General features: G+C 43.1%; 55 protein-coding genes and 3 tRNA genes. 9 read left to right on the top strand and 49 right to left on the bottom strand.

What is annotated here, in order from left to right:
• Window positions 1-117: 117 nt before the first annotated feature.
• From pta to yjbM, 4 genes are read right to left on the bottom strand one after another with little or no spacing between them, the layout of a single operon-like run.
• Window positions 118-1,092 carry a phosphate acetyltransferase gene (gene pta / locus P5Y91_RS09000; protein ID WP_021153149.1) on the bottom strand — a complete coding sequence of 325 codons (975 nt, stop codon included), beginning with the start codon at window positions 1,090-1,092 and terminating at the stop codon, window positions 118-120.
• A 21-nt stretch (window positions 1,093-1,113) separates the two neighbouring features.
• Window positions 1,114-2,007 (bottom strand): RluA family pseudouridine synthase, encoded by an 894-nt coding sequence (locus tag P5Y91_RS08995; RefSeq protein ID WP_277839323.1) that lies wholly within the window; start codon window positions 2,005-2,007, stop codon window positions 1,114-1,116.
• A complete protein-coding gene (locus P5Y91_RS08990; protein WP_305366792.1) occupies window positions 2,004-2,822 on the bottom strand; it encodes an NAD kinase in 819 nt (272 codons plus the stop codon). Before P5Y91_RS08990 ends, P5Y91_RS08995 begins: the two co-directional genes overlap by 4 nt.
• Window positions 2,806-3,477, bottom strand: coding sequence for a GTP diphosphokinase (gene yjbM, locus P5Y91_RS08985; RefSeq protein ID WP_023918039.1), 672 nt, complete (start codon window positions 3,475-3,477; stop codon window positions 2,806-2,808). Before yjbM ends, P5Y91_RS08990 begins: the two co-directional genes overlap by 17 nt.
• Window positions 3,478-3,572: 95 nt before the next feature.
• Here yjbM and P5Y91_RS08980 point away from each other — a divergent pair, with 95 nt between their 5' ends.
• From P5Y91_RS08980 to P5Y91_RS08955, 6 genes are all read left to right on the top strand, one after another.
• Window positions 3,573-4,130, top strand: coding sequence for a CYTH domain-containing protein (locus P5Y91_RS08980; protein ID WP_277839322.1), 558 nt, complete (start codon window positions 3,573-3,575; stop codon window positions 4,128-4,130).
• 72 nt (window positions 4,131-4,202) lie between these two features.
• The gene (locus P5Y91_RS08975) at window positions 4,203-5,159 is read left to right on the top strand and encodes a ribose-phosphate diphosphokinase (RefSeq protein ID WP_003007186.1); all 957 of its coding nucleotides are present in this window, start codon (window positions 4,203-4,205) and stop codon (window positions 5,157-5,159) included.
• A 9-nt stretch (window positions 5,160-5,168) separates the two neighbouring features.
• Window positions 5,169-6,281: a cysteine desulfurase family protein gene (locus tag P5Y91_RS08970; RefSeq protein WP_156672263.1), complete on the top strand. Its 1,113-nt coding sequence runs from the start codon at window positions 5,169-5,171 to the stop codon at window positions 6,279-6,281.
• Between the two features lie 9 nt (window positions 6,282-6,290).
• Window positions 6,291-6,638, top strand: coding sequence for a DUF1831 domain-containing protein (locus P5Y91_RS08965; RefSeq protein ID WP_009730974.1), 348 nt, complete (start codon window positions 6,291-6,293; stop codon window positions 6,636-6,638).
• Window position 6,639: 1 nt separating this feature from the next.
• Window positions 6,640-6,855, top strand: a complete 216-nt coding sequence (locus P5Y91_RS08960) for a DUF4649 family protein (protein WP_118228208.1) — start codon at window positions 6,640-6,642, stop codon at window positions 6,853-6,855.
• A 129-nt stretch (window positions 6,856-6,984) separates the two neighbouring features.
• Window positions 6,985-7,632, top strand: a complete 648-nt coding sequence (locus P5Y91_RS08955) for a redox-sensing transcriptional repressor Rex (protein WP_277839321.1) — start codon at window positions 6,985-6,987, stop codon at window positions 7,630-7,632.
• Between the two features lie 52 nt (window positions 7,633-7,684).
• On the opposite strand, the gene radC is transcribed toward P5Y91_RS08955, so the two are convergent.
• The 4 genes from radC to gyrA form a co-directional block, all read right to left on the bottom strand.
• Window positions 7,685-8,368, bottom strand: a complete 684-nt coding sequence (gene radC / locus P5Y91_RS08950) for a RadC family protein (RefSeq protein ID WP_049506208.1) — start codon at window positions 8,366-8,368, stop codon at window positions 7,685-7,687.
• Between the two features lie 54 nt (window positions 8,369-8,422).
• Complete coding sequence (locus tag P5Y91_RS08945) at window positions 8,423-8,701, bottom strand: hypothetical protein (RefSeq protein WP_021153142.1); 279 nt, start codon at window positions 8,699-8,701, stop codon at window positions 8,423-8,425.
• Between the two features lie 179 nt (window positions 8,702-8,880).
• The gene (locus P5Y91_RS08940; protein WP_049474900.1) at window positions 8,881-9,624 is read right to left on the bottom strand and encodes a class A sortase; all 744 of its coding nucleotides are present in this window, start codon (window positions 9,622-9,624) and stop codon (window positions 8,881-8,883) included.
• A gap of 13 nt (window positions 9,625-9,637) precedes the next feature.
• Entirely contained in the window at window positions 9,638-12,094 is a 2,457-nt protein-coding gene (gene gyrA / locus P5Y91_RS08935) for a DNA gyrase subunit A (RefSeq protein WP_277839320.1), read from the bottom strand.
• Between the two features lie 198 nt (window positions 12,095-12,292).
• Between gyrA and P5Y91_RS08930 the strand changes: the two genes are divergently transcribed.
• Window positions 12,293-13,279, top strand: a complete 987-nt coding sequence (locus P5Y91_RS08930) for an L-lactate dehydrogenase (RefSeq protein WP_021153137.1) — start codon at window positions 12,293-12,295, stop codon at window positions 13,277-13,279.
• A gap of 44 nt (window positions 13,280-13,323) precedes the next feature.
• Here P5Y91_RS08930 and P5Y91_RS08925 read toward each other — a convergent pair whose 3' ends face one another.
• The 11 genes from P5Y91_RS08925 to parE all read right to left on the bottom strand — a co-directional run bounded on the left by P5Y91_RS08925 (window position 13,324) and on the right by parE (window position 24,273).
• Window positions 13,324-13,740, bottom strand: coding sequence for an NUDIX hydrolase (locus P5Y91_RS08925; protein WP_277839319.1), 417 nt, complete (start codon window positions 13,738-13,740; stop codon window positions 13,324-13,326).
• Between the two features lie 56 nt (window positions 13,741-13,796).
• Window positions 13,797-13,868 (bottom strand) — tRNA-Arg (locus tag P5Y91_RS08920).
• A 231-nt stretch (window positions 13,869-14,099) separates the two neighbouring features.
• A complete protein-coding gene (rpsA, locus tag P5Y91_RS08915) occupies window positions 14,100-15,299 on the bottom strand; it encodes a 30S ribosomal protein S1 (RefSeq protein ID WP_003011990.1) in 1,200 nt (399 codons plus the stop codon).
• Window positions 15,300-15,467: 168 nt separating this feature from the next.
• Window positions 15,468-15,539, bottom strand: a tRNA-Gln gene (locus tag P5Y91_RS08910).
• A 49-nt stretch (window positions 15,540-15,588) separates the two neighbouring features.
• Window positions 15,589-15,669, bottom strand: a tRNA-Tyr gene (locus P5Y91_RS08905).
• Between the two features lie 52 nt (window positions 15,670-15,721).
• Window positions 15,722-15,952, bottom strand: coding sequence for a DUF2969 domain-containing protein (locus P5Y91_RS08900; protein ID WP_021153135.1), 231 nt, complete (start codon window positions 15,950-15,952; stop codon window positions 15,722-15,724).
• A gap of 236 nt (window positions 15,953-16,188) precedes the next feature.
• The gene (locus P5Y91_RS08895) at window positions 16,189-17,211 is read right to left on the bottom strand and encodes a branched-chain amino acid aminotransferase (RefSeq protein ID WP_277839318.1); all 1,023 of its coding nucleotides are present in this window, start codon (window positions 17,209-17,211) and stop codon (window positions 16,189-16,191) included.
• A gap of 175 nt (window positions 17,212-17,386) precedes the next feature.
• Window positions 17,387-19,840: a DNA topoisomerase IV subunit A gene (gene parC, locus P5Y91_RS08890; RefSeq protein ID WP_277839317.1), complete on the bottom strand. Its 2,454-nt coding sequence runs from the start codon at window positions 19,838-19,840 to the stop codon at window positions 17,387-17,389.
• Between the two features lie 171 nt (window positions 19,841-20,011).
• Window positions 20,012-20,830, bottom strand: coding sequence for an aminoglycoside 6-adenylyltransferase (locus P5Y91_RS08885; protein ID WP_277839316.1), 819 nt, complete (start codon window positions 20,828-20,830; stop codon window positions 20,012-20,014).
• Entirely contained in the window at window positions 20,820-21,332 is a 513-nt protein-coding gene (locus tag P5Y91_RS08880; protein WP_049473026.1) for a hypothetical protein, read from the bottom strand. Before P5Y91_RS08880 ends, P5Y91_RS08885 begins: the two co-directional genes overlap by 11 nt.
• 991 nt (window positions 21,333-22,323) lie before the next feature.
• Window positions 22,324-24,273: a DNA topoisomerase IV subunit B gene (gene parE / locus P5Y91_RS08875; protein WP_277839315.1), complete on the bottom strand. Its 1,950-nt coding sequence runs from the start codon at window positions 24,271-24,273 to the stop codon at window positions 22,324-22,326.
• 187 nt (window positions 24,274-24,460) lie between these two features.
• On the opposite strand from parE, the gene plsY reads away from it, so the two are divergent.
• On the top strand, window positions 24,461-25,105 hold the full coding sequence (plsY, locus tag P5Y91_RS08870) for a glycerol-3-phosphate 1-O-acyltransferase PlsY (protein ID WP_049473029.1): 645 nt from the start codon (window positions 24,461-24,463) through the stop codon (window positions 25,103-25,105).
• Window positions 25,106-25,162: 57 nt separating this feature from the next.
• Here the strand turns inward: plsY and P5Y91_RS08865 are convergent, their stop codons facing one another.
• The 22 genes from P5Y91_RS08865 to P5Y91_RS08760 all read right to left on the bottom strand — a co-directional run bounded on the left by P5Y91_RS08865 (window position 25,163) and on the right by P5Y91_RS08760 (window position 45,254).
• Complete coding sequence (locus P5Y91_RS08865) at window positions 25,163-25,573, bottom strand: hypothetical protein (RefSeq protein ID WP_070665881.1); 411 nt, start codon at window positions 25,571-25,573, stop codon at window positions 25,163-25,165.
• Between the two features lie 56 nt (window positions 25,574-25,629).
• Window positions 25,630-25,995 carry a hypothetical protein gene (locus P5Y91_RS08860; RefSeq protein ID WP_277839314.1) on the bottom strand — a complete coding sequence of 122 codons (366 nt, stop codon included), beginning with the start codon at window positions 25,993-25,995 and terminating at the stop codon, window positions 25,630-25,632.
• A 378-nt stretch (window positions 25,996-26,373) separates the two neighbouring features.
• Window positions 26,374-27,159 carry an L-threonylcarbamoyladenylate synthase gene (locus P5Y91_RS08855; protein WP_003003291.1) on the bottom strand — a complete coding sequence of 262 codons (786 nt, stop codon included), beginning with the start codon at window positions 27,157-27,159 and terminating at the stop codon, window positions 26,374-26,376.
• A 98-nt stretch (window positions 27,160-27,257) separates the two neighbouring features.
• Window positions 27,258-27,848 (bottom strand): 3-isopropylmalate dehydratase small subunit, encoded by a 591-nt coding sequence (leuD, locus tag P5Y91_RS08850; protein ID WP_277839313.1) that lies wholly within the window; start codon window positions 27,846-27,848, stop codon window positions 27,258-27,260.
• Between the two features lie 11 nt (window positions 27,849-27,859).
• Entirely contained in the window at window positions 27,860-29,242 is a 1,383-nt protein-coding gene (gene leuC / locus P5Y91_RS08845) for a 3-isopropylmalate dehydratase large subunit (RefSeq protein WP_023917999.1), read from the bottom strand.
• 24 nt (window positions 29,243-29,266) lie between these two features.
• Window positions 29,267-29,545 carry a DUF1294 domain-containing protein gene (locus P5Y91_RS08840; protein ID WP_042766154.1) on the bottom strand — a complete coding sequence of 93 codons (279 nt, stop codon included), beginning with the start codon at window positions 29,543-29,545 and terminating at the stop codon, window positions 29,267-29,269.
• Between the two features lies 1 nt (window position 29,546).
• Entirely contained in the window at window positions 29,547-30,584 is a 1,038-nt protein-coding gene (leuB, locus tag P5Y91_RS08835) for a 3-isopropylmalate dehydrogenase (protein ID WP_277839311.1), read from the bottom strand.
• 12 nt (window positions 30,585-30,596) lie between these two features.
• On the bottom strand, window positions 30,597-32,159 hold the full coding sequence (locus tag P5Y91_RS08830) for a 2-isopropylmalate synthase (protein WP_277839310.1): 1,563 nt from the start codon (window positions 32,157-32,159) through the stop codon (window positions 30,597-30,599).
• Between the two features lie 284 nt (window positions 32,160-32,443).
• Entirely contained in the window at window positions 32,444-33,076 is a 633-nt protein-coding gene (locus P5Y91_RS08825; protein ID WP_134974481.1) for a YpmS family protein, read from the bottom strand.
• Window positions 33,045-33,887 carry an SGNH/GDSL hydrolase family protein gene (locus tag P5Y91_RS08820; protein ID WP_129824799.1) on the bottom strand — a complete coding sequence of 281 codons (843 nt, stop codon included), beginning with the start codon at window positions 33,885-33,887 and terminating at the stop codon, window positions 33,045-33,047. The genes P5Y91_RS08825 and P5Y91_RS08820 overlap by 32 nt, the downstream gene beginning before the upstream one ends.
• Before the next feature lie 14 nt (window positions 33,888-33,901).
• Entirely contained in the window at window positions 33,902-35,170 is a 1,269-nt protein-coding gene (locus P5Y91_RS08815) for a dihydroorotase (protein WP_277839309.1), read from the bottom strand.
• Window positions 35,171-35,181: 11 nt separating this feature from the next.
• Window positions 35,182-35,646, bottom strand: a complete 465-nt coding sequence (locus P5Y91_RS08810; RefSeq protein ID WP_003003493.1) for an NUDIX hydrolase — start codon at window positions 35,644-35,646, stop codon at window positions 35,182-35,184.
• A 9-nt stretch (window positions 35,647-35,655) separates the two neighbouring features.
• Window positions 35,656-36,309, bottom strand: a complete 654-nt coding sequence (locus P5Y91_RS08805; protein ID WP_277839308.1) for a uracil-DNA glycosylase — start codon at window positions 36,307-36,309, stop codon at window positions 35,656-35,658.
• Window positions 36,310-36,439: 130 nt separating this feature from the next.
• Window positions 36,440-37,942 carry a glycosyltransferase-like membrane protein gene (locus tag P5Y91_RS08800; protein WP_277839307.1) on the bottom strand — a complete coding sequence of 501 codons (1,503 nt, stop codon included), beginning with the start codon at window positions 37,940-37,942 and terminating at the stop codon, window positions 36,440-36,442.
• A gap of 274 nt (window positions 37,943-38,216) precedes the next feature.
• Window positions 38,217-38,714, bottom strand: coding sequence for a hypothetical protein (locus P5Y91_RS08795; protein ID WP_277839306.1), 498 nt, complete (start codon window positions 38,712-38,714; stop codon window positions 38,217-38,219).
• Window positions 38,715-38,780: 66 nt separating this feature from the next.
• Window positions 38,781-39,272, bottom strand: coding sequence for a DUF3592 domain-containing protein (locus P5Y91_RS08790; RefSeq protein ID WP_277839305.1), 492 nt, complete (start codon window positions 39,270-39,272; stop codon window positions 38,781-38,783).
• A 56-nt stretch (window positions 39,273-39,328) separates the two neighbouring features.
• Window positions 39,329-39,928, bottom strand: coding sequence for a hypothetical protein (locus P5Y91_RS08785; protein WP_277839304.1), 600 nt, complete (start codon window positions 39,926-39,928; stop codon window positions 39,329-39,331).
• Window positions 39,929-40,070: 142 nt separating this feature from the next.
• Window positions 40,071-40,703, bottom strand: a complete 633-nt coding sequence (pyrE, locus tag P5Y91_RS08780) for an orotate phosphoribosyltransferase (protein ID WP_277839303.1) — start codon at window positions 40,701-40,703, stop codon at window positions 40,071-40,073.
• 314 nt (window positions 40,704-41,017) lie between these two features.
• Window positions 41,018-41,710: an orotidine-5'-phosphate decarboxylase gene (pyrF, locus tag P5Y91_RS08775; RefSeq protein ID WP_003003278.1), complete on the bottom strand. Its 693-nt coding sequence runs from the start codon at window positions 41,708-41,710 to the stop codon at window positions 41,018-41,020.
• A 179-nt stretch (window positions 41,711-41,889) separates the two neighbouring features.
• Window positions 41,890-42,828 (bottom strand): dihydroorotate dehydrogenase, encoded by a 939-nt coding sequence (locus tag P5Y91_RS08770; protein ID WP_049506511.1) that lies wholly within the window; start codon window positions 42,826-42,828, stop codon window positions 41,890-41,892.
• A gap of 9 nt (window positions 42,829-42,837) precedes the next feature.
• Window positions 42,838-43,644, bottom strand: a complete 807-nt coding sequence (locus P5Y91_RS08765; protein WP_277839301.1) for a dihydroorotate dehydrogenase electron transfer subunit — start codon at window positions 43,642-43,644, stop codon at window positions 42,838-42,840.
• Window positions 43,645-43,829: 185 nt separating this feature from the next.
• The gene (locus P5Y91_RS08760; protein WP_277839300.1) at window positions 43,830-45,254 is read right to left on the bottom strand and encodes a DUF6688 domain-containing protein; all 1,425 of its coding nucleotides are present in this window, start codon (window positions 45,252-45,254) and stop codon (window positions 43,830-43,832) included.
• 243 nt (window positions 45,255-45,497) lie between these two features.
• On the opposite strand from P5Y91_RS08760, the gene P5Y91_RS08755 reads away from it, so the two are divergent.
• A complete protein-coding gene (locus tag P5Y91_RS08755; RefSeq protein ID WP_003003594.1) occupies window positions 45,498-46,406 on the top strand; it encodes a LysR family transcriptional regulator in 909 nt (302 codons plus the stop codon).
• Between the two features lie 183 nt (window positions 46,407-46,589).
• Here P5Y91_RS08755 and P5Y91_RS08750 read toward each other — a convergent pair whose 3' ends face one another.
• From P5Y91_RS08750 to P5Y91_RS08715, 8 genes are all read right to left on the bottom strand, one after another.
• Window positions 46,590-47,321, bottom strand: coding sequence for an NAD-dependent protein deacylase (locus P5Y91_RS08750; protein ID WP_277839299.1), 732 nt, complete (start codon window positions 47,319-47,321; stop codon window positions 46,590-46,592).
• Window positions 47,322-48,089, bottom strand: a complete 768-nt coding sequence (locus P5Y91_RS08745) for a Gbs1250 family HEPN protein (RefSeq protein ID WP_277839298.1) — start codon at window positions 48,087-48,089, stop codon at window positions 47,322-47,324.
• On the bottom strand, window positions 48,089-48,799 hold the full coding sequence (gene deoD / locus P5Y91_RS08740) for a purine-nucleoside phosphorylase (protein WP_277839297.1): 711 nt from the start codon (window positions 48,797-48,799) through the stop codon (window positions 48,089-48,091). The genes P5Y91_RS08745 and deoD overlap by 1 nt, the downstream gene beginning before the upstream one ends.
• Window positions 48,800-48,942: 143 nt before the next feature.
• Entirely contained in the window at window positions 48,943-49,656 is a 714-nt protein-coding gene (locus P5Y91_RS08735) for a type 1 glutamine amidotransferase (protein ID WP_277839296.1), read from the bottom strand.
• Window positions 49,653-50,885: a chloride channel protein gene (locus P5Y91_RS08730; protein WP_277839295.1), complete on the bottom strand. Its 1,233-nt coding sequence runs from the start codon at window positions 50,883-50,885 to the stop codon at window positions 49,653-49,655. The genes P5Y91_RS08735 and P5Y91_RS08730 overlap by 4 nt, the downstream gene beginning before the upstream one ends.
• 4 nt (window positions 50,886-50,889) lie before the next feature.
• Entirely contained in the window at window positions 50,890-51,699 is an 810-nt protein-coding gene (locus P5Y91_RS08725) for a purine-nucleoside phosphorylase (RefSeq protein ID WP_277839294.1), read from the bottom strand.
• A gap of 12 nt (window positions 51,700-51,711) precedes the next feature.
• Window positions 51,712-52,257 carry a DUF1697 domain-containing protein gene (locus P5Y91_RS08720; RefSeq protein WP_277839293.1) on the bottom strand — a complete coding sequence of 182 codons (546 nt, stop codon included), beginning with the start codon at window positions 52,255-52,257 and terminating at the stop codon, window positions 51,712-51,714.
• 1 nt (window position 52,258) lies between these two features.
• Window positions 52,259-53,470, bottom strand: coding sequence for a phosphopentomutase (locus P5Y91_RS08715; protein ID WP_277839292.1), 1,212 nt, complete (start codon window positions 53,468-53,470; stop codon window positions 52,259-52,261).
• Window positions 53,471-53,621: the final 151 nt, after the last annotated feature.

Genomic DNA, 53,621 nt, shown 5'->3' with positions numbered 1-53,621 from the left:
GCTCTACTACGCTGATTTCATCAGCTTTTACAGCCCTACTCAACTGTGCGGAGGTGGGACGACGAAATCGAATTCTAGCGAATTACCGATTTCTGTCCCACTCTCTAAATGCATTACTTATTGTTCTACAGCTTGAGCTGCTGTAATCAAGGTTAATTTGTAAACGTCATCTGCATTACATCCGCGAGAGAGGTCGTTGACTGGTTTATTCAATCCTTGCAAGACAGGACCTACCGCCGCAAAGCCTCCGAGACGTTCTGCCATCTTGTATCCAATGTTACCTGCTTCAATACCAGGGAAGATAAAGACATTGGCTTGACCTGCCACCTTGCTTCCTGGAGCCTTCAAGGCTGCAGTTGCAGGAACAAAGGCTGCGTCAAATTGCAATTCCCCATCAATTTCAAGATCTGGACGAAGTTCATGAGCAAGCTTAGTCGCTTCGACAACCTTATCAACACTTTCACCGAAACCAGATCCTTTTGTTGAATAGCTCAACATAGCAATTTTTGGATCAATTCCAAACATCTTGGCTGTGATAGCTGAGTTGATAGCAATTTCGGCTAATCCTTCAGCATCTGGATTGATGTTGATGGCACAGTCCCCGAACAAGTAACGTTCAGATCCACGAACCATAAGGAAAGCTCCTGAAGTCCGTTTTACATTTGGACGAGTTTTGATAATTTGCAAGGCCGGACGAACAGTTGCGGCTGTTGAGTGAATCGCACCAGATACCATCCCATCAACAATTCCCATGTGTACCAACATGACACCAAAATAGTTAACGTCGTCTTTCAAGACTTGACGTGCTTCTTCTTCTGTCATTTTGCCCTTACGACGTTCTACCAAGGAAGCTACCATTTCTTCAAAACCTGGATAAGAATGAGGATCGATGACTTCATATCCATCCAAAACCCCTTCGATTTCAAGATAAATCCGAATTTTATCTGGATTACCAAGCAAGACAGGGGTTACTTCTGTCTCGTTCACAATGCGTTTTGTCGCTTGGAGGATACGAGGTTCTTCACCTTCTGGTAATACAATACGTGCATTCTTACCAACGAGGTTGGCTTTGAGATTTTCGAAAACTTCCATGAGTTTTACTCCTTTTAATAATTAATAACTAGTTTGAAGCTGTGTTAATACAGCTTGGAAATCTGGAGGCAGTGGACTTTCTATGACCAATTCTTCCTCTAGAAATGGATGATAATAGGATAGACGATGACAATGAAGGGCTTGGCGCTCAATGCCGTCTTCTAAACTTCCGCCATAGAGATCATCTCCCAAGAGCGGAAAACCAATATGGGAAAAATGAACGCGGATCTGGTGGGTTCGACCTGTGTGTAACTGAATATCCACTAGGTGAATATCACCAAAAGATTGAACAACCTGGTAGCTTGTATGAGCATACTTGCCACCTTTAGCTACCTTTCGGGTGATAATTGAATCTTCATCACGCGCAATCGGAGCAATAATTTCTCCGATAGGATCAAGCTTCCCAGATCCCTTGACCAAGGCGTAATAGCGTTTCTGAATCGTTTTGGCTTGCAATTGCTTATCTAAACGGGCATGAGCATAGCCATGTTTGGCAAAGAGCATAACGCCACTAGTATCCTTATCCAGGCGAGTGACTATGTGGACCTGCTGGTTCTCATAGCCCTGCTTCACATAATAGCCTTTTACAAAATTTGCCAAGGTATTGGAATGAATCGCACTTGGAATCGAGGCGATCCCAAAGGGTTTGTTTAAGACCAAAAAATGATCATCTTCAAACAAAATATCCAAAGGCCGATTCATGGGTTTTAGGGTTTCGAACCCTTCTTCTGCTGGAATATCAATGACCAAGCGATCCCCAATATCCAACAAATAAATTGCATTCTCCGGACGGCCATTGACAAGGATCTGGCCACCACGAAACTTAATCTTTGCTAAGAGCCCCTTAGAAACCTCATGCTTTTTCAAGAAGGTCTTAACCTTAACATGCTCATCGACAATGAATTCAAATCTCATTCTCCATCATCTCCGATAAAGGCATCCTTGACCCGATTCCAGAAGCTGGTGTGACTGGAGCTTGCCACAAAATTAATCTTATGGTTGTCAATCTGGTATTCTACCTTTGCAATATTGCGGTAAGAATAGGTTGAATTGTCAACAGAGATAATGTGAAAGCCAGGTCTCGTCGGTGTAATCTCAATCTTATCCTTTTTAGGGACAATGACAGAAGAACCCAAGGTACGATAAACACGGTTGTTGAGACTAGCAATCTCAGCGATCTGTAGCGCCTCAATAGTTGGGTGAAGGACTGCTCCTCCCAAGGATTTGTTGTAAGCCGTACTTCCTGTCGGAGTCGAAACGGTAATCCCATCTCCTCTGAAGCGCTCAAAATCCACTCCATTAATCGTGAGATCGGCAACCATGGTCCGGTCGCTTCTCTTAATCGTCGCTTCGTTCAACGCTCTCATGGTACGGGTTTCCCCATTTTCGAAAGTAATCTTGACATTCAAAATGGGGTAAGAAACCTTAGCGCCTGTATCATATTTCAAATTCTCAACCAGCTTATCGATTTCACTGTCTAAGTAATCTGTATAGAATCCTAAGTGTCCGGTATGGACGCCAACAAATCGCACCCGATCCAACTGGTGTTCATATTTGTGAAAGGCTGATAGCAACATCCCATCGCCACCAATTGAAATCACAATATCCGGGTGCTTCTCCGTCAAAATAAAATTATTTTTCCGAAGCTTGTAGCGCAACTGCTGAAAAACCTCTTCACTTTGACGCTTGCGATTGCGAATAATGGATACTTTTTTACCTGTAGTCTTCATCTGTGTCATCACTATTTCCAACGCCATCATTTAACTTACGATGAAGTGGATCAAACAGGGCTTGAGCCTCCTGAATCGCATCCCGAATTGCCCCCATCTCTTCATCCAAGAGATAGGCCAGGTTTGCTGTCGTCTCTAAGCGTTTTTTGATCTCGTCTGGAAAGTCTCCTTTATATTTATAATTAAGCGAGTGTTCAATGGTTGCCCAAAAATTCATGGACAAGGTCCGAATTTGAATCTCTGCTAAGATCGTTTCATTTCCATCAATGGTATCGACCGGATACTCGACCACGACGTGGTAACTCCGGTAGCCACTTGATTTCTTGTGGCGGATGTAATCTCGCTCTTGGACCACGCGCATATCCTGCCGTTGTCTCAGAACCTCTAGGATCTCTTCGACGTCATCCACAAACTGGACCATGATGCGAAGACCAGCAATATCTTGCATATCCTGAGCCAGATTTTCTTCAGAAATATTTCTTCGGATCATCTTTTCGCGAATGCTCTCAATCGGCTTGACCCGTCCTGTAACAAACTCAATTGGAGAATGCTTTTGTTGCTTACGATATTGCTTACGAATCCCACGCAGTTTGATTTTTAATTCCCCAACTGCTTGGATATACGGATCTAAGAAGTTTTCCCAATCAATTGCCATCCTACCACCTTGTAATCTGAACCATTTTTGTATACAATAAACACATCTCTTATTATATCATGAATCGCTTTTGAAAAAAAGCAAAGGACCACAAAATGAACCATTTAGAAATTGAATACAAAACCATGCTAGACAAGGAGGAATACCAATCCCTCCTTCCACTTTTTGCTGATACAGAATTGGTTGTCCAAACCAATCACTATATCGATACACCCGACCAGCTCATCCGTAAGGAAAAAATGGCCTTGCGGGTGCGTACTTTCACAGATCAGGCTGAATTGACTCTCAAAGTCCCTGAAGATGTTGGCCATTTCGAGTACAATCAAAACCTCAGCCCAGAAGAAACCGACGCGATCCTTCAACACCAACAGTTTCCTGACGGAGAAATCAAAAAACTCTTGAAATCTAAAGAAATCCCAGTTGAGCAACTCGCGGTCTGGGGAAGCCTTACAACAGAACGATTCGAAAAAGAAACTGATGCAGGCTTAGTGGCGCTGGACCACAGTCTCTATCTAGACACTGAAGATTATGAGTTGGAAATCGAGGTCGAAACAGCTGAGCAGGAAGAAAATTTCCATCAGTTCATCAAAGAGCATGGAATCGTCTACAAAGCTGCAAAAAATAAAATCGCCAGATTGGCGGAAAGATTGTAAAATAGCTGAAATTATCGCAAATTTTTGCTAAAATAGTGCTAAGATCAAAAATCTAAATGAGGTTGGAATCACATGTCAGATAAAAAAAATATGAAGCTCTTCTCTCTCAATTCAAATCCAGAGATTGCGCAAAAAATCGCGGATCATGCTGGGGTTCCACTTGGGAAAATTTCATCCCGTCAATTTTCAGATGGTGAAATCCAAGTCAATATTGAGGAAAGTGTTCGTGGATATGATATTTATATCATTCAATCAACCAGTTTCCCGGTCAACAATCACTTGATGGAACTGTTAATTATGGTAGATGCTTGCCAACGGGCCAGCGCAAATACTGTCAATGTGGTCATGCCTTACTTCGGTTATGCCCGCCAAGACCGGACTGCTGCTCCTCGTGAACCAATTACTGCTAAACTCGTCGCAAACATGTTGGTCAAAGCTGGGGTGGATCGCGTTGTCACACTGGATCTTCATGCGGTGCAGGTTCAAGGTTTCTTCGATATTGCCGTGGATAACCTCTTTACCATTCCACTCTTTGCAGAACACTACATTAATAAAGGTCTAACAGGGCCTGATGTCGTCGTCGTCAGCCCTAAAAATTCAGGTGTCAAACGAGCTCGTAGTTTAGCTGAATATCTTGATGCACCGATTGCGATCATTGATTACGAGCAAGATGATGCAAACCGTGATTATGGCTATATTATCGGGGATGTCAAAGATAAGAAAGCAATCTTGATTGACGATATCCTCAATACCGGTAAGACATTCTCAGAAGCTGCGAAAATCGTCGAACGCGAAGGTGCTACTGAAATTTATGCTGTATCAAGCCATGGTTTATTTGTGAAAGGTGCTGTCGAGTTATTAGACCAAGCTCCGATCAAAGAAATCTTAGTAACCGATTCTGTTGCTCCAAACGGACCAACTCCTAAAAATATTAACTATCTGACAGCTAGCGAACTGATCGCTGAAGCTATTGTTCGCATTCAAGAAAGAAAACCTGTTAGTCCTCTATTTGCCTACCACAAGAAATAAGGTCTTAATGTGATATATTTTGATAATGCCGCAACAACTCCCCTTCTACCTGAAGTCATTGATAAAATGTCTGAAACTATGAAGACCACTTTTGGAAATCCATCGAGCCTTCATGCTCATGGGCGGATGGCTAGTAAACTCCTTCGAGAGTCTCGCGAGCAGATTGCTCAGTCCCTCCATACTCTTCCAAATCGGATTTTTTTCACCTCAGGTGGATCAGAAAGTAATAATACCGTTATAAAAGGCTACTGCTTGAAACACCAAGCAGATGGCAAACACATCATTACTACCGCTTTGGAACACCATGCGGTTCTAGAACCCATCGAATATCTTGTTGAACGTTTCGGATTTGAAGTTACGATCGTCCAACCAAGAGATGGACGCATTCAGGCTAGTGATATCAAGGCGGCTCTTAGACCGGATACCATTCTTGTCTCTACCATGTTTGCCAATAACGAGACAGGCGATCTTCTACCGATTAAAGAAATCGGAGAACTCTTAAAAGATCATCCAGCTGCCTTTCACGTTGATGCTGTCCAAGCAATTGGAAAGGTCCCTGTCTATCCCGAAGAGTTGGGGATTGATTTTCTCAGTGCTTCTGCCCACAAATTCCATGGACCAAAGGGCGTCGGCTTCCTTTATGCGGCCGCCCCAGATTTTGATAATCTCTTACATGGTGGGGATCAGGAAAGTAAGATGAGAGCCAGCACGGAAAATCTCATTTCAATTGTCGGGATGGCAACCGCGCTTCAGCAAGCTACACTTCATCAAGAAGAAAATTTCAACCAGGTTCAAAAACTTGGCCAGGAACTAGTCAATGGTTTAGCAGCCTACGACTACTACGTAAATGCGAATGACGATCATCTTCCATTTGTTTGGAACCTTGGCTTTCCGGGTGTCCAAAATGATGTATTATTGATGCGACTCGATCTTGCTGGAATTTCTGTCTCTACAGGTTCTGCTTGTACCGCCGGTACAGTTCAACCCAGCCATGTCCTTGAGGCGCTCTATGGAAAAGATAGCTCACGCCTAAAAGAATCCCTTCGAATTAGTTTTTCAGAACTCAATACCGTAGAGGAGGTTCAAGACTTCCTCTCAAAACTTAAAGAAATTTTATCATAGGAGAACAATATGGCTTTTGAAACAAGTGTTTCATTGAAAGACTGCAAATATACCTATAGTCTACACCCAAATGTTAAAAAATATACCTTACGTGACAATACATTTGCTGTTACAAAAGTTGGAAATTACGAGTTAAATCGTTTGCTCGAGGCCGTTCCAAATAGCGGCGAAGGCTTCCTACTTAAAATCATTTTCAATAAAGATTTGACAGGTTTTAAGATCAATATTACAGACAAGTCTGGGCTTCGCCTGGTGAATATCTTTAAAAATCCAGAAAATGACATTATCCAACAAAAATTCTATTTCTTAATGGATAGTCTTGTCGAAAGAGAAATTTTCAACAAAACAGAGGCCTAATATGGTAACCCTAACTTATATCGACGCTTACCAAGTAGAACGAACGACTACTTATCCCGACCTTGCAGCCTGCATCCTCGATTTTTCAGGCTGTGTAACCCTGCCTGACTTTTACTCAATCGTATCCATTGAATACAAGGGAGAAAAACTCCCCTATACAGGGCGAGTCGATGGACTCTATGCTTTTTTGAAAAAGGTAGAGCAAGCTGAAAACTAAGCTGATGTTGATGGAACTCTCCATCGCCATCAGCTTTTTCTTTAGACAAAAATATTTTTGAAAAACCGTTCAAGATAGTTGATTTTTTCACAATCTTCCTATACAATAAGAGGGAAAGGTTGTGATATTGTGAAACATGATAAAAATACTCCAATTCCACGCGCAACAGCAAAACGCTTATCGCTCTACTACCGCATTTTTAAACGCTTTAACTCTGAAAAAATAGAGCGCGCCAATTCCAAGCAAATTGCGGATGCAATTGGGATTGACTCTGCTACTGTTCGCAGAGATTTTTCTTATTTTGGTGAATTGGGAAGACGTGGATTTGGTTATGATGTAAAAAAACTGATGAACTTCTTTGCAGATCTTTTAAATGACAATGCTATTACTAATGTCGCTATTGTTGGGATCGGAAATATGGGAAGCGCCCTTCTTAATTACCGTTTCCATGAGCGAAATAAAATGAAAATTGTCATGGCTTTTGATGTAGATGATCATGAACTGATTAATACCAAAAGTAAGGATGGGATCCCCATTTATGGGATTTCTACGATCAAAGAGAATCTCAAAAAAGAAGGCATTCAAACAGCCGTTCTAACTGTTCCAAGTGTTAAGGCTCAAGAAGTTGCTAGTCTTTTAGTAGATGCTGGTGTCAAAGGAATTCTAAGCTTTTCTCCAGTCCATCTGACAGTTCCTAAAGAGGTTGTTGTCCAATATGTCGATCTTACTAGTGAATTGCAAACACTTCTTTATTTTATGCGTAAAAACGAAGAATAAAGACTTATACTTCAACAACAAAAAGGTTGGAACAAGAAGGTTCCAACCTTTTTTATACCAAATAATCCGTTTCTTCTCGATAACTATAGTAGTTTTCTTCGGATACAATCAAATGATCCAATAGGGTCAACCCCATTACTTCACAGGCCTCTAAGACTCGCTGAGTGACTTCATCATCATTTTTACTGGGGAACACAGCACCAGATGGATGATTGTGAGCCAAGATAATGGAGGTTGCCATGTGCTTCAGTGCATAATGCAGGATTTCACGCGGCTCCGCGATACTTCGATTCACTGTTCCAATAAAGATCGTCTGTTGATGAATAATTTCATTTTGGGTATTCAAATAAAGGGCAACTAGGTGCTCCTGCTTTTTATGGCCAATTTCCTGTTGAATTTTATGGGCCAATTTCTGACTACTCATGATTTGTTCGGAACTCATTAGTTCATCTTTATGAATCCTTCGTCCAAACTCAATAACAGCCTGAAGTTCGATGGCCTTCACTCGCCCAATGCCAGAGATTTCCTGTAGCTCCTCTAGGGTTAATTGCCCTAACTCCTTTAAACTATTTACCGAGCTCAAAAGACCTTGTGCAATCTCATAAACGCTTTTTTGCTTGTTACCTGTCCGTAAGAGAATGGATAACAATTCCTGATGACTTAGCTTATCCACCCCTTCAGAAACTAAGCGCTCCCTAGGAAGCAAAGATGGTTCAATAAATGATATGTCGTACATAATTTCCTCCTCACTTATTAATTCGTAATAAATTGAGAAAATAACGACCTTTCATTATTTACTGGCGATTTCTTGCTTCAAATCATCTAACACTAAGACTTCATCTTTATTAAAGCGGATCTGATAACCTGTTTGAACTTGTTCAAGCTCCTTTAAAAACTGTTGAATTTCACAGCGGATCAAGTACTCCTGACTCTGAGGAATGGCTTCTAAGGTTTGGTAGACTTGCTCTACTTCGTAGATTCCTTTCGTAATTAATCCATTTCGTGGAAAATCATTTATTAAGAGATTATAGAAATGATGCAAGAGATGATAAATTCGCTCTTTTGTCACTATTCTACCTCCTTATCATACTCTTTCTCCTCTTATTATATACCTATTTTCCCTCAATATTATGACAAATTCCTTACATTATATTACCAATCGCTTACAATTTTACAAGAATCCTTTAGTTATTTCATGCCATACTATAAAGAAAAAAGCCCCGGCATCTCTGCCTCGGGCTTTATTTCTTAAAGTTGCATTTGATTATAAGACTTGCTGAATGAATCCAGGATGTCCTTTGGAGCCTTGTCATAGTCAACAGAGGTTTCCAAGTTTCCTTTTACAATCGTACGGTAAGTCGCTGCAGCATCCTCACAGGTCACCAAGGTGATTTCATTAACACCTTCACGATCTTGAATGACATCTACACGGTCTGGAGTCACTGTCTCAACAGACGAGATGACATAAGTATAGATTTTTTCTTTGTCCGTGATGTAGATCTTCATACCAGCCTTGGCTTTCTCTAATGGTGAGAACAGCATGGCATTTGCTCCAGTAAGGCCAAATACGTGGTGACTAGCAAGAGAATAATTGCCTTGTCCCATGACTTGGTTTTCCTTCATAGTCCCTGCTCCATAGTAAAGGGCTACGTTTTCGAGTCCTTTAAAAATTGGAAGGTTCATGTTCAATTCAGGAATCGAAATCCCCCCAATTACAGGAAGTTTTTGAGCCTGCCATTGGGCATTGATCACGGCTTCCGTCGAGAGTGACTGGACATGTTTGAAATCAAAGCTCGTCTTCACTTCTTTGTTTTTATCAATAGTCTTTTTATCGACCTTGCTAACCTGATATTGGTTGGTATGCCAAACCATAATCATGTTTCGGATCGGAGCATTGAAAATCAAGAGAAGCGAGAGAATAATCAAAAGTGTTGCAACGATGTTGATAAGAGTATTGCGTAAACTCTTTTTCTTTTTTCTTTTGCGTGACATGCTGTCCCCTTATCTATTCGTTTTCTTCCACTACTTCTTCATCTTTTTCATCGGGCTGGACTGTTGTAAAGGTCACAATTTTCGCATCCTGATCCAGTCTCATGACTTTGACACCCTGAGTTGAACGACCCGTTTGAGAGATATTCCCAACACCTGTCCGGATCATAACTCCGGTATCGGTAATGATCATCAGATCTTCATCCCCTTTAACGGTTAAAAGACCAGCTAAAGGACCATTTTTCTCTGTAATATTGGCTGTTTTGATACCTTTACCACCACGGCCTTTGGTTGGGTATTCGCTAGCCATTGTACGCTTACCATACCCTTTTTCAGTGATGATCAATACTTCATCTTGATCCGTAACGACACTAGCCCCAACAACCTTGTCTCCTTCGCGGAGATTCACACCACGTACACCTGTGGCAGAACGTCCCATATTGCGGACTACAGCCTCATTAAAGCGGACAGAATAACCATACTTGGTACCGATAATGACGTCAGCATTGCCATCTGTAAGGAAGACATTGATCAATTCATCCTCAACACGCAGATTCAGAGCTTTGAGACCGTTCTGACGAATATTTGAAAATTCAGCTACATTGGTCCGCTTGACTAAACCTTGTCGCGTCGTAAAGAAGAGATAAGCTTCGTCACTGCGGTCTTGCTCCACATTGATAATGGTTTGAATCGATTCACCTTCGTCCAATTTTAAGAGATTGACGATTGGTAATCCTTTGGCTGTCCGGCCATATTCTGGAATTTCATATCCTTTCAGACGATAGACACGCCCCTTATTGGTAAAGAAGAGCAAATGATCATGGGTGCTCGTAGAGACCAGTTCACGGACAAAGTCATCATCTTTGACACCAGTTCCTTGAACCCCACGTCCACCACGTTTTTGAGCCGTAAATTCCGCTTGATCCAAACGTTTGATGTAGCCTTTGTTAGAAAGGGTGATCAAGACATCTGTTTCTTCAATCAAGTCCTCATCTTCAAGAGAAAGGACTTCTCCAACCATCAACTCAGTTCGGCGAGCATCGCCAAACTTGCGTTTGACTTCTTCCAATTCTTCCTTGATGATGGTCGCCACACGTTCTGGCTTCGCCAAAATGTCAGCCAAATCAGCAATCAAGGCAACCAAATCATCATATTCACTTTGGATCTTGTCTCGTTCCAAACCGGTCAAACGACGAAGACGCATGTCCAAAATGGCTTGACTTTGACGTTCAGAAAGCTTGAATTTAGCCATCAATTCAGCTTGTGCTTCAGCGTCTGTCCGGCTATTGCGGATAATTCGGATCACTTCATCGATGTGATCCAAGGCAATGAGCAAACCTTCTAAGATATGGGCACGTGCTTCCGCTTTTTCTTTATCAAAGATGGTCCGTCGAGTCACCACTTCTTTCTGGTGCTCAATATAAGCCCCTAAAATTTGTCGAAGAGAAAGAATCTTTGGAACACCATTTTGGATCGCCAACATATTGAAACCAAAATTGGTTTGCATTTGTGTCATCTTAAAGAGGTTGTTCAAAATAACGTTAGCCGAAGCATCTCGGCGGACCTCAATCACAAAACGAACCCCTTCACGGTTTGATTCATCACGTACAGCTGTAATCCCTTCGATCCGTTTTTCTTGCACCAAGCGAACGATGTGCTCGTGAACCTTGGTTTTATTGACCATATAAGGGAACTCAGTAACAACAATCCGTTCACGGCCACTCTTGGTCACTTCAATTTCTGTACGAGAACGAAGAACAATTGAACCTTTCCCTGTTTCATAGGCCTTATGAATACCTGATTTCCCCATGACCAAGGCTCCGGTTGGAAAATCTGGACCAGGCAGCACTTCCATGAGTTCACGAGTGGTCACTTCAGGATTGTCCATCATCAATTTGACGGCATCTATTGTTTCACCGAGATTATGAGGTGGAATATTGGTAGCCATACCTACAGCAATCCCTGTAGCTCCATTCACAAGAAGGTTAGGGAAGCGTGCTGGTAGCACCATGGGCTCCCGCTCACTGGCATCATAGTTATCTGCAAAATCAACTGTATTCTTATTGATATCCCGCAACATCTCAAGTGCGATCTTGCTCATACGGGCTTCGGTATACCGTTGTGCAGCGGCCCCATCTCCGTCCATAGAACCAAAGTTCCCATGGCCGTCCACTAGCATATAGCGATAGCTCCACCATTGCGCCATCCGAACCATGGCTTCATAAATAGAGGAATCCCCGTGTGGGTGGTATTTACCCATAACATCCCCTGTGATACGGGCTGACTTCTTATGTGGTTTATCTGGCGTAACACCCAATTCATTCATACCATACAAAATACGACGGTGAACAGGTTTCAAACCATCACGAACATCAGGTAGGGCACGAGCTACGATAACACTCATCGCATAATCGATAAAACTCGTCTTCATTTCTGATGTTAAATTCACATCAATTAGATTATTATCCTGCATTCAAAAAATGCCTCTCTTTACTTAATTCACCATACTATTATAACACATTTTAGCCTATTTTTCTTCTTAGGAACACAAACGTAAAAACGTTTACATCAAGGATTCATACTGTTTCAGATGACAAAGACTTTCAAAAGTGGTAGAATGAAGTCGTATGAGAATCTATCTCAAAAAAAAATGAAGGAGACGTTTAGACTCATGGATTTGACTAAACAACACAAAAAAGTTATCCTTGTCGGTGACGGTGCCGTAGGTTCATCTTATGCATTTGCACTTGTCAACCAAGGAATTGCACAAGAGCTTGGAATTATCGAAATTCCTCAATTGCACGAAAAAGCTGTCGGAGATGCGCTTGACCTTAGCCACGCCCTTGCCTTCACTTCACCTAAGAAGATCTATGCGGCTGAGTACGCTGACTGTGCGGATGCTGACCTTGTTGTAATTACTGCAGGTGCTCCTCAAAAACCAGGTGAAACTCGCCTTGATCTTGTTGGTAAAAACCTTGCCATTAACAAATCAATCGTAACACAAGTTATTGAATCAGGATTTAACGGTATCTTCCTTGTAGCTGCTAACCCAGTTGACGTTTTGACATACTCTACATGGAAATTCTCAGGATTCCCTAAAGAACGCGTTATCGGTTCTGGTACTTCTCTTGACTCAGCTCGTTTCCGTCAAGCACTTGCTGAAAAATTGGACGTTGATGCTCGTTCAGTGCACGCCTACATCATGGGTGAACATGGAGACTCAGAATTCGCTGTATGGTCACACGCTAACATCGCTGGTGTAAACCTTGAAGAATTCCTTAAAGACACTCAAAACGTTCAAGAAACTGAATTGATCGAATTGTTCGAAGGTGTTCGTGATGCTGCTTACACCATCATCAACAAAAAAGGTGCTACATACTACGGTATCGCTGTTGCCCTTGCTCGTATCACTAAAGCAATCCTTGATGATGAAAATGCAGTACTTCCACTTTCTGTATTCCAAGAAGGTCAATATGGTGTTAGCAACGTCTTTATCGGTCAACCTGCCATCGTAGGTGCACACGGTATTGTACGTCCAGTGAACATCCCATTGAACGATGCAGAACAACAAAAAATGAAAGCTTCTGCTGATGAATTGCAAGCAATCATTGATGAAGCATGGAAAAACCCTGAATTCCAAGAAGCTTCTAAAAACTAAGAAAAAAACATCTCCTTATTAAAAGGGGATGTTTTTTAGCTGCTTTATTTGGATTTGTCAGCAAGGATTTCAAGCAAATAAGGCACAACGAGATTGCTCTCTATGTCTTTCAAAGAAGAAATCCATTTAAAGTCTATATGCTCTTCTGGATCTAATATAAAATCACGCTCTTCCAAAATCTCGCCAGCATAAACTAGGCGTGTAAAGACAGTATCTTTGCTGGCATCAAATTGACTATCTTCGTGGATAATCTTATTAATCCGAAGCTTTTGATTAACCTCCTCCATAGCCTCACGTAGAGCAGCCTCTCTGGGCAATTCATTCTCTTCTACACTTCCACCTGGAATATCCCAATAAGATGGATAGACATTAGGGAGACCTCGCTTTATTTTCGAGCGTTTGATAAGTAGATACTTCCCGTCTTTCTCAATCAAGGTATGGGCGATTAATTTTACTGTCATTGCATGTTCCTCCAAGAAAGAGCAAAAAAGACTCCGAGGAGCCTCGTTATGAATCATCCACCCTGAGGGAATCGAACCCCCATCTCAAGAACCGGAATCTTACGTGATATCCATTACACTAAGGGTGGCAACTGTTATAGTATATCAAATTTTCAAAAATTTTACAAGTAAAAAAGAGAGTGGGACAGAAATCAGTAATTCGTTAGAATTCGATTTCGTCGTCCCACCTCCGCACAGTTGAGTAGGGCTGTAAAAGCTGATGAAATAAGGGTAGTAGAGGCCACTCAACCACTGCGTCTTGCTCGACAATCCAAAAATAATTGAGAGGCTAGGACTTTTGTCCCAGCCTCTTTTGAATATTACAATTCGATATCGCCAAACAAGTCAGCCATTGAGAATCCAGTTTGAGTTTCTGGAAGATCAAAGTCGCGTTTTTCTTGTTTTGGACGACGTGGGCGAGATTGACGTTTTTCTTGTTTTTCGCCTTCTTCTTGAGCTGGACGTTCTTCAAGAGCTTTGATAGAAAGTGATACACGTTCATCTGCAGCATTTACTTCAAGAACTTTAACAGTTACTTCTTGTCCAACTTTAAGAACATCTTTTGGATTTTCAACACGTTTGTGTGAAATTTGTGAGATGTGTACAAGTCCGTCGATACCTGGCAATACTTCAACGAATGCACCGAAGTCAGTCAAACGTTTAACAGTTCCTTCGATAACATCACCAGCAGCCAATTTTTGTTCAACGCCATCCCAAGGTCCAGGTGTTGTAGCTTTCAATGAAAGTGATACACGACCTTCTTCTTCGTTCAAGTCAAGAACTTTCACTTGGATTTCTTCACCAACAGTTACAACTGATTTAGGTGATACGTTGCGTTCGTGTGACAATTCTGTCAAGTGAACCAATCCATCAACACCACCAAGGTCGATGAAAGCACCGAAGCTTGTGATACGTGCAACTTTACCAGTTACGACATCACCAACGTTCAATTTACCAAATACTTCTGCGCGTGCTGCAGCTGATTCAGCTTCAACAACTTCACGACGTGAAAGGATAAAGCGGTTTTCTTTTGGATCTACTTCTTTGATTTTAGCATCAAATTCTTGACCTACGAAACGTTCAGTGTTACGTACAAAACGAGTATCAAGCATTGAAGCTGGAATAAATCCACGAAGTCCTTCAAATTCTACTGAAAGTCCGCCTTTAACAGCGCGAGTTCCTTTAACAGTAACAACTTCTTCTTCACGTCCAACCAATTTGTCCCATGCTTTGCGAGCTTCCAAACGTTTTTTAGATACAAGGTAAGTTACTGTATCAGTATCTTTACCAACTACTTGACGAAGAACAAGCAATTCAAGTGTTTCACCTGGTTTTACCAAGTCGTTGATGTCAGCATCACGATCGTTTGTCAATTCGCGAAGAGTCAAGACACCTTCGACACCAGTTCCAGAGATTGCAACGTTAGCTTGGTTCGCGTCAACTGTCAATACTTCAGCAGTAACAACGTCACCTGGTTCAACTTGGCTAACACTGTTTAGCAAATCTTCAAATTCATTCATCTAAAAAATCCTCCAACAATCAAGTTTTCTAAAACTTGACATACTTATAATTATTTTTCCTAAGCAAGCACTCGCAATGAGATCAACTACAATCTTTAACGACTCATCCTATAAAGAAATAAAATACCTGGATAGATATTTTATCACTTATCTGATATTACCTAAGAACTGGGGTAGCTGGATTCGAACCAACGCATGAGGGAGTCAAAGTCCCTTGCCTTACCGCTTGGCTATACCCCAAAAAGAGCGCTGACATCAGTCACTTTATCATCGTCACAATGAACGCTAATGGAGAGAGAGGGATTCGAACCCCCGAACCCGAAGGAGCGGATTTACAGTCCGCCGCGTTTAGCCTCTTCGCTATCTCTCCATATAAATCAACAGGATCTATTATACCATTGATTTACTATGATTGCAAGCCCTTATTTATTCAAATTATAATTTTCTATTAAAATTTCAACGGCTTTTTCAAGTTTTTTGTAAAGAGAATCCACATTTCCATTTTTGATGATGGCAAATTGCCCACCCATATCTGCAATTTCACCAATCGTTTTCTTTCCAATGGACAAAGTGAAACCATCAAAAGTGTCTTTTCCGACGGTTACTTTACTATCAACGATTTGAATCTCAATTTTCTTATCTTTTTTACTCATTTCAACCCTCTTTTCACTTTTTCTATTTTACAAAAATTCTCTTGATGACGCAAGAGAAAAGGGAGTGGGTCAGAAAGAATTTAGTTAGAAATTCCTTCTTTATCCCACTCCCGCAAGAGTCATTTGTCACTCTTCTATTCCTAAAAGCGAATGAAGAGAAACATTAGCTACTGCGTTCTTTGGTTAAGACTCGTTCTCATTGAAGCCTGGACACTTTGGTCTCAGACGCTATCGGTTTAATCGACTTTGACAATCCATCCTTCTGGCGCTTCGACATCACCAAATTGGATACCGGTCAACTCGTCATAAAGCTTCCGTGTGACAGGACCTACTTCTGTTTCAGAATAGAAGACATGGAAGTCATCACCGTGTTGAACGCCTCCGATTGGAGAGATGACAGCTGCGGTACCACAAGCTCCTGCTTCTACAAAACGATCCAAGTCATTGATAAAGACATCCCCTTCAATTGGTGTCATACCAAGACGGTGTTCTGCCAAGTAAAGCAAAGAATACTTGGTGATAGATGGCAAGATAGAAGGACTCAATGGCGTCACAAATTCGTTATTAGCAGTAATACCAAAGAAGTTTGCAGAACCAACTTCTTCAATCTTGGTGTGAGTCGCTGGATCGAGGTAAATCACGTCAGAGAAGTTACGATCATGCGCAATCTTACCTGGCAACATACTAGCTGCGTAGTTCCCACCAACTTTTGCAGCCCCTGTACCATGTGGTGCAGCACGGTCATACTCATCTTGAATCAAGAAGTTCGTTGGGACCAAACCACCTTTAAAGTAGTTACCGACAGGCATTGCAAAGATAGTAAAGATATACTCATCTGCAGGTTTTACGCCAATAATATCTCCAACACCGATCAAAAGAGGACGAAGGTAAAGGGTAGCTCCTGTACCATATGGTGGAACATATTCTTCATTTGCCTTTACAACTGCCTTACAAGCATCCACAAACATGTCAACAGGTACTTGAGGCATCAGCAAACGATCCGCTGTGCGTTGCAAACGTTTAGCGTTTTGATCTGGACGGAACAATTGAATGCTACCATCTTTTGTACAGTAGGCTTTCAACCCTTCAAAGGCTTGCTGACCGTAATGCAAACTTGGAGAAGATTCGGACAAATGCAAGGTCGCATCTTCTGTCAATTCCCCTTTTTCCCAAGCTCCATTGCGATAATGTGCCAAATAACGATAGGGTAATTTCATATATGAAAAGCCAAGATTTTCCCAATCAAGTGATACTGTCATGATAGTGCTCCTTTTAATTTTTTCTATTCCTTGTCGATCTGATGCAGGTCGATTCAGTTTCTCAATCTATGTACACTATTGTACACCATTTCATGAGAATTTCAAGCGAAATTTTCAATTTTCAGAAAATTTATTTTTAAAGAAAGTCAGTCCTAGAATGGACCGACCCCTTCTTTTATTTGATAGTGGCTGAAAAAACTTCTTGATCCGAAATGGTATCATTGACAAAGGATCCATTGCTTGTTCTTTCAGAAATGCTTAATTGTGTCAAATCAACCTCGGTCACCTGTCCAGTGATAGACGTAATGGCAAGAATTTGATCTTGTTCTGCCACTTCTTCTTGGCTCGTAAAGAGATCGAAATCTCCTTGGTCAGTGAAGACTGGACCTGCCTTGAAGACGCGATGTGGTTTATTTTTCAACTCACGCAAGACCTGTAGTCCCCGTTTAGCCCGACTGGTCACAGGAATATCGTCTTGTAACATCCGTTTGAGACTGCCTCGTTGAGTCAAAATGTACATGCTTGGAGTTGTCGACTTAAAGGCGGCAGCAACTTGATCTCCGTCTTTGAGGTTAATGGCTTTGACCCCTGCTGCTTTGGCTCCTACGACAGGGACCTCCTCAACATTGAAGCGCAACCCATACCCATTTTTAGTAATGATCATGATATCTTCAAGAACAACTGGCGCAACTGCTACGATACGGTCGTCTTGGTCTTTTAGCTTAGCATATTTAGTCGATTTAGAACGATAAGTCCGCCATGGGCTTAATTCCTTGCGTTCAAAGCGCTTGATTTGTCCTTGTTGAGTTGCTGCAAAGTAGGTTACTCCCTCAAACTGATCCACAATCTCCGCAAAGAGAATTTCTTCCTCTTGCTCGAAATTGGTCAAGGTTTGACTGAGGTGCTCTCCGATATCCTTCCACTTGGTATCTGTCAATTCGTGAATTGGTCGATAAATGGCATTTCCCAAGTTGGTAAAGAGCAAAAGATGCTGGGTGGTCTTAGCAGGCTCTACGAAAATCAACTCATCGTCGTCCCGCTTACCGACTTCTTCCACTGTCGACGCATTGAAGGAACGAGGCGAGGTCCGTTTAATGTAACCCGCACGGGTCACGCTGACGAAGGTTTCCTCTTCAACAATGAGACTGGCTGTATCAATCTCAATCGTTTTAGCAGTGTCTTGCAACTCACTACGACGCGGATTGCCAAAGAGTTTCTTGACTTCACGCAATTCCTTCTTCATGAGGTTAAACATAGTCCGTTCATCCCCAATGATGGCTGCCAAGGTCGCGATTTGTTCCTTGAGACTGGCATGCTCTTCTTCCAAAGTCACGATATCCGTATTGGTCAAGCGGTACAATTGCAAGGTGACAATAGCTTCTGCTTGTTCTTCGGTGAAATCGTAGCTGACCTGGAGGTTTTCCTTAGCATCTGCCTTGTTATCAGAAGCTCTGATCAAGGCAATCACTTCATCAAGGATAGAAATGACGCGGATCAAGCCCTCTACGATGTGGAGCCGTCGTTCTGCCTTTTCCTTATCAAAGCGCGAGCGAGCGACAATGATATCCCGACGGTGTGCAATGTAGCTAGACAGAATCGGTACAATCCCCACCTGACGAGGGGTATAGTTGTCAATTGCCACCATATTGAAGTTGTAGTTGACCTGCAAGTCTGTATACTTGAACAAATAGTTCAAGATCAAGTCTGCATTGGCATCTTTTTTGAGCTCAATGGCAATACGAAGACCATCTCGGTCAGACTCATCCCGGACTTCCGCAATACCGGCCACCTTGTTGTTAACACGGACATCGTCGATCTTCTTGACCAAGACAGCCTTGTTGATCTCATAAGGGATCTCGGTAACAACGATTTGCTGCTTACCACCTTTGAGCTGCTCGATCTCTGTCTTAGAGCGGACAACCACCCGACCCTTACCAGTTTCATAGGCTTTCTTAATCTCATCCCGGCCTTGGATAATGGCACCCGTTGGGAAATCAGGTCCAGGTAAAAACTCCATGAGCTTGTCTACCTTGGCAGATGGATGGTCGATCATGTAGACCACGGCATCGATGACTTCAGCAAGGTTGTGTGGCGGAATATCTGTCGCGTAACCAGCTGAAATCCCTGTAGCTCCATTGACCAAGAGGTTTGGAAAGGCTGCCGGCAAAACAGTTGGCTCTTTTTCTGTATCGTCAAAGTTCCAGGCAAATGGTACTGTGTTCTTTTCGATATCTTGCAAAAGATAACCCGCAATTTCAGACAAGCGTGCTTCGGTATAACGCATGGCTGCCGGTGGATCACCGTCCATGGAACCATTGTTTCCGTGCATTTCGACTAGAATCTCACGATTTTTCCAGTCCTGAGACATGCGGACCATGGCATCATAGATAGAACTGTCCCCGTGAGGGTGGAAATTCCCCATGATATTTCCGACAGACTTGGCAGACTTGCGGTAGCCTTTGTCATGGGTATTGCCATCCTTATTCATAGAATAAAGGATCCGCCGTTGTACAGGTTTCAAGCCATCCCGAATATCAGGAAGAGCCCGCTCTTGAATAATGTATTTGGAGTAGCGACCAAAGCGCTCCCCCATGATGTCCTCCAGGGACATATTTTGAATATTAGACATAAGATACAAAGCCCTTAAAATACAAAGTGAAAATTAGAAATTTATCTTTTTCACACAGCACTCAGGGCGTGTTCAACTCCTTTCAAAGAATGTTGAGTAGTCTTTTGTAGAAAAAGGAATTCCGTCACACCAAGTAACCAAAGGATCCTTTTTTAGTTTAAAATAGATTCATTAATGATTCGAAAGTTTCTCTTTAGCATAAGAAATCATTTTCTCTGCAACTTCCATATCGTAAGTAAACCCCATCTTTTGGGCCAGAATTTGAGCTTCTCGATCGAATAGCCCCATGGTAGCAAATAAAGACTGTGTGATTTTATCGAAACTAGATAGATCAAGCAAAGCTGAGAACTCCTTCTCTTGCTCAGCTGGTAGATACTGGAAGAGGTACTTGTAGTTCTTTCCGATATCAACTGATCCCCTTTCGCTTGTCACCTGCCAAGATAAGACCTTGAGGAGTTCTTGCTGACAAATGCCATAGAGGTGATCGGTCGCATAGATAAGCTGATTTCTTCGAATGGCCTTGACAACATAAGCCGATACCCACCAAAATTCATTGCAGGATGCTGCAAAATCCTCTTCAGTAGGAGGAGCGGTCCAGTAGCGCTTGGAATTAGGCTGATAGGCTTCAAATAAGCCTTTGTCGTCCTTTATAACTTCAAAATTTGCTTCGCTGTCCACCCACTCTTGAATGTGCTCCTTGGGACAGAGGGTCAAATCGATACGGTTGCCGTCTTCATAGAGCATGAGGTAAAGACGACGGTGTCCAAGGACATTGTGCTGTTCAATCAGCCGTATCCCAAACTGGTCTAGCCAAGATAAATCAGATATCAAGTCCTCCAGATTCTCAACAATATAAACCACATCATAATCTTGAAACTCATCTCTTAGAGAGTGGATATCGGATCGCGAACCGGATAAGGCCACTGCTTCCACTTGCAGGGATTCAGCTATCTGCAAGATCAGGTCCATCATTTCTGTCTCAGTTCTCATCTTCTACTCCTTCACCGCTATGGGATGCTTGGAATTGTTGGTCTTTGTCTAAATAAAGATAAAGAGATGGGAGAAAGAATCCAATCAATATAGCTACTTCTAGCAGTCGCATGCGACCTAAATTAGTCATAAAGTGCTCACTAGGAGTACAAAAAGCAATCCAACTGGCAACTAGATAATAGGAGACAATGCCAATTACTTTCCACACTCTATCCTTATAGACAAGATAGAGACGAATTCCACTATAAAGAAGCGCTATAAGCAACAAGGGATAACAGAAAAATAAGAGAACAGCTCCAACTTCCAAACTTGTCGCAGTATCCTGAAATTTTATTAACCCGTGTTCATATATTGTCAGACATAGCATAATAGGAAAAAAGAGACCAAAAAATGGTTTTTTCCTTTTATCTAATTGCCTTTCAATAAATAAAGCAATAGCCAAAGCAATCAATGGGAGTACAAAACTAAGAGACATACTAATCATAAATAATAAATCATTCATTTCACACCTTCTTACGATTCTGGCTAATGATCAAAAATATGGCTGGCAAATAAGATAGAAAAAGAGACAGGAACATTAACCTTATCATCATGCTTCGGTGTTGCAAAAACTCTTCCGGTATACTAGCCATAACCCGGTAAAAAAGGACCCCACTTACTAGATAAGCGAAGATGATCAGGATGATTTTCCATCCATATTTAGGAAAAATTGAAAATAATCGTATGACGTGATAAAGCAAGGCAATTACCACCAAGGGAACACCTAGGACTATTACCATTAGTTGAACAGCAAAGACTATTAGCATGAAGGGAAGAGCCCTCTCAACAACGTCGAATGAATCAAATTGTACGACACAATAAGTCATGACTGTTAAACAAATTGGATAATACAAGCCATAAAAATTTTTCTTTTTCCAATTCATCCAAAAGGCAATGAAGATGGATAGAAACAAGACAATATACAATTGGTAAAAATGATTGAATGTAGTAATTAAAAAATCCATAATTTTTCCCTTCCTAGCTAACTTCTATTGATCTCGGTCGAAAAAGTAGAGATAAATAGGAGGAAGATAGGAGACCAGAATCATCGAAAAAATGACTACGTAAATGAAATGATCGATCTGAAATACAAATTCCACATATATGGCCAAGGCACCTACAAGCAGGGGACCCAAAATATAGGATATAAAAATCAATAATGCCTTCCAGATTTTTTTCTGATAGACGAAACACAAACGAATCAGTGTAAAGATTAAGGATCCAATTATCAAGGGAAATCCATATAAAAACATGAGAATGCCCGCTTCTAAAGCACCGGATTCTGGGAGCCTAATATTGGATTCTAGTACCTTAAGCATACATAGAGTAAAGACTACCGGTGCAAACAACCCTAATAGTCTAATTCTTCGACGATTCATGTTAATTGCAAGATAAATGGAGGACAAAAAGACTAACAAAATAAAACCTATGTATAGAGCCATCACTCGCACTCCTTAAAACGCTGTCGTTTCTTCCAAAGTAAACTTAACGTTATCTTCAATCCATTGACGACGTGGTGCCGCCTTATCTCCCATGAGGACGGAGACACGGCGTTCTGCACGCGCTAAATCATCAATGGTAACACGGATCAAGGTGCGGGTTTCTGGATTCATGGTCGTTTCCCAAAGCTGATCCGCATTCATTTCCCCCAGCCCTTTGTAGCGTTGGAGGGTTGCTCCACGGCCAAAGGTCCGACGCAACTCTTCTAATTCACTATCTGTCCAAGCATAGGCTACTTCTTCTTTCTTTCCTTTGCCTTTCGACATCTTATAAAGAGGAGGAAGCGCGATGTAGACATGCCCAGCTTCTACCAAAGGACGCATATAACGATAGAAGAAAGTTAAGAGTAGGGTTTGAATGTGGGCACCATCCGTATCCGCGTCGGTCATGATAATGATCTTATCGTAGTTAGCATCTTCCACAGAGAAATCTGCCCCAACTCCAGCACCGATGGTGTAGATCATGGTGTTGATTTCCTCGTTTTTTAGGATATCGCTCATATTGGCCTTCTCAGTATTAAGAACCTTCCCACGAAGTGGAAGAATCGCTTGGAACTTCCGGTCCCGACCTTGCTTAGCCGATCCGCCAGCTGAGTCTCCTTCGACTAGATAGAGTTCGTTTTTCTTAGGATTTTTAGACTGGGCTGGTGTCAATTTACCAGACAAAAGTCCTTTGTCTTTTTTGCTCTTCTTGCCATTTCGGCTTTCATCCCGCGCTTTTCGAGCGGCCTCACGCGCATCCCGTGCTTTAATAGCCTTACGAATGAGATTAGAAGCCAATTCTCCATTTTCCATCAGGAAGAAGGTCAATTTATCAGAAACAATGCTATCGACGACTGGACGAGCCAAGGGACTTCCTAATTTGTCTTTGGTTTGTCCTTCAAACTGCAAATGAGCTTCTGGAACCAGGATAGAGAGAACAGCAGACAAACCTTCACGGTAGTCTGATCCTTCCAGATTCTTGTCTTTTTCTTTGAGGAGTCCTGTCTTTCTTGCATAGTCGTTCATAGCCTTGGTAATGGCTGTCTTCAGACCTGTCTCGTGGGTTCCCCCATCTTTAGTGCGGACATTATTAACGAAGGACAATATATTATCTGAGTAGCCATCATTGTATTGCATAGCCACTTCTACCTGAAACCCATCTGATTCGCCACTAAAGTAGAGAACCGGTGTCAAAGTTTCCTTGTCTTCGTTCAAGTACTCTACGAAATCTTGGACACCATTTTCATAATGAAAGGCCACATGGTTGTCTTCTTCCTTGCGAAGATCAGTCAGCGTCAGCGTCACATCCTTCAGCAAGAAGGCTGATTCTTTGATTCGCTCAGCAATGGTATTAAATTTGAAATCTGTCGTTGAAAAGATGGTTGGATCTGGCATGAAGGTAACCTTGGTCCCTGTTTTAGACTTGGGAGCAGAGCCAATCTTTTCGAGGGTTGTAACTGGTTTTCCACCATCTTCAAAACGTTGCTTGTAGACAGCTCCATCACGAGTAATTTCTACCTCTAGCCAGCTAGAAAGGGCATTGACGACAGAAGATCCCACTCCGTGAAGACCTCCAGATGTCTTATAGCCTCCTTGACCAAACTTCCCTCCGGCGTGGAGGACCGTAAAGATCACCTCAACGGTTGGTTTGCCCATAGCATGCATCCCGGTCGGCATTCCACGTCCCTGGTCTTCTACCGATAGAGAACCATCTTTATTAATCGTTACATCGATTTGTGAGCCAAAGCCAGACAAGGCTTCATCGACCGCATTATCCACGATCTCCCAGACCATGTGATGCAAGCCATTTCCATCGGTCGATCCGATATACATCCCTGGACGTTTACGGACCGCATCCAACCCTTCTAGTACCTGAATGGCATCGTCATTATAATTATTAATATTGATTTCCTTTTTTGCCACAAGGAACCTCCTGTTTGTTCATCTTTTCTATATTACAGTTTTTTAGGAAATTTTGCAAAATTTTTTCTCTTTATATGGAGATTTCTATATCACAGTAAAAAATGTTAGCTAAGCACTTTCTTCAGATGTCACACTTGAACTCCAGAAATTGCTTTTTCTATCGATGGCTTTTTGATATAATGAAACTATGATAAAAGAAATAAGTGTTTTAATTTTAGCCTATCTGTTAGGCTCCATTCCTTCGGGATTATGGATTGGGAAAATCTTTTTCCATATTAATTTACGGGAACATGGCTCGGGCAATACAGGAACGACCAATACCTTTCGGATTTTAGGGAAGAAAGCTGGGATCATTGTCTTTGCGATTGATTTCTTAAAAGGAACTTTGGCCGTTCTCCTTCCGACTTTCTTTGGAATTCAGGGGATCTCGCCAATGGTCTTTGGTCTCTTAGCCGTTTTGGGGCACACTTTCCCAATTTTTGCTGGATTCAAGGGTGGAAAAGCAGTGGCGACGAGTGCTGGTGTCTTACTTGGTTTCTCGCCTATCCTGCTACTCATTTTAGCTGTTTATTTTGTAGCCAGCCTGTACTTAACCAGTATGATTTCGTTTTCGAGTGTTACCGTTGCGCTACTCGCCATTCTTTCAGTCCTCCTTCTTCCTTTGACTGGATGGATCTTGCACAGCTATGATCCGCTTTTTACAGTCATTGTCTTGGCCTTAGCTACCTTGATCATTCTACGACACAAGGACAATATCCAACGGATCAAAGAGAAAAAAGAAAATCTCATCCCTTGGGGAAAGAACATCACCCATCAACAACCAAAAAACTAGAGCAGGCGCTCTAGTTTTTTTGGTTGGATCTCCCTTATACTTTTGAACAGATCCTCATTATAAAGCATCGACTAGGTCCATCAGTATTTCCATAGGAGTTTTTTTCCTACGACCATTAACAGTTTCGATCATGTGATAAACTTTTAAACGATTGTCATTGCTAAAGACAAACTCAAAGCGGAATTCGCGTCCGTTGGGTGCCACTGTATCAAATTTCGTTTTATATTTATCATGAACGGGGCTAACTGGAAATTTATTGAAGAGTAAGCGTCGTTTCTCCCCTGCTTCTTTCAAACAGTTTTCTAGTTCTTGACAATAGTTATAAAACAGCTGATAGAGGTCTTCTTCTGAAATTCTTCTTCTCCGAACTAATGATGTAAAATCCGAAAAATTTCTGCGCGGGATGTCAATACTAAATGAAAATCCCTCTTGGTTGATTCTTTCTAAAAATGCATCTCTTGAAATCATAGAACCACTCTTTCTTTTATCAATCTTTAGCGAACCCTTATTGTTTCTATACATCGTCAATCCATTATGTAATCAAGCAGGTCCATCAGGGTGAGTTTCTTGCGACCATTGACTGTCTCAAATAGATTATAAACTCTTAGTTCTTGATTCTTTTTGAAAGCAAACTCAAAGCGGAACTCGCGGCCATTGCATGCAGCTACATAAAATCCGGTCTGATACTTCCTCTTATCCGCTACTGCGTGCATTTGCCGGTCTTCTACCTCTCTACAAAGTAAAAGAAAGATCTGATAGAGTTGCTCCTCAGAGAGCCTTTTTCTCCAAACCAATGACTTGAAGTTATTGTACCGCCACCATGGGATTTGGATGTTAAAGGAAAAACCTTCCTGATTGGCTTTATCGATAAATGCTTTTCTGGAGACCATACCACTTCCCCTTCTATTGGATCATCGTTTGACTCTATTATACCATCTTTTATCCTTTCACAAAAAAAGCATTCCAAACGGAATGCTTTAGAATTTTGACAATATGATTTTTACATAAGACAGGTTAAGGAATGCTAAAAAAAATTAAAATGATAAATAACATCAAGTTCATACAATAGACACTGAAACTTTCCGCCGTGAGAAAAGTGCTAGAAACACTGTTGTTTCTAGCACTCGGGAGTTTTGGAACCTTAGGTCCAAAACTAAGTCATGGAACTTCATAGAAGTTCGCTGACGTCCGTACTCACCTAAGGAAAGTTTCTAAGATAACTTTGTCTTCAATCTTAGCATTCCAAATGGAATGCTTTATTCTGTTTCTTAATAGTATTCCCCTTGGCGGTAGTTCCAAGAGTTGAAATGATCAGATAAGTGCATCATGATCTTATCGATATCCAATCCTTTACGGATCACAACTGGACACGTATTGACAGAACGGCTACCTGCTCCTTGTTCTGGAATGAGTTTTCCTTCGGCATCAACCATAGAGACCATCACACCTTGTTCATAACGAGTTTCAATGGTCTTGTCTGGTTGGATAGAGGCTACATAATCATCGGCTTCGATAACCAAGTCCACAGCACCTTCGATACGCTCACCAATTCCTTCGACCTTCCCGCGGTTACCTTTACCGGAAGGATTAGCTGAAGAAGCGTAAACCATCTTGCCTTCTTTTTCCCACATTTCTTTGGCGATTTGCTCACCAGCTTTACCAAATTTGATGACAAAGCATGAAGTTCCACGAACGTCTGTCATGAGTTCTTCACGTCCATCTCCGAAAGCTTGCAATTTTGCATAAGCATCTTCACGCCAAGGAAGGATACAACCAAGCAAGATATCTTCATCCCAATGTTTTTGGTAGAAGGCTTCGATTTCAGGATTCAATTGCGCAAGGGCACGTAGTTCGTCCATGCTTCCGCAGAGAACCACACCTGGTTTGTTACGGTTGCGTTCTTTGGCTTCAAACTTCCGTTCCAAGCCAGCCTTGTCACTGGTCATGATGATGTAGCCAACTTTGGTAGGGCAGACGATACAGCCACCCTCTCCTTTAAGAATATCAAATCCTTCTTGTGAAAGTTGTCCGTCCCATTGAATGTGTTTTGTCATAAGTCTCTTTCCTTTTCTATTCTTTTTAGTATTGTATCAAAAAATAGTCTCAAATTCAATATATTTTCAGAAAATTCGTAATTTGATATACAATTTTATCATTGCCAGTAAGCTGGCCGGTTCTTCTCATAAGCTGCGATCAAGTCTTCATACTGAAGCGTAATCCCGATATCATCCAAGCCGTTGAGCAATTTGTGCTTCCAATCTTGATCGATCTCAAAGCGAAACTCTCCAACAGGCGAGAGGATCTTCTGCTCTTCCAAATCCACCGTCACTGGATCTGTCGGCTTTAAACTTGCCAATTGTTGACGAACCTCAAAAGGTTGTACAATAGGCAGCATGCCATTATTGAGCTCATTATTGTAATGGATATCTCCGAAGGATCCGGCGATAACGACTTTAAAGCCATAATCAGCTAAAGCCCAGGCTGCGTGCTCCCGAGAGGAACCAGCCCCAAAATTGTCACCAGTGATCAAAATGGTCGCCTTGCGGTATTCTGGCTTGTTAAAGATAAAATCTGGATCCTCGGTATACTGGTCATCCAAATAGCGCCAAGCATACATGAGGTATTTCCCAAAGCCTTTTTTATCAATCAGCTTTAAGAATTGCTTGGGGAGGATTTGGTCGGTATCAATATTATCGTTCATCAAAGGAACCGTAGTCCCCGTATAAATGGTAAATTTCTCCATGCTTTCTCCTTTTACTCGACTTCTGGCATTTGGCGCACATCGACAAAGCGACCGGCGATTGCTGCTGCAGCGGCCATTGCTGGGCTACAGAGATGGGTTTTAGCCCCAAATCCTTGGCGGTCTTCAAAATTCCGGTTGCTAGTAGAGGCACAGTGGACCCCATCTGGAACCTTGTCTGGGTTCATTCCTAGACACATGGAACATCCTGGATCACGCCATTCAAAGCCCGCATCCATGAAGATCTTGTCTAAGCCTAATTTTTCGGCGGCTTGCTTAACCGGACGAGAGCCAGGTACCACAATAGCAGTTAAGTTGGGCGCGATTTTTTTGCCTTTCACAAACTTGGCTGCCAACTCCAAATCGCTGAGACGAGCATTGGTACAAGAACCGATAAAGATATAGCCTAATTCAATGTCTGCTGGTTTTTGGCCAGGTTCTAGATCCATATAATGATAAGCCCGTTCATCATTCATGTCCCGGATCTCTGGAAAAGGAGTCTCGAAGTCCACTCCCATAGAAGGATTGGTCCCCCAAGTCACCATCGGAGCAAGATCAGATACATCCATACGGATGACCTTATCATAAACGGCATCGTCATCACTGACCAGAGTCTTCCAATCAGCTACTGCGGCCTCAAAATCATCTGGCACACATTCGCGTCCCCGGAGGTAGTCAAAAGTCGTCTCATCTGGATTCATGATCCCCATTTTGGACCCGAACTCGATTGACATGTTACAGATGGTCATGCGTTCTTCCATAGTCAAACGATCAATTGCTTCTCCCCGATACTCTACGACATAGCCAACTCCACAAGCAACACCGTAGCGCGCTATCAAAGCTAGGATGTAATCCTTTGAATAGATCCCTTTTTGTGGGGTTCCGGTGAATTCAACCAACATTTTCTTGGGTTTGACTTGCCAGATGGTTTGGGTAGCAAAGACATGCTCCACTTCACTGGTTCCAATCCCAAAGGCAATGGCACCAAAGGCTCCGTGGGTTGCGGTATGGCTGTCTCCACAGACAATAAATTTCCCAGGCTGGGTCCGACCGGTTTCAGGGCCCACCATATGAACGATTCCTTGCTTAGCAGAACCATGGGCAGCATGATCAATCCCAAAGTCCACCACATTCTCAGCTAATTTATCAATCTGGGCTTTTGAAATCACATCTCGAATATCAAAAATATTGACCGTTGGAACATTGTGATCAAAGGTTCCAAAGGTTAAATCGGGTCGTCGAACCTTGCGTCCTGCGTCCCGTAATCCTTGAAAGGCTTGCGGACTCGTCACTTCGTGGATGTAGTGTTGGTCCACATACATGAGTTGGGGTTGTCCTTCCACTCCTGTAATCACGTGGCGGTCCCAAAGTTTATCAAAGATAGATTTTCCACTCATCGTCTTTCTCCATTTATCTTCTTGTTATGAAATCCATTGAAGGATTAGAAAGAGGGCACCTGCTAAAAGAAGGCTACTGCCCCACCAGGTGGCTTGAAAATACCATTTCCGCACCTTGTGGTGAAAGAGATATCCACTTAGTAGAGCTCCGAATCCACCAAGCACCCAGCTCTCGAGTAACAGGACCTTTTCAGGAATCCGCCACCTGTTTTGGATAGCTTTTCGTTTATCTAAGCCATAGGTCAGAAATACGATACTATTCCAAATTGCGATTAGCACTAAACAGCGATCTCTCCAAGTCATCTTAGAGATTCCCAATAATGGCTGCAGTCATCTCTGCAGTAGAAGCCTGACCACCTAGATCCCGTGTCAAGATTCCTTGATTCAAGGTTTGATTGACGGCTTCTTCGATCATTTCTGCACCTGCTGTTTCTCCAAAACTGTCTCGGAGCATCATGGCAACGGACAGGATCATGGAAATCGGATTGGCAATGCCTTGACCAGCAATGTCAGGTGCTGAACCATGAATCGGTTCGTACATACTTGGTCCTTGGTCGGAATGACTGGCAGATGGCATCACGCCTAGTGTTCCAGGAAGGACGCTGGATTCGTCAGATAAGATATCTCCGAATAGATTCTCTGTCACTACAACATCAAAGCGGGCTGGATTGGTAATCATGATCATGGCCGCACTATCGACAAGCTGGTGCTCTAAGGTCACATCTGGAAATTCTTTGGCAACTTCTTCTGCCACTTGGCGCCACAATTTAGAAGTTGCAAGGACATTTTGCTTATCGATACTGGTCACTTTCTTGCCACGTCCTCGCGCGATCTTGAAGGCTTGGTGCATAATCCGACGAATTTCTTCCGCACTGTAATCATTGATATCGCGCCCTGTATCTTCTTTTAAGATATGCTCTCCAAAATAAATCCCACCTGTCAATTCACGCACGACCACGAAGTCGACACCCTCGATACGCTCTGGTTTCAAAGGAGACAAGTGTTTCAAGGCGTCAAAAATCCGTACAGGACGAATATTGGCAAAGAGATTTAATTCCTTGCGAATAGCGAGTAAGCCTTGTTCTGGACGAACAGGAGCATTGTCATATTCCGGACTCCCGATGGCTGCGAGAAGAATAGCATCCGCTCCTTTAGCTGCTTTGAGAGTATCTTGGGGAAGTGGGTGGCCAGCGGCATCAATCCCAGCACCCCCAAAAGGTTTGTCTTCTAGACTATAATCAAAGCCAATTTTGGGAGCAACGGCTGCGAGGACCTCTAGTCCAGCTGCCATGATCTCAGGGCCAATCCCATCTCCTGCAAGTGTTACAATTTTCTTTGTCATGTTCAGTTCCTCTTAGGCTTGTGGAAGATCACGGTAGGAGACAGCTCGTCCCATCTCACCCGCATTCTCTTTTTGAACCAGCGTGTTAGCATTGATATAAGCGATGGCAGAGGCTTTCAATACGTCGAAGTCCAAACCAGAGGCATTGAAAATCGTATCTGTATCAACATTTTCCACGGATACCAAGACACGGGCTTGGGCATCGATCCCATCAGTCACTGCATCGATATTGTATGATGTCAAGCGAACAGTTTGGTTGAAGAATTTATCAATTGCATTAAAGATCGCTTCAACAGACCCTTGACCATTGGCAAGGAATTCAAGTACTTCCCCTTCTTCATTGCTGAGGCTAACCGCTGCTGTAATCGTTTCGTCTGCATTGGTTGTCAAGCGGAGATCGTTAAATTGGAATCCTTCTGGATTTTCAACTGCTGTACCGGCTACAAGGGCGCGGATATCGGCATCTGTGATCTCGTGTTTCTTGTCTGCAAGAGATTTGAACTTATCAAACAATGGCTTGATGTCTTCTTCTGTGAAATCCAGTCCCAACTCATGCAGTTTTTCGACAAAGGCATGGCGACCAGACAATTTTCCAAGAGGGAGACTATTGCTTTTAACACCCACCAACTCAGGCGTAATGATTTCGTAGGTAAGAGGATTTTTAAGAACTCCGTCTTGGTGGATCCCAGACTCGTGTGAGAAGGCATTGCCACCAACAACCGCCTTGTTTTTAGGAATTGGAATACCAGAGTAACGAGAAACCAACTCAGAAGTGTTGATGGTTTCATTAAGGACAATCGGACTCTCCACTTGGAAATAGTCTTCGCGAATATTGAGAGCAACTGCTACTTCTTCAAGCGCCGCATTGCCGGCCCGCTCCCCGATCCCATTAATGGTTCCTTCAACACGACGGGCACCATTTTTAACAGCAGCGAGGCTATTGGCCACGGCCATACCTAGGTCATCATGGCAATGAGGGGAATAGATAATCTCGCGATCTGTCTTGATATGGTCAATCAAGTATTTGAAAATGGCACCGTACTCTGCTGGTGTCGTGAAACCGACTGTATCCGGAATATTGATGTAGCTAGCACCAGCATCAACTGCAGTCTGAACGACTTGCAAGAGGAAATCCAATTCGGTCCGTGTCGCATCTTCTGGCGAGAATTCAACAATCTCAAATTTTGAGCGAGCGTAAGAAACGTGCTCTTTGATGGCTTCAAGAATTTCTTCCTTGGTCTTGTTGAGTTTAAACTCCCGGTGAATCGGACTGGTTGCGATAAAGACGTGAATTTGTGGATACTTAGCATCCTTCAAGGCTTCATAACAAGCGTCAATATCTGATTTGACAGAACGGGCCAAACCTGTCACGGCTGTCTTGGTCAAGACCTTGGCAATCTCTTGAACAGCAGTAAAGGAATCCGGACTAGCTGCAGGAAAACCTGCTTCAATAGCAGAAATACCCCATTTTTCCAATTGCTTGGCAATGGCAATCTTTTCTTTGATAGAGAAATTAACTCCTGGAGTCTGTTCACCATCCCGAAGGCTGGTATCTAAAAATTCAACTTTACGCATAGGGTCTCCTCATTTCTATGTAGTGGATATAAAGAAAAACATCTCACTCGGTCAACCAAGCGAGATGTTTTTGCCCGCTTGGTAAGCCAAACAGGACTAATGCTTCTGCACTAGCCCTTATACCTCAACAACAAAGCAAATTGAATAAACTTAGCTGTTTTCATGTTTGACTTTCTCCTTTGTTCAATGTCTTGTTTAGTATTTTAGCATAGGGAAGAATCAATGTCAAGAATTTTCTACAATATTCTGAATTTTTTGAATAGAAACAAAATAGAGCTTTCGCCCTACTTCTTCTGATACAAATCAAAAACGATCTTGTCATTATAGAGGTCAATGGTATTGGCCTTGACATAGATTCCAAAGTCATTGTCAATTTCTGGTAATACAATGGTGATGGTAGACTGCTTGGGTGAGATCTGAACAAATTTTGGGATATTTTTATTTTTACTCAAGAGCTGCAAGACCATCCTTTGTGGAATTTGAAAGGTTCCAACTGAAAAATCCTTCACCGTCAAGAGAATATTCCCATTTTCCAATTTGGATGGTTGAAAGTAAATGTATAAGGGATAATCCTTCCCCAAGAGACTCAACTGCCCTTCTAATAGGATTTGCTGATTGTCTGCATAGACCTTGTAGTCGGACAGCTTATATTTTTTCAGAAGCGATTTGATGGTATCATTGAGTTGATCACGAGTCGTTGTCATAGTTCCAACTTTGACATCTTTGGTGCCAGCTGTTTGATGAAGCTGACTAACATCTTCTCTTGGCATCGCTAAGCGTCCTTGCACAACTATAGCGAAGGCTAAGAGAAGGCTGACCAAACCTAAAAATAACCATTTCCAAATATTGATTTTTTGAAGGAAGGGGACCTTCTCTTTGATGGGATTATTTTTGACTCCAAGTTTTCTTCGTGGCATTGATTTTCTCCAATATTGCTTGTTTCATCTTTTCATAGCCCGTATTGTTAGGGTGGAAACTATCCTCTTCATACAGGGCATCATTGATAACGGTTGTCTTCCCGTCACTGATTTCTGATACGCCCATTTTGCCATCAATTCCTTTATAGAGCAGATCATTGATCGGGACGAAATAGACTTGATCATATTGCGCGATGGTTTCTTCCGTCGTCTCATTCCAACGATCTACAGCCGTCTGGATACTAGTTAATTCAGGAAAATTCAGGTAAAGAGGATTGTAGATCCCCACTACATAAATGGGAAGATGGGGATTGTCCTTTCTGGCCTTTGTAATAATTTCTTTGAGGTTCGCTGTATAATTCTTGAGCGGCTTTTGGATATCTGACAGAGAAAAATCACTCAGATGATCGACAACAACTTTGCGCAGATCATTTCCCCCAACCGTTAAGGTCATGACACGCGCCTTTTTGAGATCCTTCTGAAGATCTGTTTGCTTCTTGAGACGATCTAAGATCTGAGCGCTTGTATTTCCAGCTACTCCATAGTTGACAGGCTGATACTGGCCGTCATTTTCATTGGATAGGCTTTGGGCAAGGATGGGGACAAAGCCCCCTTGCTTGGTGCTATCCCCTACTCCTTCGGTCAGTGAATCCCCTAGAGCTACATAAGTATAGGTGATTTCTTTCGCAGCTGTTTTGGGCTTGGTCATGCGAGGAGATGCAGTTGGTAGCAAAGCACGAAATAGAAAGACAAAGACAAGAAGGCTGGTTAAAAAGAAAACCAAGCCTTGCATCATTTTTTTAAAATTCATATAAATACGATCGCTTATCCTTGAAAAATCACTTGTCCATCACAGATTGTATAAGCAACTTTCCCTTTTAATGTTTCGCCCACAAATGGTGAATTTCCAGCTTTTGAAGCGAAATGATCCGATACCAGACGATCTGCTTCTGGATCAAAGATGGTTAAATCTGCCGGTCCATCCACTGCGATATAGCCAGCATCAAAATCATAGAGACGTGCTGGATTATAGGACATCTTTTCAAGCAATTGCATCAAGCTTAAATGGCCAGCATGCACCAAGTAGGTCAAACCAAGAGAAAGCGAAGTTTCAAGCCCAGTCATGCCAGATGGTGCTTTGGTAATATCAGGGACATTCTTCTCATCCGCATGGTGAGGCGCGTGGTCAGTCGCAATCACAGAGATAACGCCTGATTTCAAGCCTTCAATCACTGCTAGACGGTCAGATTCCAAGCGAAGAGGTGGATTCATCTTAGCATTGCTTCCTTTAGTCAAGAGCAGACTTTCTGTTTTCGAAAAGTGTTGAGGTGCCACTTCTGCCGTCACATGAGCTCCTAATCCTTGGGCAAATTCAACCACCTTGACACTTTCTTCCTTGGAAAGGTGTTGGATATGGAGGTGAGCACCTGTCGCATGGGCAATCATGGCATCACGCGCAGCCATTGAATATTCGGCTACACCCGTCGCACCACAGACATGGAAGTGTTCCTTGGCAATGTTTTCATTCAAACCAAGAATGCCATTCAACTCAGGGTCTTCTTCATGCAGACTAATAAAGGTTCCTAGACGCTTAGCCTCTTCCAAGGCTTGGCGGACAACCTTAGTGCTTTGAAGGGGAATCCCATCATCTGAAAATCCCACTGCACCAGCCTTAAGCAGCCCTTCAAAATCTGTCAGGTGTTGACCGTCAAAGTTCTTGGTCACCGTCGCAACCGTATGAATGTGAAGATTTTCCTTGGCTGCAGAAGCTAAGACTTCCTCTAAGGTCGCAATATCTGAAATGGTCGGATTGGTATTGGCCATCATGACCACTCGAGTAAAACCACCAGCAGCTGCGGCTAAGGCACCCGTATGGATGTCTTCTTTATGAGTTTGACCGGGTTCGCGGAAATGCACGTGTACATCGATCAAACCAGGTGCCACAACCAGACCAGTAGCATCAAGGACTTCTTGTCCATACGTTGGGAGGTTTTCAGCGATCTCTACAATTTTCTTTCCTTCAATGCGAAGATCACAGACTTGATCCAAGCCAGTCTTGGGATCCATTACGCGACCATTTTTAATGACAACCATTGCATTCTCCTTTATTCATAAAAATCAACATGCGACTCTAACAAGCGGTCGCCGTCATAGCGAAACATTGCTGAAAAGAAGGGTTTATCCTCCAACAACCACTCGACAAAGGTATGGTCCCCTTCCCAGGTTGGTTTTGAGAGGACTTGATCATAAGGTACCCACTCCAAGGTCCCTTCGTTACACTCGATCAGTTCTCCCTCAAAATCTGTTACCTTGAAGACATAGGTGTACCAGTCCAAATCTGGAGTAAACTCCGGAAAGGTAATAATCCCTTTCAAGACTGGCTTGGCTCTAAGGCCGGTCTCCTCAAAAATCTCACGCGCAGCACACTCCTGTGGGGTTTCCCCGCGTTCTAATTTTCCTCCAACTCCGATCCATTTACCTTCATGGACATCATTGGGCTTTTTATTGCGATGCAACATGAGAAATTCTTTCCCATTGTCAATGTAACAAATCGTTGCTAATTGTGGCATTTCTTTCTCCTATCTTAACCAATCAATCGGCTCGCGTCCCGCCTCTTTCAAAAATTGATTGGTTTTTGAAAAGGGTTGGGAACCAAAGAATCCTCGGTAGGCCGATAAGGGACTTGGGTGAGCTGATTCAAGGACTAAATGTCGATCGTTGGTAATCAGAGGCTTTTTCTTACGGGCATAAGATCCCCAGAGGATAAAGACAACTGGCTCGTCCAACTCATTGACCACCTTGATCACAGCATCTGTGAAAGGCTCCCAAATTTGGCCTGCATGACCATTGGCCTGACCAGCTGGCACTGTCAAACAGGCATTGAGCAAGAGCACTCCTTGCTCTGCCCAAGAGGTCAGATCATGGGAACGCTTCTCTCCGATATCTGAGCGCAATTCTTTGAGAATATTTTGCAAAGAAGGCGGCGCTGGTACATGATCCGGAACAGAAAAACTTAAGCCCTGCGCTTGATCCGGTCCATGGTAGGGATCTTGGCCTAAGATCAAGACCTTGACCTGATCCATCCCTGTCGTCTGCAAGGCCTTAAAGACCTTGTCACGCGGTGGATAAACCACTCCTTTGTTGTAGACTTCATTCATAAAGTCATTGATCTGGTGAAAATACCCTTCTGGAAGATGGGACTTGATGGCTTCATGCCAGGGTGAATGCTGCATGGAAACTCTCCGCTATCCAATAAATTCTTACCTTCCATTATACCACATTTGGTGCAGATCTACTGGATAAAAAAGAGGCTGGACATTTTTGTCCAACCTTTATTACTGCCTGTCAAACAAGCCAGAGCTTTTATGTATTTTCTTTCTTGGTAAATCCTGCTAGACCGATCGAAGCGACTAGTAAAATTTGCGGTAAGAATTGGATGAGGTAGCGGGTCTTCCCACCTTCAAAGATGGTTAAGAAGAGCAAACCACCAAAGACTGCTAAGGAAAGGAAGTTAAAGTCATCTGTATCTCGACGTTTGAGATAAGCTCCAACCAAACCAGCCGATAGGACGATCCAGATCAGCTGCTTGACAAATTCATAATACTTGTACTGCGGTCGATCAATGCTGAGGAAATAGGTCCGCACCCATTTTGCCAAACCATTATTTTTAGTCAGAGGTGCATAGAGAGGATTGATAAAAGGCGTCTTCTCATACTCTACATCTCGGTACAGCCAGCCCAGGGTCCCTTCTGCTACTGTCAAAGATTGCTTGTAGTAGATATGCCCGATCAAACCGAACGGTCCGTACTCCTTGAGACGGCGTTTGATTTCTTTGATCACATTTTCTTTTTTAAAGAGGCCATTGTTGTAATCCGAGCGCTTATCCTCATCGATATAGGCTAGCAAGCCTTCTTTCATATCTTCTTGGTTGTGCCCCATATCTGTCAAGCCCAGATTGATAAACAAGAGCGGTCCTTTAGCCAACCCTTCTTGTTTCAAGATCGGTACAACTCTTTGATGATTGACCGCTGTATTCAATCCTGCAAAGACAAAGCCCGTCATCATCACGGTCACCGTAGCAATCTTGCCAAAGGCCTTCCAATTTCCTCTGAAGAAGAGCACAGCCCAAAAGGCAATCATGACAATAATCGTCGTTGGACGGATCAACATGTTCACGCCAGATAAGATTCCCAAACCAACAATCTTCTTCCAGGAGACTGCTTGATCTTTCTTCAAGAGATCCAAGGCCCACCATAACTGAAGAGCGATCAAAGGAAGTGGCGGAATGTCCGTATACATGGAATAGAAATACGGCGAGTAACAGATCAAGCTCACATAGAAGAGATAGACTAGATCAGCCGTTTTTTGATTGAAATGCTTCTGAGATAGCTTATATAAGAGTACTGCTCCCAGATTGACATAGAGGATATTGAGAGCCTGCATGACCCACAGACCGCTAGAGCCAAATAAGACATAGAAAAACTTCTCGTAAAGAAAGAGCGGAATGTTATTGGGATTGCGACTAAGGTAGTTGGTGATAGAGGATTGCTTAAGAAGATCAAAAGCCCCTTTGAAAACAACCGCAGCATCCCGACGGATAAAGAGCTCCGCACAGACCATGACGATCAACTGAAAGACAACCGCTCCAAGCAAGAAGCCTTTTTTGTGTCGGGTCAACCAAGCAAAGGCACTCTTTAGCCCATCGCGTTTCAACCAGGCTAGCAGAAATAGCAATCCAGCACCTAAAATGGCTAGCCATGAAATCTCTCTCAGATAGGTCACACTGATCAAAAACCAGTGGACCATCACTAGCAACATGACAACATGAAGCATCCCAAATAGAATACGTTTACTTTTCGATAACATAGGTCCATTATATCAAAAAAACAGCATTTCTGCTGTTTTGGGGTGGTACGAAATCATTCAGTTCAGGGAAATATCATTGTTATTTTCGATCATCCTTAAAATCAAACTCTATTTCCCGAGGCTCTGTGAATTCAAGGCCCCTATAAAAGAGAACGACCAACAAATATAAAATCAATCCCAAAAACAAGCGCATTTGAACAAAATATGCTAAAAACAGGACTATCATGCTTAAACAAATCAGGGCAAACAATTGACGTTTTCTCATTTTTCGCATTCACCACACCTCGGTTCCATTTGCTGTTTTTTGAAGATACTCTGTAAGCTTTATCTGACCAACTAATGCTAGTTCTGCTCCATTTTTTTCAACAAACCATTTCAACTGCACATATCTGGCAATAGTGACCAACCATAAAGTGATCATAACTGCAAAGAGAAACAAAAGGACATTTATCGCTCCTTCTCTAACATTCAAATCAAGATTTGCTTTCCCAAAGAAAAGATCCATGGGAAGGATCTTTCTATATGTCCTTGCTAATAATAAACCTAATGGAACACCAATCAAATAAGAAACATTTGCTGGTGCTTTCTTTGAAAAAATTTGATCTTTAAACGAATAACTGGTCTGGTACACTTTTCGGTATCTGTCGAAAGGGATTTTACTATTGCGTTTGATAATAAATTCTTCCCCTTGATCTGTTACCAACAAAAAGTAGCCCCAGAGAGGCCTTTTCCCATTCAAACTGATATTAAAACATGTTCCTTTTGTGAGCATTGAAAATCCTCTCATTCAACCAAATATATATGAATGTGCTTTTTATTTAAGATGGGTCTGAACAATTCAACCTAACAAGGCTAGAATGCATACTAACCCAAGATAAATTCCAACCGTTAGAATCATTCCGATTTTATAGAAACCGACTAAGCCAGCATATCGTTCGACAAAACCGATCTGTGGGTCGACTGGATTATAAAAGACTGTCATGGGAGACCCGATTGGGAATATCATCCGCAAATCCAGATTTTTGCCGGCTCCAAGAACATAGGTTCTATCGAAAACATTGGCCTGCCTAGATTTGGAAGAAGTCTTCCTAAAATAAGCATAGGTGAAGGTCTTTTGGTATCTTTCGCCCCCGACTTGATACTCCACCACAGGCAGTGAAATAAGCAGTTGATTTTTGGAATCAAAATCAACTACTTCTCCCATAACTCTTGCGGTTGATTCTGTTTTCACTTTTATTTCACGACGATACAAGGTGTAAAAGATAAGCAACATGATCAAGAAAACAAGGGTCAGAATGCCCAAACTAAGCCAGAATATTGTTACTGTCATTGATTTTTTACCCTTTCACATAAACTAGTTGGTTTCAAATCCCTTAAAAAGTCATCTTATTCTCCCCTTTTCAACCAATTCTGTTGCTGCGCTTTTTCTGCAAGATCTTTTGCTTTGTTTATATCTAGTGAGTTTGAATCTGATGGGGCATTGGATTCAATCTCTTCTTTCAATTCTTGGAAAGTTTGAACATCTTTCGGGGTTAAATTAGAGACTGTGCTAGATTCTTTTTCTGTCGAATTTTCTGGCACAGACTGGATCTCTCGATAGGTATTGATCACTTCAGTTCCTGCGTCTGTTGTCGGAAGAGGACGATAGAACATAAAGAAACCAATAATGACAATCAGAAGAGCCGTAGCTGATACCAAAACCCCTTTTTGCAGATTCTCTACAGTTATTTTAGTATCTTTAGTAGACAAACTCTTCCATTCTGGATGTTCTTCCTCAGCTTCTTTTTTGGCGTTGAAAGCAGGGGTAACCAAGAATTGGTTCATCAAGGTCAGTGCCCCCAAGGCCATCAATAGAAATGGGATATGACGTGATTTACTAATGACCACTAAAATTCCTCCCGCAATAGCAATCAAACTGATGATGATATTGACGGTAAACCAGACCCGAGCCTGCTTCTTCATTTGCAAATAATGTTCTTTTGTCATCTTATTCTCCCTTAAAAATAGTTTTTTCTTCATCCATAAAAACAATTACTACTATCATACCGGATTTTACTTTGAGAATCAAGTTAACCACCAACTAGTGAAAAGAGTATAAAAAAGAAGCGCTAGAAACGCTTCAGTTGTATTATTTATCTTGCCAAGTTTCTTGGTTTTCCTTGAAACGGTGCAACAACTCTAAACCTTCAGAAGTGATGTAACCTTTTTCTTCTGCCAAATGAATCAATTCTGTATAGTTAGACAAGGTTTCAAGTTGAACCCCAGCTTCCGCAAATTTCTTATCGGCTTTCTCCAATTGGTAGGTGAAGATAGCTACGACACCAAGGACATCTGCTCCTTCACGCTTTGCAGCTGCGACAGCATCCAAGACAGACCCACCGGTAGAAATCAAATCTTCCACTACGACCATCTTTTGACCTTGTGGTACACGGCCTTCAATTTGATTACCAGCACCGTGGTCTTTTGGTTTGCTACGAATGTAGGCAAATGGCAAATTCATCTTGTCCGCAATAATGGCTCCGTGAGGAATCCCTGCAGTTGCAGTTCCAGCAATCACTTCTACCTCAGGAAATGCTTCCTTGATTTTGTCTACAAATCCATTTTCGATCAAGGTACGCGTTTCAGGATAAGCAAGAGTTACACGGTTATCTGTATAAATAGGGGATTTGATCCCAGATGCCCAAGTAAAAGGTTCTTCTGGTTTCAAATAAACCGCTTCAATTTTCAAAAGATGGCTAGCAATATCTTTAGCTAATGACATGACGACTCCTTTTTACGATTTTAATCATATACGAATTAAATCATTTTTCGATTTAAACAACAACATTACAGGTTAGTGAATGCGTTAGGGAAGTCCCATAGGACTTTTTAATTTCCGACACTTAGTTGAAAGAAACAATCATTTTCTTTCAACTAAGTTAGTGAATAGTTTAGGGAAGGCCCTATCGGGCTTCGATTATTCCGACGATCACAGAAGAGAAACGATCATTTTCTCTTCTGTGATCTAGTGAATGCGTTAGGGAAGGTCCCGTAGGACTTCCCGTAGAGCTACAAAAGTTTCACTTTTAGTAGCTCTTACGCATTCCACTGTCTCTTAATTTCATGGTAAGCGTCCCATGGGTTTTCTGCTTGGATGATTGGGCGTCCAACGACAATATAGTCAGATCCAATTTTATGAGCTTCTTGTGGCGTCATGACCCGTTTTTGGTCACCGATTTCAGCTCCAGCAGGACGAATCCCTGGTGTGACACAGACAAAGTCTGATGAAGTGGCATCCTTGATCAAGGCTACTTCATGGGCTGAGCAGACAACACCATCTAAGCCAGCTTCTTGGGCCTTGCGAGCGTAATTAACTACGGATTCTTGGACCGTTGTTTGGATGTTTTGGCAATCACGCATGTCTTCTTCACTGGTAGAAGTCAACTGGGTCACGGCTACCAACTTAGCCCCTTCACCAAGAGCTGCCTTGGCTTCGCGCATCATCTCTACACCACCGGCTGCGTGAACTGTCACCATATCTACTCCGAAAGTCCCCAGTACGGACATGGCTGATTTGACTGTATTTGGGATATCATGTAATTTTAAATCAAGGAAAATACTGTGTCCAAGCCCTTTGAGGTAATGTACAATTTCAGGACCAACTGCATAGAAAAATTCCATTCCAATTTTTACAAATAATTTTTCGTCTTCTGGAAAATGCTCTAAAAAGTGTTTGACATCCTCGAAAGCTGGGAAGTCAAGGGCGATAATAGGACGTTCTTCACGCATGGATTACTCCTTTTTTGATTGATCATTTTGTCTACAAAAAAACCTTGCCCGAGGCAAGGTTACACGAAAATTAGGTAGGAACAACTACCATGATTCACCGTCTAGACCTTAGGAGCCTCTCTGGACTGCTTTAAAGGTTTTTATTTATTGTAGTACGATATTTGGGAAAAGTCAAGGATTTACAGTAGATTTTCCCGTACATGTTTTCGGAAGTTCTCAAGGGTGTCAATACCATAGCGATCCATGACCTGTGGCAGATCTTCGATGATGGTTGGACAAGCATAAGGATCGGTGAAATTAGCGGTTCCAACTCCAATCGCAGAGGCTCCTGCAATCATCATTTCAATGGCTGCTTCTGCTGAATCCACACCTCCCATTCCGATAATCGGAAGTTTAGTGGATTGGGCAACCTGGCGGATGAGTTTCAAAGCAACTGGGAAAACAGCTGGACCCGACATGCCTCCGGTTCCATTAGCAATGATAGGCTTACCAGTCTTGAGGTCAAAGCGCATGCCGACCAAGGTATTGATCATGGTCAAACCAGTCGCCCCTGCATCCTCTACTGCTTTTGCGACCTGCGTGATGTCTGCTACACTTGGTGTTAATTTGACATAGACAGGGACGGAGGATGCTTCTACCGCTGCTTTCACAGCCGCATAGGCCAATTCAGGAACTTGCCCGATTAAAAGACCATTGTTCCCATGGTCTACGTTTGGACAAGAGATATTGAGCTCAATGGCCTTGACATTTGGCGCTTGCGAGATCTTGCTAGATACCGTCGCATACTCTTCATTGGAGAAGCCGGCTACGTTGGCAATAATCGGTAGGTCTGGATAATGTTGAGCCAACCAAGGGAGTTTCTCTGCTAGAACCACGTCTACCCCTGGATTTTGGAGACCAATGGCATTGAGCATGCCTGCAGGCGTCTCAGCAACACGTGGTGTCGGATTTCCGAAGCGAGCCTCAGCAGTTGTCGCCTTGATCATGATGGATCCAAGCAGGTCTAAGTCATAGTATTTGGCATATTCCTGACCAAAGCCAAAACAGCCAGATGCCGGAATAATCGGGTTTTTCAAGTCTAAACCAGGTAAGGATACGGCTAGTCGATTTGCTGTCATAAGGTCCTCCTACATCACAATCGTACCGGTTTCAAAGACCGGTCCGTCTTCACACACGCGCTTATTAGCTGCTTGGCTTTCATTTTCCAAATGCACTACACAGGCGTAGCAAGCACCCATCCCACAAGCCATACGCGATTCCATAGAAATATAGGCGCGGGGATGATCATGGAATTTGGTATTGACATATTTGAGCATGCCAGGTGCTCCACAAGAATAGATAGCATCAAACTCCTGGTCCATCTGATCAACGATTGTTGACACATAACCCTTGGTACCATAAGAACCATCGTCTGTTGTAATGGTGACTTGGCCGTACTGCTTCAATTCTTCTTCCAGGATCACAGCTTCTTTATTGGCAAATCCAAGGACAGAATGGACTGCTACTCCCTGCTCATGTAGCTGTTTAGCCACTTGGACCAAAGGAGGCACTCCGATCCCTCCGCCGATAATTAAAGCACGCGCCCCTTGACCAAGACCTTTTAGGTCAAAGCCATTTCCCTGAGGCCCCATGACACTAAGTTTGCTACCGATTGGCAATTGGGAAAAGATAGCTGTCCCCCCACCTTCGATGCGGTAGATCAAGCGACACGTCTGTGTCTCAGGATCAATCTCAGAAATTGAAATCGGACGGCGAAGGAGCTTGGACCCATCAGGGACGCGGATATGAAGGAATTGACCTGGCAGCATCTGCGCCACCATTTCCCCCTTTAAGATCATAGAATAAATACGGGGAGCGATCTCTTCTTGAGCGACCAGCTCCATCCCCTCCATCATGATTTTGCCAAAGCGTTTTTTACAACTGTCACTGACCATTGGTTTCCTCTTCTTTCTTCCAGCAAAAAAGACCTCGCAAAAGCAAGGTCCCACAAATGATCAGCTAGACTCCGTCCGCTGATCTTTTTTTCTGTCTTTCCTTGCAGGCCTCTCTGGACCTCTTAAAGGTTAAATTTGTCTCATTATATCGCGCTCCTTCTCGCTTGTCAAGTAAAATCAGTAACTTAGGAAACTTTACGGGGATCAAAATCTTCTGGGATCGGTTTGATGTATTGCATGGCGATTCGGTTTTCAGGCTTGCGATCGACTAGATAGAGAACCAGTAAAAAGAGCCATTCCAAGGGTTTCATCAGGTAATAGATCAGGTCCATAGCCCATTTCTTCTTGATATGTTTGGCAAAGGGATAGCCATAGCGGTCATAATTGCGACGCAAGAAGCGATGGAAACGTGGCGTCTTTTCTTCTAGCACCTGTTCAAAGGCATTGGCAATACAGAGCTGGCGATTGACGACGACTGGATGACCGTGGCGGACGCCCATCCGCTGGGGCTTGACAACTTTTTCATGACCACCAGCCGCAACCGTACAGAGATAATGCTCATCAATGATGAGATTCTGAGGGGGGATCTTTTGTGAGAAGGCCCAGTCAGCTGTATTTGTCCAGGCCTTGATCATAGAATCCGGTTGCTGCCCAAAGAGCATAAGAATAAGGACGACGAGAGCAAGGGTTGGAAGGGCAACAAGGACCGCTAACCAAGGCCAGTTGCGCGACTTGTTTAAGAGCTGATGGAGCCATTGAAGCAGACGATTCTCATAGCTTATCTCTGTTCGATCTTCCTGCCACTCCTTGATGCGAACCCATAATAGATGGATGGAATAGATCAGTAAGAAAAAGGTGTGAAAACTTGCTACCTGCAGTTGATTATCGAAAACTAAGAGAAGAACCACACCTCCTAGAATGCCACTGATGCAGAAGACATTTGCTAACGGCGAGAGTGAATTCGCATCCCGGTAGGAATAGATAATCAAGGCTAGTAAAGTAAGAGCTGCCAGTGTGAAGAAGGTCGGATAGGCGCCAGACCAGATCAAGGCATGCTTCTGAGAATTGACCAAACTCTCACTCCAATCGTAAAAAGTCATCTCCTTGACGATGTAAATGAAAATCGCTTCGAGAAAGCAACCAAAGAGTCCAAACCAAAGAACAATGGTAGGCTGTTGCTTTTTCTTTTTGACAGGCTTAGGACTTGATGTTTCAATTGTGAATGTATCCTCTTCTATCAGTTCTTCGCCCTTCACTGGCCCTCTATCCTCAAACAGTTCTGGATCTTTGAGAGCTTCTTCCTCTGCTTCTTTGAACTGGAGGCTGGACCACCGACCAATCCCATAAATGATGACAAAAATATTGGGGACAAAGAGTGCCAGAGTCAAACCGTAAGGAAAGATCTCCATCGTGAAGGCAATGATCTCCCAAACACTAAATTGGACGAATGGATCCTTAATTGCATAAATCGACTCACTAACCACAAAATAAATGTAAAAGGCTAATAGAATCAGTGCATTTGTCACAAAATTGATCTGCAACAGACCGGCTGTGAAATGGGTTTCCAATTCCTTATCCTTTTTCTTATACCAGGAAACTAGTTTTTTCATAAGATCTCCTCAATCAATTTTTTACCATTCTATCAATCAGATCTCCCCTTAATCAAGGCAAAACTGTATTTTTCCAACAAAATCAGTCCCCAGATGGAGATTTTGTTTCCAATTTTCTATTTTTTAAATATTTGATCTAGCCTACTTCTTATTACCTACCTCAGCCTGCATTATACTCTGATACAGTCCTTGAAAGACCACATTTTACGGGAAAAACGCGCTCTTTTATGTTAAAATAAAAGCATGAGAATACAACAATTACAATACATTATCAAAATCGTCGAAACCGGCTCTATGAATGAGGCCGCAAAACAACTCTTCATCACGCAACCTAGCCTTTCCAATGCCGTTAAGGACTTGGAAAATGAGATGGGGATTGAAATCTTTATCCGGAATCCTAAAGGGATCACTTTGACTCGCGATGGGATGGAGTTCCTCTCTTATGCCCGCCAGGTGGTGGAGCAGATTGACCTCTTGTCCGAGCGCTATAAAAATCCCGTGGGCTCTCGTGAGCTTTTCAGCGTCTCTTCACAGCACTACGCCTTCGTGGTTGAGGCCTTCGTTTCTCTATTGAAGAAAAGCGACATGGAAAAATACGAGCTCTTCCTACGGGAGACGCGGACTTGGGAGATCATCGATGACGTCAAGAATTTCCGAAGCGAGGTTGGCGTACTCTTTTTGAATAGCTACAACCGAGATGTCCTCTCTAAGATGCTGGATGATAATCACCTGATTGCCACCCACCTCTTTACAGCGCAACCTCATATCTTTGTCAGCAAGACCAATCCTCTTGCCAAGAAAGAGATCGTCCACTTATCTGATCTGGAAGATTTCCCATACCTTAGCTATGACCAAGGAACCCACAACTCCTTCTACTTCTCAGAAGAGATCCTCTCTCAAGAGCATCATAAAAAATCCATCGTCGTCAGTGACCGGGCGACCCTCTTTAATCTCTTGATTGGTCTGGATGGCTACACTATTGCGACCGGGATCCTCAACAGCAATCTCAACGGAAATAACATCGTCTCCATTCCCCTTGATATCGAAGACCCGATCGAGCTGGTCTACATCAAACATGAAAAAACAGCCCTCTCAAAAATGGGAGAGAAATTCATCGAATACTTGCTTGAGGAAGTGAAGTTTGATAAATAAAAAAGGAGGCTGGGACAAAAGTCCTAGCCTCTCAATTATTTTTGGATTGTCGAGCAAGACGCAGTGGTTGAGTGGGCTCTACTACGCTGATTTCATCAGCTTTTACAGCCCTACTCAACTGTGCGGAGGTGGGACGACGAAATCGAATTCTAACGAATTACCGATTTCTGTCCCACTCTCTTTTTATTGTCTTAATTGAGAAAATACTTCTCCAATTTTTCCTTCGATAACTAGGTCTGCTTGCTTGTCTTGTGGGATACTGGTCTTATTGATGACAACCAGCTTCTTCCCTTGGAAATACTGGATCAGGCTAGCTGCTGGGTAGACCACAAGAGAGGTTCCACCGATAATCAGGAGATCAGCCTCTTGGATGGCTTGGGCTGCTTGACTAAAGACCTCCATATCAAGAGGCTCCTCGTAGAGGGTCACATCAGGCTTGACCACCTCGCCACAGTCCAGACAGTGTGGAACCGGGCCTTCTAAAGCTAGAAAGGCCTCCAAATCATAAAATCGCTGGCAACCCTTACAGTAATTGCGGTCGGCACTGCCATGGAGCTTCAAAACTTTTTTAGAACCAGCCATTTCATGGAGACTATCAATATTTTGTGTCACCACCGCCTTGAGCTTACCAGTCTCTTCAAGCCGTGCCAGATACCGATGGGCTGCATTGGGCTTGGCATCTGGGTAGAGCAAGTACTTCTTATAAAAGTCGAAAAAGTCCTCTGGATAGCGCTCAAACATGGTATGGGAGACCAATTGCTCAGCTGTCAAATGCCGCCCTACCTGAACACTATAGACACCGTCTGAGCTTCGAAAATCTGGAATATTTGACTCCGTGGAAACTCCTGCCCCTCCGAAAAACACAATCCGTTGACTCTGATCAATCATCTCCTGTAGTTGAGCAATCTTATCCATCTACTTCTCCTTTAGTAGCTCTTCCATGACAGCATTGGCCTGATCAAAATAAAAGTTAGCTTGATCGTAATGGATGCCTGTGTAGCTTGCAAGGTCAACCAAATTCTTCATAAAATCCTGAGAAGAGAAACCCGTCGTCCGATGGAGCTCTTCCTCATCAAAAGGCTTGATCAAATGGGCCAGGGGGTTGCGAACTGATTTTTCTAACTCCCGCAATTGTTGGGCCGCAACTTTGACGCTATCTGGCAAATCCAACTGCACAATCAACTCCGTCAAACTGGATGAATTGACCACACTTTCGCTGTGAAATTGCTGCAGGATAGGGTTGTCGGACGCATGCAGGCTCTCAAACTTCCAACGGTCATAACTGGATTCTTTGGAGTTATGGATATAGTTGGTAATATCAGGAATTTTCAACTGAATCAATCGCATAAAGATCCGATAGATAGCTGGACTGACGGCACGAACAAAGTCAATAATCTGCTCATTTCGCAACTTCGCCTCTAGATCATAGAGGTAGTTAGCCAACTGCTCATCTTCTGGATCTTCATGCCAAAAAAGCTGAAAACCAGTCGCATCTAGCAACTCGGTTCTCAACTTTTGATTCATGACGGGTTGGATATTAAGCTCACGACGCTCCGCCATTAACTGCAGTAAGCTCACCAACAAATCCGGTATTTCTTCTTGCTGTTTGATAGAGCGCAGAGCCCGGCTGTAGTGATAATTTTGGAGATCGTAGAGCCATTCATCATGAAGGAATTTTGCCATTAGTCTGCAATCAAGGTCTCAAGACCGACTTTCATCATGTCTGTGAAAGTAGTTTGACGTTCTTCAGCAGTTGTGTCCTCATCTGGATTGACCAAACTATCAGAAATGGTCATGATAGCAAGGGCATCAACATGGTGTTGAGCAGCAAGATAGTAAAGGGCTGCTGCTTCCATTTCTACAGCTTTCACACCCCATTTACCAAGCTCGATGTTCTTTTCACCGTAGTTCGAATAGAAGACATCTGATGACAAGACATTGCCGACGTGAGTCGTCATACCAAGGTCTTTGGCAATGTGGTAAGCCTTGTCTAAAAGATCAAAGCTAGCGATTTGAGGAAAATCGAATTGAGGCCAGTCGTTGCGGATGATGTTTGAGTTGGTTGCAGCTGCTTGTGCCAAGACCAATTCACGAACATGCACATCCTCATTCAAAGAACCAGCCGTTCCCACACGGATCAATTTCTTCACGCCATAGTCGACAATCAACTCACGCGCATAGATGGAGATCGATGGCATCCCCATTCCAGTCCCCATGACAGATACACGGTGACCCTTGTAAGTCCCTGTGTAACCAAACATGTTACGGACTTCGTTGAAGCAAACAGCATCTTCAAGGAAATTCTCAGCAATAAATTTCGCACGAAGAGGATCTCCAGGAAGAAGAATTTTATCAGCAATTTCACCCTGCTTAGCAGCAATATGGATAGACATAGTTTATGATACAAAGAGCGACCAGAAAGCGACTGAAAATTAGGAATCTGACGAGAAATCCTAATTTCTCAGTCAGATTATCTATTTTCCGAGCTTTCCGCTCGTGTTCAAATCAGAACACATGCTCTACCTTTCCTTTTTATTTATTTTGTTAATGAATCCAAAAACGCAAAGAGTTTGGCATTCATTTCTCGATAATCGTAAGCACGAATGGCTTCGGGTTTTTGAACAAAGGTCAGGTTTTGACTTTGTTCTTCCAAAACATCTTCACCGTCAGCAGCAATCAAGAGATCAACTGCTTCTGGATCAAATTCTAAGTGAGCTTGGAAGGCATAATGTTTCGGACTAAAGCGGATCATCTGACGTGGACATCCTTGACTGGTCGCAAGAACAACAGCATCTTCTGTCAATCCGGGCATATCACCATGCCAGTGACCAGTTTCAAGAGTTTTTCCAAACTCACCGACATGCGGATCTGTGAGTCCTTCAGGCGTCAAGGTCACAGGATAAACCCCAATCTCACGTTCCGGACTGTGCTCATACTTCGCTCCATAGGCAACAGACAGGAGCTGGGCACCCAGACAGACCCCAACAATATAACGATCTGCCTTCATGGCCTTTTGAATCAGTTCAATCTCTGCCTGAGGATCGTAGTATGGAAAAGCTTCTCGATCTTCATCTGGCGATTGAGGTCCTCCCATGACGATCAAAAAGTCAATCTCATCCACTGACTCTGGTAAGGTTTCATTCTCATAGACTTTAGTCGTGGTCACTTGATGGCCACGCTCCTGTGCCCATTTTAGATAAGCGCCCGGCACTTCAAAGGTTTCATGCAGTACAAAATGTACCTTCATCATTTCTTCTCCCATCTCTTTCGAATCACGTATGACAGACCAGCCGCAAGTACAAGCGGAATAGACAAATTCCAAGTTTGGCCTGTAAATCCAAGGCTCAGGGCAATGGCTGTCAGAGGAGCTTCTAGGGTCGTCCCTAAAAAGACTGTCGCTCCTAGTAACATCCCTAGAGCAGGATCCAGATGAATTCCAAGGACTGTCAAAAGCAAGGTCACTAGGTAGCCAGAACCAATCCCAAGGGCAAATGATGGTGTCAAGGTACCCCCATAAGCACCATTGCGCAAGAGGAGGTAAACCATAAGCCCCTTCACTGCAAGAGTCAGTGGAAGATAAGGAATCGGCTGACTAGACAAGAGGGCTTGCGCTAGTACCTGGCCATTTCCCATAAAGATAGGGAAAAAGGCTACTAGGCTCCCCAGCACTAGAAAGGCTAGAGGAAGAGCCCAAAGAATCGTCCTATCCTTCCGCCGTTTGTGACTAGCTCGCTTGGCGAGGAAAGCAAAGACCAGAGCCAAGGGAGTGACCAAGAAAGCAATCACAATAGCCTGTAAAAAACTGCTAGCCGACCATGAGACAGCGGACAGTTGATAAATGGCCTCCTGACCAACGATGGACTGAGCGACCCAGGTGGCCAGATAAGTACTGGTCAAAATCAGTAGAAAGTTCTGCCAACTGTAGGCGAGCCCTAAGGTCTCAAAGACAAACAAGCTACTGGCAAAGGGAACCTGATAGACCGCAGCCAAACCAGCTCCAGCACCACAGGCGATCAAGACTTTCCGCTCTTTGAGAGCTAGTGAGAATCCCTTCGCCAAGCGACCAGCTAGAAGAGCCCCGACCTCACGTGGGGCTCCTTCTTTTCCGACCGATGCTCCTGCTCCGACAATTGCCACCTGCATCCCTGAATGAAGGAGGTGGGCTATGGGCGCTGGTTCCCTGTCTCCAGCTAGGTCAATTTGCTGGCGAATAGACAGGATCTGATAACGCCTTTGCAGGACATACCAGAAGCCAGCTGCCAAGCACCCAGTCACACACAAAACCAGAAATCTACGGAGACCTCCAGCTTCTTGAAATTGCTGGAGCAAATCCAAACTAGCTTGGCCAAAGGCCAGCTCTTGCACCCCTTCTAGTAGATAATGACAGGCAATTCCGACCAGACCCGTCCCTATCCCTAATGATAAGGTGGCTAGAAGCAACCTCAGCCCGTAGGGCAGACTTTGGAGTCGTACTTTCATTGGATTAGAGTTCAGCAAGGATCGCTTTTAGCAATCCTTTGAAGTCGCCTTTGACGCGCTCTGTCACTTCCACTACTTCTTCGTGGTTGAGCTCTTCTTGGAAACCAGCCGCAAAGTTGGTAATACATGAAATACCAAGAACCTTCAAGCCAGAATGCGCTGCAATGATGACTTCAGGAACAGTTGACATTCCGACAGCATCTGCACCAAGAGTCTTAAACGCACGGATTTCAGCTGGAGTTTCATAAGTTGGACCGGTCACACCGATATAAACCCCATCATCCAACTTGATACCCAATTTGTCTGCTACTTTATGAGCAGTCTCACGGTATTCAGGTGTATAAGCTTTCGACATATCTGGGAAACGTGGACCAAAGTCATCCAAGTTTTCACCGATCAATGGGTTTTGACCAGTCATATTGATGTGGTCTGTGATAGCCATCAAAGTACCAGGACCAAAGCCGATACCACCGGCAGCATTTGTAACAAGAACCCCTTCACATCCCAAAACTTTCATGACACGAACTGGGAAAGTCACCACTTCTAGTGGGTTTCCTTCGTAGAAGTGGAAACGTCCTTGAAGGGCCAAAACCTTGCGTCCAGCAAGCTCACCATAGACCAATTTACCAGCATGGCCGACAACCGTTGAACGACCCCAGTTTGGAATGTCAGAATAGTCTACTACAACTGGATTTTCGATTTCTTCAGCCAGTTCTCCAAGACCTGATCCAAGGATCAAGCCAAACTCAGGTGCTTCCATTCCTTTGCCCTTCAAAAAAGCAGCTGTTTCATTGATTTTTGCTAATAATGTCATTGCATATCTCCTTTATGATTTCCTTAAAAATTGGCCAATTTTGTCAAATGTATTGGCATTGCGAATGGTCAACAAACGGTAATCCGGCATCTTGAGGACTTGTCTGTGGTAAGCGGTCTTTGTATAGGTCTCTTCTGAGTATTTGCCCCAGTAGATCCCTAGATTCCCACGATGAATGATTTCATCACCGAGCGAAAAAGAGGAGACCAGCTCCCAGACAGCATCCTGATCGAGGCCTTCTGTGTAAAAGAGAACATCCTTGCGGGCTAGATCCTCCTGCCACCAGGCTGGTAAAGCAGCGAGATCTTGCGCATAGTCCTCAGCTGAAAAGAGAGAAAAAGACTGGATAAAGGGATAGTGATCACAAAAGAAATGTCCCAGCAAATCTAGCAATTCTTCTTTAGAACTAGTAGATTCAAAGAAGATATTGCCACTATTGATGTAGGTCTCTACCTCATCCAGCCCGATCGTTTGAAGCTCCTCTCGAAGCTCTGCCATCACGACCTTGTTTTTCCCGCCAACATTGATCCCTCTTACGAGGAGAGCGAAGCGTGTCATCTTAGTTCAATTTGTCTAAGAAGCTTTCACCGATCATGGCTTTTTCAACACCAAAGTTCTCTGCAATCGTTGCAGAGATATCAGAGAAATGACCGACTGGAATCACACCATTGCCCTTGAAGGATGGGCTATAAGCCAAGAATGGGATGTATTCACGCGTATGGTCTGTACCAGCATAGGTTGGGTCATTCCCGTGGTCTGCAGTGATCATCAAGAGGTCATCTTCACGCATCGCTGCAATGATTTCTGGCAAGCGTTCGTCAAATTCGTGCAAGCAATCGCGGTAGCCGTGAGCATTGCGACGGTGACCGTAAAGAGCATCAAAGTCTACCAAGTTGGTAAATGAGAACCCTTCTTGGAATTCAGGAAGCCCCATGGTCTTAATCAAGGTATCCATACCATGGCTGTTTGATTTGTTGTGGCCCATATCGTGGTTGATACCAGCTCCGTTGAAGATATCGTTGATCTTACCAACTGCATAGGTATCGATACCTGCTTCGTTCAACTTGTCCAAAACAGTTGGCGCAAATGGTGAAACAGCCAAGTCACGACGGTTGGCTGTACGTGTGAAGTTGCCTGGTTCCCCAACATAAGGACGAGCAATGATTCGACCAAGAAGAGCTGGACGTTCCAAAGTGATGGAACGAGCGTATTCACAGATACGGTACAACTCATCCAAAGGAATGATGTCTTCGTGAGCAGCGATTTGAAGCACAGGGTCTGCTGATGTATAAATAATCAACTCACCAGTTTCCATTTGACGTGGTCCAAAGTCATCGATGACTGCTGTACCAGAATAAGGCTTGTTAGCTTCACGAATGACCTTACGTCTTGAGAATTCTTCAATCTTTGTAATAATTTCTTCTGGGAATCCATTCCAGAAGGTATCAAAAGGTTCTGTAATGTTGAGCCCCATGATTTCCCAGTGACCAGTCATGGTGTCTTTCCCAAGAGAAACTTCTTGCAATTTTGTCGCATAGCCAGTTGGATTGCTTTCAGCTGGCACAGTCTTCAATGGTACTTCACGAGGAATATTTCCAAGACCGATTTTGGCCATGTTTGGTACATTTAAGCCAACGGTTTTAGAGATGTGGCCCAATGTATCAGATGCGCCATCTGGAACTCCTGCATTGACAAAGTTATTGGCATCTGGTGCAGCACCGATCCCAACTGAATCCAGCACAACTAAGTGCATGCGTTTAAATTTTGACATATACTGCCTCTTTCCTTTATTAAACTAGCTATATTATACCATATCCCTATAAGAAGAGAGCCGTTGTTTGATCCGAGGCTGGGACAAAAGTCCTAGCCTCTCAATTGTTTTTGGATTGTCGAGCAAGACGCAGTGGTTGAGTGGGCTCTAC

The organism is Streptococcus taoyuanensis (genome assembly GCF_029589235.1).
Classification (GTDB): domain Bacteria; phylum Bacillota; class Bacilli; order Lactobacillales; family Streptococcaceae; genus Streptococcus; species Streptococcus taoyuanensis.
Note: the sequence above shows the minus strand (reverse complement) of the source record. Positions and strands in the feature narration are given on the sequence as shown.

Coding starts and splice junctions, on each gene's coding strand:
- P5Y91_RS08965 (WP_009730974.1), top strand. CDS start 6,291: ATGGCTTTTGAAACAAGTGTTTCATTGAAAGACTGCAAATATACCTAT.
- P5Y91_RS08940 (WP_049474900.1), bottom strand. CDS start 9,624: ATGTCACGCAAAAGAAAAAAGAAAAAGAGTTTACGCAATACTCTTATC.
- deoD (WP_277839297.1), bottom strand. CDS start 48,799: ATGTCTATCCATATTGCTGCTAAGCAGGGTGAAATTGCTGATAAAATT.
- P5Y91_RS08900 (WP_021153135.1), bottom strand. CDS start 15,952: ATGAGTAAAAAAGATAAGAAAATTGAGATTCAAATCGTTGATAGTAAA.
- P5Y91_RS08825 (WP_134974481.1), bottom strand. CDS start 33,076: ATGCCACGAAGAAAACTTGGAGTCAAAAATAATCCCATCAAAGAGAAG.
- rpsA (WP_003011990.1), bottom strand. CDS start 15,299: ATGAATGAATTTGAAGATTTGCTAAACAGTGTTAGCCAAGTTGAACCA.
- P5Y91_RS08995 (WP_277839323.1), bottom strand. CDS start 2,007: ATGAGATTTGAATTCATTGTCGATGAGCATGTTAAGGTTAAGACCTTC.
- P5Y91_RS08750 (WP_277839299.1), bottom strand. CDS start 47,321: ATGGATAAGATTGCTCAACTACAGGAGATGATTGATCAGAGTCAACGG.
- P5Y91_RS08800 (WP_277839307.1), bottom strand. CDS start 37,942: ATGTTATCGAAAAGTAAACGTATTCTATTTGGGATGCTTCATGTTGTC.
- P5Y91_RS08980 (WP_277839322.1), top strand. CDS start 3,573: ATGAACCATTTAGAAATTGAATACAAAACCATGCTAGACAAGGAGGAA.
- pta (WP_021153149.1), bottom strand. CDS start 1,092: ATGGAAGTTTTCGAAAATCTCAAAGCCAACCTCGTTGGTAAGAATGCA.
- P5Y91_RS08725 (WP_277839294.1), bottom strand. CDS start 51,699: ATGACATTATTAGCAAAAATCAATGAAACAGCTGCTTTTTTGAAGGGC.
- P5Y91_RS08760 (WP_277839300.1), bottom strand. CDS start 45,254: ATGAAAAAACTAGTTTCCTGGTATAAGAAAAAGGATAAGGAATTGGAA.
- P5Y91_RS08960 (WP_118228208.1), top strand. CDS start 6,640: ATGGTAACCCTAACTTATATCGACGCTTACCAAGTAGAACGAACGACT.
- P5Y91_RS08745 (WP_277839298.1), bottom strand. CDS start 48,089: ATGGCAAAATTCCTTCATGATGAATGGCTCTACGATCTCCAAAATTAT.
- P5Y91_RS08820 (WP_129824799.1), bottom strand. CDS start 33,887: ATGAATTTTAAAAAAATGATGCAAGGCTTGGTTTTCTTTTTAACCAGC.
- P5Y91_RS08755 (WP_003003594.1), top strand. CDS start 45,498: ATGAGAATACAACAATTACAATACATTATCAAAATCGTCGAAACCGGC.
- plsY (WP_049473029.1), top strand. CDS start 24,461: ATGATAAAAGAAATAAGTGTTTTAATTTTAGCCTATCTGTTAGGCTCC.
- P5Y91_RS08885 (WP_277839316.1), bottom strand. CDS start 20,830: ATGAGAACTGAGACAGAAATGATGGACCTGATCTTGCAGATAGCTGAA.
- P5Y91_RS08855 (WP_003003291.1), bottom strand. CDS start 27,159: ATGACAAAACACATTCAATGGGACGGACAACTTTCACAAGAAGGATTT.
- P5Y91_RS08765 (WP_277839301.1), bottom strand. CDS start 43,644: ATGGTCAGTGACAGTTGTAAAAAACGCTTTGGCAAAATCATGATGGAG.
- P5Y91_RS08895 (WP_277839318.1), bottom strand. CDS start 17,211: ATGACAGTATCACTTGATTGGGAAAATCTTGGCTTTTCATATATGAAA.
- P5Y91_RS08715 (WP_277839292.1), bottom strand. CDS start 53,470: ATGTCAAAATTTAAACGCATGCACTTAGTTGTGCTGGATTCAGTTGGG.
- P5Y91_RS08930 (WP_021153137.1), top strand. CDS start 12,293: ATGGATTTGACTAAACAACACAAAAAAGTTATCCTTGTCGGTGACGGT.
- leuB (WP_277839311.1), bottom strand. CDS start 30,584: ATGACAAAGAAAATTGTAACACTTGCAGGAGATGGGATTGGCCCTGAG.
- gyrA (WP_277839320.1), bottom strand. CDS start 12,094: ATGCAGGATAATAATCTAATTGATGTGAATTTAACATCAGAAATGAAG.
- pyrE (WP_277839303.1), bottom strand. CDS start 40,703: ATGTCATTAGCTAAAGATATTGCTAGCCATCTTTTGAAAATTGAAGCG.
- yjbM (WP_023918039.1), bottom strand. CDS start 3,477: ATGGCAATTGATTGGGAAAACTTCTTAGATCCGTATATCCAAGCAGTT.
- P5Y91_RS08805 (WP_277839308.1), bottom strand. CDS start 36,309: ATGCAGCATTCACCCTGGCATGAAGCCATCAAGTCCCATCTTCCAGAA.
- P5Y91_RS08830 (WP_277839310.1), bottom strand. CDS start 32,159: ATGCGTAAAGTTGAATTTTTAGATACCAGCCTTCGGGATGGTGAACAG.
- P5Y91_RS08720 (WP_277839293.1), bottom strand. CDS start 52,257: ATGACACGCTTCGCTCTCCTCGTAAGAGGGATCAATGTTGGCGGGAAA.
- P5Y91_RS08815 (WP_277839309.1), bottom strand. CDS start 35,170: ATGGTTGTCATTAAAAATGGTCGCGTAATGGATCCCAAGACTGGCTTG.
- radC (WP_049506208.1), bottom strand. CDS start 8,368: ATGTACGACATATCATTTATTGAACCATCTTTGCTTCCTAGGGAGCGC.
- P5Y91_RS08880 (WP_049473026.1), bottom strand. CDS start 21,332: ATGAATGATTTATTATTTATGATTAGTATGTCTCTTAGTTTTGTACTC.
- P5Y91_RS08730 (WP_277839295.1), bottom strand. CDS start 50,885: ATGAAAGTACGACTCCAAAGTCTGCCCTACGGGCTGAGGTTGCTTCTA.
- P5Y91_RS08810 (WP_003003493.1), bottom strand. CDS start 35,646: ATGCCACAATTAGCAACGATTTGTTACATTGACAATGGGAAAGAATTT.
- P5Y91_RS08840 (WP_042766154.1), bottom strand. CDS start 29,545: ATGACTTGGAGAGATCGCTGTTTAGTGCTAATCGCAATTTGGAATAGT.
- P5Y91_RS08975 (WP_003007186.1), top strand. CDS start 4,203: ATGTCAGATAAAAAAAATATGAAGCTCTTCTCTCTCAATTCAAATCCA.
- P5Y91_RS08735 (WP_277839296.1), bottom strand. CDS start 49,656: ATGATGAAGGTACATTTTGTACTGCATGAAACCTTTGAAGTGCCGGGC.
- P5Y91_RS08865 (WP_070665881.1), bottom strand. CDS start 25,573: ATGATTTCAAGAGATGCATTTTTAGAAAGAATCAACCAAGAGGGATTT.
- P5Y91_RS08795 (WP_277839306.1), bottom strand. CDS start 38,714: ATGCTCACAAAAGGAACATGTTTTAATATCAGTTTGAATGGGAAAAGG.
- pyrF (WP_003003278.1), bottom strand. CDS start 41,710: ATGCGTGAAGAACGTCCTATTATCGCCCTTGACTTCCCAGCTTTCGAG.
- P5Y91_RS08990 (WP_305366792.1), bottom strand. CDS start 2,822: ATGAAGACTACAGGTAAAAAAGTATCCATTATTCGCAATCGCAAGCGT.
- P5Y91_RS08860 (WP_277839314.1), bottom strand. CDS start 25,995: ATGGTCTCCAGAAAAGCATTTATCGATAAAGCCAATCAGGAAGGTTTT.
- P5Y91_RS08790 (WP_277839305.1), bottom strand. CDS start 39,272: ATGACAGTAACAATATTCTGGCTTAGTTTGGGCATTCTGACCCTTGTT.
- P5Y91_RS08785 (WP_277839304.1), bottom strand. CDS start 39,928: ATGACAAAAGAACATTATTTGCAAATGAAGAAGCAGGCTCGGGTCTGG.
- P5Y91_RS08925 (WP_277839319.1), bottom strand. CDS start 13,740: ATGACAGTAAAATTAATCGCCCATACCTTGATTGAGAAAGACGGGAAG.
- leuD (WP_277839313.1), bottom strand. CDS start 27,848: ATGGAGAAATTTACCATTTATACGGGGACTACGGTTCCTTTGATGAAC.
- P5Y91_RS08770 (WP_049506511.1), bottom strand. CDS start 42,828: ATGACAGCAAATCGACTAGCCGTATCCTTACCTGGTTTAGACTTGAAA.
- parC (WP_277839317.1), bottom strand. CDS start 19,840: ATGTCTAATATTCAAAATATGTCCCTGGAGGACATCATGGGGGAGCGC.
- leuC (WP_023917999.1), bottom strand. CDS start 29,242: ATGAGTGGAAAATCTATCTTTGATAAACTTTGGGACCGCCACGTGATT.